Origin of the sequence: Methanoculleus sp. (genome assembly GCF_030019085.1) — an archaeon.
GTDB lineage: Archaea > Halobacteriota > Methanomicrobia > Methanomicrobiales > Methanoculleaceae > Methanoculleus.
This window is the reverse complement of the sequence record NZ_JASEFJ010000003.1, coordinates 115344-170704: the sequence shown is the minus strand read 5'-3', so window position 1 is coordinate 170704 and position 55361 is coordinate 115344. Positions and strand designations below refer to the sequence as shown.

60 protein-coding genes and 1 tRNA gene are annotated in these 55361 nt (G+C 58.7%); 32 read left to right on the top strand and 29 right to left on the bottom strand.

Going from position 1 to position 55361, the window contains the following annotated elements:
* Nucleotides 1-13 precede the first annotated feature (13 nt).
* Nucleotides 14-1291, bottom strand: coding sequence for a serine--tRNA ligase (serS, locus tag QMC91_RS02990; RefSeq protein ID WP_300235135.1), 1278 nt, complete (start codon nt 1289-1291; stop codon nt 14-16).
* Nucleotides 1292-1399: 108 nt separating this feature from the next.
* On the opposite strand from serS, the gene QMC91_RS02985 reads away from it, so the two are divergent.
* Nucleotides 1400-1852 carry a hypothetical protein gene (locus QMC91_RS02985; protein WP_300235133.1) on the top strand — a complete coding sequence of 151 codons (453 nt, stop codon included), beginning with the start codon at nt 1400-1402 and terminating at the stop codon, nt 1850-1852.
* 31 nt (nt 1853-1883) lie between these two features.
* Here the strand turns inward: QMC91_RS02985 and QMC91_RS02980 are convergent, their stop codons facing one another.
* The 6 genes from QMC91_RS02980 to QMC91_RS02955 form a co-directional block, all read right to left on the bottom strand.
* Entirely contained in the window at nt 1884-2408 is a 525-nt protein-coding gene (locus QMC91_RS02980; RefSeq protein ID WP_300235130.1) for a hypothetical protein, read from the bottom strand.
* Nucleotides 2409-2411: 3 nt separating this feature from the next.
* Nucleotides 2412-3248 (bottom strand): metal ABC transporter permease, encoded by an 837-nt coding sequence (locus QMC91_RS02975; RefSeq protein ID WP_300235128.1) that lies wholly within the window; start codon nt 3246-3248, stop codon nt 2412-2414.
* A complete protein-coding gene (locus QMC91_RS02970; RefSeq protein WP_300235125.1) occupies nt 3241-4020 on the bottom strand; it encodes an ABC transporter ATP-binding protein in 780 nt (259 codons plus the stop codon). The genes QMC91_RS02975 and QMC91_RS02970 overlap by 8 nt, the downstream gene beginning before the upstream one ends.
* Complete coding sequence (locus QMC91_RS02965) at nt 4017-4922, bottom strand: zinc ABC transporter substrate-binding protein (RefSeq protein ID WP_300235122.1); 906 nt, start codon at nt 4920-4922, stop codon at nt 4017-4019. The genes QMC91_RS02970 and QMC91_RS02965 overlap by 4 nt, the downstream gene beginning before the upstream one ends.
* A 27-nt stretch (nt 4923-4949) precedes the next feature.
* Nucleotides 4950-5390 carry a metal-dependent transcriptional regulator gene (locus QMC91_RS02960; RefSeq protein ID WP_300235119.1) on the bottom strand — a complete coding sequence of 147 codons (441 nt, stop codon included), beginning with the start codon at nt 5388-5390 and terminating at the stop codon, nt 4950-4952.
* Between the two features lie 737 nt (nt 5391-6127).
* A complete protein-coding gene (locus tag QMC91_RS02955; protein ID WP_300235190.1) occupies nt 6128-7309 on the bottom strand; it encodes a MiaB/RimO family radical SAM methylthiotransferase in 1182 nt (393 codons plus the stop codon).
* Nucleotides 7310-7489: 180 nt separating this feature from the next.
* On the opposite strand from QMC91_RS02955, the gene nadX reads away from it, so the two are divergent.
* Genes nadX through nadC form a run of 3 tightly spaced genes read left to right on the top strand, consistent with a single transcriptional unit; the run spans nt 7490 to nt 10008 of the window.
* On the top strand, nt 7490-8248 hold the full coding sequence (nadX, locus tag QMC91_RS02950; protein ID WP_300235116.1) for an aspartate dehydrogenase: 759 nt from the start codon (nt 7490-7492) through the stop codon (nt 8246-8248).
* A 3-nt stretch (nt 8249-8251) separates the two neighbouring features.
* Complete coding sequence (gene nadA / locus QMC91_RS02945; protein WP_300235113.1) at nt 8252-9148, top strand: quinolinate synthase NadA; 897 nt, start codon at nt 8252-8254, stop codon at nt 9146-9148.
* Complete coding sequence (nadC, locus tag QMC91_RS02940) at nt 9148-10008, top strand: carboxylating nicotinate-nucleotide diphosphorylase (RefSeq protein WP_300235109.1); 861 nt, start codon at nt 9148-9150, stop codon at nt 10006-10008. Before nadA ends, nadC begins: the two co-directional genes overlap by 1 nt.
* Before the next feature lie 409 nt (nt 10009-10417).
* Here the strand turns inward: nadC and QMC91_RS02935 are convergent, their stop codons facing one another.
* Nucleotides 10418-10849, bottom strand: coding sequence for a hypothetical protein (locus tag QMC91_RS02935; RefSeq protein WP_300235106.1), 432 nt, complete (start codon nt 10847-10849; stop codon nt 10418-10420).
* Nucleotides 10850-11472: 623 nt separating this feature from the next.
* Between QMC91_RS02935 and QMC91_RS02930 the strand changes: the two genes are divergently transcribed.
* The 3 genes from QMC91_RS02930 (at nt 11473) to budA (ending at nt 13400) form a co-directional block, all read left to right on the top strand.
* Entirely contained in the window at nt 11473-12009 is a 537-nt protein-coding gene (locus tag QMC91_RS02930; RefSeq protein ID WP_300235103.1) for a HEAT repeat domain-containing protein, read from the top strand.
* A 138-nt stretch (nt 12010-12147) separates the two neighbouring features.
* Nucleotides 12148-12582, top strand: coding sequence for a nucleoside deaminase (locus QMC91_RS02925; protein ID WP_300235100.1), 435 nt, complete (start codon nt 12148-12150; stop codon nt 12580-12582).
* 8 nt (nt 12583-12590) lie between these two features.
* A complete protein-coding gene (budA, locus tag QMC91_RS02920) occupies nt 12591-13400 on the top strand; it encodes an acetolactate decarboxylase (RefSeq protein ID WP_300235097.1) in 810 nt (269 codons plus the stop codon).
* A 13-nt stretch (nt 13401-13413) separates the two neighbouring features.
* On the opposite strand, the gene QMC91_RS02915 is transcribed toward budA, so the two are convergent.
* A complete protein-coding gene (locus tag QMC91_RS02915; protein WP_300235094.1) occupies nt 13414-13953 on the bottom strand; it encodes an archaemetzincin family Zn-dependent metalloprotease in 540 nt (179 codons plus the stop codon).
* Nucleotides 13954-13970: 17 nt separating this feature from the next.
* Here QMC91_RS02915 and QMC91_RS02910 point away from each other — a divergent pair, with 17 nt between their 5' ends.
* Nucleotides 13971-14378, top strand: a complete 408-nt coding sequence (locus QMC91_RS02910) for a UPF0146 family protein (protein ID WP_300235091.1) — start codon at nt 13971-13973, stop codon at nt 14376-14378.
* On the opposite strand, the gene QMC91_RS02905 is transcribed toward QMC91_RS02910, so the two are convergent.
* Complete coding sequence (locus tag QMC91_RS02905) at nt 14375-15733, bottom strand: replication factor C large subunit (RefSeq protein WP_300235088.1); 1359 nt, start codon at nt 15731-15733, stop codon at nt 14375-14377. The genes QMC91_RS02910 and QMC91_RS02905 overlap by 4 nt on opposite strands.
* A 218-nt stretch (nt 15734-15951) precedes the next feature.
* On the opposite strand from QMC91_RS02905, the gene QMC91_RS02900 reads away from it, so the two are divergent.
* From QMC91_RS02900 to QMC91_RS02890, 3 genes are all read left to right on the top strand, one after another.
* Nucleotides 15952-16962, top strand: a complete 1011-nt coding sequence (locus tag QMC91_RS02900; RefSeq protein ID WP_300235085.1) for a methanogenesis marker 2 protein — start codon at nt 15952-15954, stop codon at nt 16960-16962.
* A complete protein-coding gene (mtxX, locus tag QMC91_RS02895; RefSeq protein WP_300235082.1) occupies nt 16953-17714 on the top strand; it encodes a methanogenesis marker protein Mmp4/MtxX in 762 nt (253 codons plus the stop codon). The genes QMC91_RS02900 and mtxX overlap by 10 nt, the downstream gene beginning before the upstream one ends.
* A 186-nt stretch (nt 17715-17900) precedes the next feature.
* Nucleotides 17901-18107: a histone gene (locus QMC91_RS02890; RefSeq protein ID WP_214022799.1), complete on the top strand. Its 207-nt coding sequence runs from the start codon at nt 17901-17903 to the stop codon at nt 18105-18107.
* Between the two features lie 723 nt (nt 18108-18830).
* Here the strand turns inward: QMC91_RS02890 and hisB are convergent.
* From hisB to QMC91_RS02805, 17 genes are all read right to left on the bottom strand, one after another.
* Nucleotides 18831-19415 carry an imidazoleglycerol-phosphate dehydratase HisB gene (gene hisB / locus QMC91_RS02885; RefSeq protein ID WP_300235075.1) on the bottom strand — a complete coding sequence of 195 codons (585 nt, stop codon included), beginning with the start codon at nt 19413-19415 and terminating at the stop codon, nt 18831-18833.
* The gene (gene hisA, locus QMC91_RS02880; RefSeq protein WP_300235072.1) at nt 19402-20121 is read right to left on the bottom strand and encodes a 1-(5-phosphoribosyl)-5-[(5-phosphoribosylamino)methylideneamino]imidazole-4-carboxamide isomerase; all 720 of its coding nucleotides are present in this window, start codon (nt 20119-20121) and stop codon (nt 19402-19404) included. The genes hisB and hisA overlap by 14 nt, the downstream gene beginning before the upstream one ends.
* Nucleotides 20122-20125: 4 nt before the next feature.
* Entirely contained in the window at nt 20126-21022 is an 897-nt protein-coding gene (gene hisG, locus QMC91_RS02875) for an ATP phosphoribosyltransferase (RefSeq protein ID WP_300235069.1), read from the bottom strand.
* Nucleotides 21023-21058: 36 nt separating this feature from the next.
* Nucleotides 21059-22261, bottom strand: coding sequence for a methionine adenosyltransferase (locus QMC91_RS02870; protein ID WP_300235066.1), 1203 nt, complete (start codon nt 22259-22261; stop codon nt 21059-21061).
* A gap of 60 nt (nt 22262-22321) precedes the next feature.
* Nucleotides 22322-23134: a diadenylate cyclase gene (locus tag QMC91_RS02865; protein WP_300235063.1), complete on the bottom strand. Its 813-nt coding sequence runs from the start codon at nt 23132-23134 to the stop codon at nt 22322-22324.
* Nucleotides 23131-23997 (bottom strand): succinate--CoA ligase subunit alpha, encoded by an 867-nt coding sequence (gene sucD, locus QMC91_RS02860; protein WP_300235061.1) that lies wholly within the window; start codon nt 23995-23997, stop codon nt 23131-23133. The genes QMC91_RS02865 and sucD overlap by 4 nt, the downstream gene beginning before the upstream one ends.
* Nucleotides 23994-25079, bottom strand: coding sequence for a succinate-CoA ligase subunit beta (gene sucC, locus QMC91_RS02855; RefSeq protein ID WP_300235057.1), 1086 nt, complete (start codon nt 25077-25079; stop codon nt 23994-23996). Before sucC ends, sucD begins: the two co-directional genes overlap by 4 nt.
* Complete coding sequence (locus QMC91_RS02850) at nt 25076-25615, bottom strand: 2-oxoacid:ferredoxin oxidoreductase subunit gamma (protein WP_300235054.1); 540 nt, start codon at nt 25613-25615, stop codon at nt 25076-25078. The genes sucC and QMC91_RS02850 overlap by 4 nt, the downstream gene beginning before the upstream one ends.
* Nucleotides 25612-26400 carry a thiamine pyrophosphate-dependent enzyme gene (locus QMC91_RS02845; RefSeq protein ID WP_300235051.1) on the bottom strand — a complete coding sequence of 263 codons (789 nt, stop codon included), beginning with the start codon at nt 26398-26400 and terminating at the stop codon, nt 25612-25614. The genes QMC91_RS02850 and QMC91_RS02845 overlap by 4 nt, the downstream gene beginning before the upstream one ends.
* Complete coding sequence (locus QMC91_RS02840) at nt 26397-27497, bottom strand: 2-oxoacid:acceptor oxidoreductase subunit alpha (RefSeq protein WP_300235048.1); 1101 nt, start codon at nt 27495-27497, stop codon at nt 26397-26399. Before QMC91_RS02840 ends, QMC91_RS02845 begins: the two co-directional genes overlap by 4 nt.
* Entirely contained in the window at nt 27494-27766 is a 273-nt protein-coding gene (locus tag QMC91_RS02835) for a ferredoxin family protein (RefSeq protein WP_300235045.1), read from the bottom strand. Before QMC91_RS02835 ends, QMC91_RS02840 begins: the two co-directional genes overlap by 4 nt.
* Nucleotides 27763-28359: a FumA C-terminus/TtdB family hydratase beta subunit gene (locus tag QMC91_RS02830; RefSeq protein ID WP_300235042.1), complete on the bottom strand. Its 597-nt coding sequence runs from the start codon at nt 28357-28359 to the stop codon at nt 27763-27765. The genes QMC91_RS02835 and QMC91_RS02830 overlap by 4 nt, the downstream gene beginning before the upstream one ends.
* Nucleotides 28317-29156: a fumarate hydratase gene (locus QMC91_RS02825; protein ID WP_300235039.1), complete on the bottom strand. Its 840-nt coding sequence runs from the start codon at nt 29154-29156 to the stop codon at nt 28317-28319. Before QMC91_RS02825 ends, QMC91_RS02830 begins: the two co-directional genes overlap by 43 nt.
* Before the next feature lie 102 nt (nt 29157-29258).
* The gene (locus QMC91_RS02820) at nt 29259-29771 is read right to left on the bottom strand and encodes a 50S ribosomal protein L16 (RefSeq protein ID WP_300235036.1); all 513 of its coding nucleotides are present in this window, start codon (nt 29769-29771) and stop codon (nt 29259-29261) included.
* A gap of 602 nt (nt 29772-30373) precedes the next feature.
* A complete protein-coding gene (locus tag QMC91_RS02815; protein ID WP_300235034.1) occupies nt 30374-31135 on the bottom strand; it encodes an ABC transporter ATP-binding protein in 762 nt (253 codons plus the stop codon).
* A complete protein-coding gene (locus QMC91_RS02810) occupies nt 31132-31911 on the bottom strand; it encodes an ABC transporter permease (protein ID WP_300235031.1) in 780 nt (259 codons plus the stop codon). Before QMC91_RS02810 ends, QMC91_RS02815 begins: the two co-directional genes overlap by 4 nt.
* A gap of 136 nt (nt 31912-32047) precedes the next feature.
* Nucleotides 32048-33034, bottom strand: a complete 987-nt coding sequence (locus tag QMC91_RS02805; RefSeq protein ID WP_300235027.1) for an ABC transporter substrate-binding protein — start codon at nt 33032-33034, stop codon at nt 32048-32050.
* Between the two features lie 768 nt (nt 33035-33802).
* On the opposite strand from QMC91_RS02805, the gene argH reads away from it, so the two are divergent.
* The 11 genes from argH (at nt 33803) to QMC91_RS02750 (ending at nt 44506) form a co-directional block, all read left to right on the top strand.
* Nucleotides 33803-35281, top strand: coding sequence for an argininosuccinate lyase (gene argH, locus QMC91_RS02800; RefSeq protein WP_300235025.1), 1479 nt, complete (start codon nt 33803-33805; stop codon nt 35279-35281).
* Nucleotides 35278-36513 (top strand): Glu-tRNA(Gln) amidotransferase subunit GatD, encoded by a 1236-nt coding sequence (gene gatD, locus QMC91_RS02795; RefSeq protein ID WP_300235022.1) that lies wholly within the window; start codon nt 35278-35280, stop codon nt 36511-36513. The genes argH and gatD overlap by 4 nt, the downstream gene beginning before the upstream one ends.
* Nucleotides 36513-38372: a Glu-tRNA(Gln) amidotransferase subunit GatE gene (gene gatE / locus QMC91_RS02790; RefSeq protein ID WP_300235186.1), complete on the top strand. Its 1860-nt coding sequence runs from the start codon at nt 36513-36515 to the stop codon at nt 38370-38372. The genes gatD and gatE overlap by 1 nt, the downstream gene beginning before the upstream one ends.
* Nucleotides 38373-38427: 55 nt before the next feature.
* Entirely contained in the window at nt 38428-38736 is a 309-nt protein-coding gene (locus QMC91_RS02785; RefSeq protein WP_300235019.1) for a DUF5350 domain-containing protein, read from the top strand.
* A gap of 54 nt (nt 38737-38790) precedes the next feature.
* Nucleotides 38791-39147 (top strand): hypothetical protein, encoded by a 357-nt coding sequence (locus QMC91_RS02780; protein ID WP_300235017.1) that lies wholly within the window; start codon nt 38791-38793, stop codon nt 39145-39147.
* Nucleotides 39134-39661 (top strand): nitroreductase family protein, encoded by a 528-nt coding sequence (locus tag QMC91_RS02775; RefSeq protein WP_300235015.1) that lies wholly within the window; start codon nt 39134-39136, stop codon nt 39659-39661. Before QMC91_RS02780 ends, QMC91_RS02775 begins: the two co-directional genes overlap by 14 nt.
* A 27-nt stretch (nt 39662-39688) precedes the next feature.
* The gene (locus tag QMC91_RS02770; RefSeq protein WP_300235013.1) at nt 39689-40027 is read left to right on the top strand and encodes a DUF555 domain-containing protein; all 339 of its coding nucleotides are present in this window, start codon (nt 39689-39691) and stop codon (nt 40025-40027) included.
* A complete protein-coding gene (locus QMC91_RS02765) occupies nt 40024-40914 on the top strand; it encodes a carbohydrate kinase family protein (protein WP_300235010.1) in 891 nt (296 codons plus the stop codon). The genes QMC91_RS02770 and QMC91_RS02765 overlap by 4 nt, the downstream gene beginning before the upstream one ends.
* Nucleotides 40915-41000: 86 nt before the next feature.
* Nucleotides 41001-42740 carry a DUF2070 family protein gene (locus QMC91_RS02760; protein WP_300235007.1) on the top strand — a complete coding sequence of 580 codons (1740 nt, stop codon included), beginning with the start codon at nt 41001-41003 and terminating at the stop codon, nt 42738-42740.
* Nucleotides 42741-43186: 446 nt separating this feature from the next.
* Nucleotides 43187-44365 carry a PLP-dependent aminotransferase family protein gene (locus QMC91_RS02755; protein WP_300235004.1) on the top strand — a complete coding sequence of 393 codons (1179 nt, stop codon included), beginning with the start codon at nt 43187-43189 and terminating at the stop codon, nt 44363-44365.
* 56 nt (nt 44366-44421) lie between these two features.
* Nucleotides 44422-44506: transfer RNA gene (locus QMC91_RS02750), tRNA-Leu, on the top strand.
* 122 nt (nt 44507-44628) lie between these two features.
* Here QMC91_RS02750 and QMC91_RS02745 read toward each other — a convergent pair.
* Entirely contained in the window at nt 44629-45798 is a 1170-nt protein-coding gene (locus QMC91_RS02745; RefSeq protein WP_300235001.1) for a glycosyltransferase, read from the bottom strand.
* A 214-nt stretch (nt 45799-46012) separates the two neighbouring features.
* Between QMC91_RS02745 and QMC91_RS02740 the strand changes: the two genes are divergently transcribed.
* The 9 genes from QMC91_RS02740 to QMC91_RS02700 all read left to right on the top strand — a co-directional run bounded on the left by QMC91_RS02740 (nt 46013) and on the right by QMC91_RS02700 (nt 54783).
* Nucleotides 46013-47701 carry an IS1634 family transposase gene (locus QMC91_RS02740; RefSeq protein WP_300234998.1) on the top strand — a complete coding sequence of 563 codons (1689 nt, stop codon included), beginning with the start codon at nt 46013-46015 and terminating at the stop codon, nt 47699-47701.
* A gap of 451 nt (nt 47702-48152) precedes the next feature.
* Entirely contained in the window at nt 48153-48629 is a 477-nt protein-coding gene (locus QMC91_RS02735) for a dTDP-4-dehydrorhamnose 3,5-epimerase family protein (RefSeq protein WP_300234995.1), read from the top strand.
* 20 nt (nt 48630-48649) lie between these two features.
* On the top strand, nt 48650-49609 hold the full coding sequence (gene rfbB, locus QMC91_RS02730) for a dTDP-glucose 4,6-dehydratase (protein ID WP_366944360.1): 960 nt from the start codon (nt 48650-48652) through the stop codon (nt 49607-49609).
* A 224-nt stretch (nt 49610-49833) separates the two neighbouring features.
* Nucleotides 49834-50547 (top strand): class I SAM-dependent methyltransferase, encoded by a 714-nt coding sequence (locus QMC91_RS02725; RefSeq protein ID WP_300234989.1) that lies wholly within the window; start codon nt 49834-49836, stop codon nt 50545-50547.
* Nucleotides 50544-51374, top strand: coding sequence for a dTDP-4-dehydrorhamnose reductase (gene rfbD / locus QMC91_RS02720; protein WP_300234986.1), 831 nt, complete (start codon nt 50544-50546; stop codon nt 51372-51374). Before QMC91_RS02725 ends, rfbD begins: the two co-directional genes overlap by 4 nt.
* A complete protein-coding gene (locus QMC91_RS02715) occupies nt 51371-52138 on the top strand; it encodes a sugar phosphate nucleotidyltransferase (protein ID WP_300234985.1) in 768 nt (255 codons plus the stop codon). Before rfbD ends, QMC91_RS02715 begins: the two co-directional genes overlap by 4 nt.
* Before the next feature lie 68 nt (nt 52139-52206).
* Nucleotides 52207-52896: a class I SAM-dependent methyltransferase gene (locus tag QMC91_RS02710; RefSeq protein ID WP_300234982.1), complete on the top strand. Its 690-nt coding sequence runs from the start codon at nt 52207-52209 to the stop codon at nt 52894-52896.
* Nucleotides 52897-53021: 125 nt separating this feature from the next.
* The gene (locus tag QMC91_RS02705; protein WP_300234978.1) at nt 53022-54104 is read left to right on the top strand and encodes a glycosyltransferase family 2 protein; all 1083 of its coding nucleotides are present in this window, start codon (nt 53022-53024) and stop codon (nt 54102-54104) included.
* Nucleotides 54091-54783, top strand: coding sequence for an HAD hydrolase-like protein (locus QMC91_RS02700; RefSeq protein ID WP_300234975.1), 693 nt, complete (start codon nt 54091-54093; stop codon nt 54781-54783). Before QMC91_RS02705 ends, QMC91_RS02700 begins: the two co-directional genes overlap by 14 nt.
* 97 nt (nt 54784-54880) lie before the next feature.
* On the opposite strand, the gene QMC91_RS02695 is transcribed toward QMC91_RS02700, so the two are convergent.
* Complete coding sequence (locus QMC91_RS02695; protein WP_300234973.1) at nt 54881-55120, bottom strand: nucleotidyltransferase domain-containing protein; 240 nt, start codon at nt 55118-55120, stop codon at nt 54881-54883.
* A gap of 20 nt (nt 55121-55140) precedes the next feature.
* Here QMC91_RS02695 and QMC91_RS02690 point away from each other — a divergent pair, with 20 nt between their 5' ends.
* A complete protein-coding gene (locus QMC91_RS02690) occupies nt 55141-55350 on the top strand; it encodes a hypothetical protein (protein WP_300234970.1) in 210 nt (69 codons plus the stop codon).
* Nucleotides 55351-55361: the final 11 nt, after the last annotated feature.

Genomic DNA, 55361 nt, shown 5'->3' with positions numbered 1-55361 from the left:
GACCCCTCCGCGCCTACAGCGTCTCCTCGTCGTAGAGGTAGGGTCTGAGAACCTCCGGGACCGTGACCGACCCGTCCGGGTTCTGGTAGTTCTCCAGGATCGCCCGGATAGCCCTTGTCGTCGCTATCGCGGTGCTGTTCAGGGTGTGGAGGTAGCGTTTCCTTGTAAACTCGACAGGGTCGCGCACCTTGATGTTTAACCTGACCGCCTGGTATGTCGTGCAGTTCGAACACGAGACCGCCTCGCGGTAACGCCCCTCCCGCGGCATCCAGACCTCCAGGTCATATTTCTTTGCAGCGACCGTCCCGATATCCCCGGTACAGATCAGGACAACCCTGTAGGGAAGACCGAGTCGCTGGAAGACCTCCTCGGCGTTTGCTATCAGTTCCTCATGAAGGTCCCAGGACTGTTCCGGGGTGGAGTAGATGAACTGTTCTACCTTGTGGAACTGGTGGACGCGGAAGAGCCCTTTTGTATCGATCCCGTGCGCCCCGATCTCGCGCCGGAAACAGGGGCTGATACCCGCAAGCCTGAGCGGGAGGTCTTTCTCCTCGAAGATCTCGCCGCTGTACATCGCGGCCATGGGGTGCTCGCTCGTCGCGATCAGGTACTCGTCCTCGCCGTCGATCCTATACATCACGTTCTCAAAGTCCGCAAGGTCGGTCACCCCCTCGTATGAGGCCCGGTTCATCATGTAGGGCGGAATGATCGGGGTGTAACCGCGCCGGACAAGGAGATCTATCGCGAAATGCTGGAGCGCCATATCGAGGAGGGCAAGCCTTCCTTTCAGGAAGTAGAACCCGGCACCCGCGATCTTTGCCGCGCGTTCGAAGTCCGCCCAGTCATGCTCGACGGCAAGCGCCCCGTGGTTCACCAGGTCAAACTCCGGGATTTTCGGCTCTCCCCAGCGCCGGATCTCGACGTTCCCGGTTTCGTCGCTCCCGACCGGCACGCTCTCGTGGAGGATGTTCGGGAGACGCATCAGCCGGTAGCGCACCGCTTCGGAGAGACGGTCGCGCTCCGCCTCTGCCTCCCTGATCCGCTCCGGTAGACCCGCCGCCTCGGCAAGGAGCGACGATATATCCTTCCCGGCGCTCCTTGCCCGGCTGATATCGCGGGATACAACGTTCCTGCGGTTGCGCAGGTTCCCGATCTCCACCGTGAGTTCACGGACCCGCCGGTCCATCTCCAATACCTCGTCGACCCAGGGCAGTTTATCGGTATCCCCTCTCTTGATGAGGTCGGCCCTGACGATCTCGGGGTGTTCGCGAACGAACTTCAGATCAAGCATATTCTTTCTCTCTACTTACTTCGGCGCGACGGTATATGGTCATGTTGCACCTACGCCGACCACACCGAAACCTACTCTTATAATCCTCTGGCGGTTCAACCCATAATCATGGACAGGAACCAGAAGATCGTTCTGGTGGCTGGCGGGCTTATCACGCTCGGGCTATTCTTCATCGACCGCTTCTTCGCCCTGATCGCGCTGGTCTGCTGGCTCACCCTCCTGATGAGTCTCCATATCATGAAGGAGACCGCAGACTTTCCGCTTGTCACCGCCGACCTCTCAGAAGACGCACGCAGGGTTATCCTCACCAACACCGGCACCGCCGTGGCGAAAAACATCCATCTTGCCCTGGTACCCCTGAATATCGAGTTCGATCTCCCTTCGCTCGGCCCGGACGAGGAGTCAGGATTCGATCTCGAGTCAATGGTCTCAGAGGCAAAAGCGGTCGTTACCTACGAGAACGCCGGCGGACAGCGGTCCCAGCGCTCCTACCCGCTTACGGCGCTCGGTGCCGGATACGACCCCACCGAACCCATGTTCCCGATCTTTGGAAAACGCTGAGGGGCCTCTCCCCCCCCGAAAATTGCTCTTTTCAATAGCCGATATACTCCAGCGTCCGTGCGAGGGCCTCCAGCAGTTCCTCTTCCTTCTCTGCATACTCATAGAGCGCCCGGTAGAGCATGAATAAGATCTCGTAACCGTAGATCTCAAACGCCTCTTCCGGCGTCAACAGAGAGAGGTAGGAGTCTGTCCGGATCTCGGTGTTGGTGTACATCAGTTCGTGGAAGACCCCGTCCTCGTCGAGGACGCAGATCTGCACATGGACCGGCTTTGCGGTATCGTCGGGGCGGTAGGGGAGCGGCTCTCCCTTCCCGAGAACTATCATCCTCTTCTCGTAGAAATCCTGGTCGTAGAGTTGCCCTGAGGCCTCCCTCCTTGCCCGCCGGAGCATCTCAAGCCCGACCTTCTTTACTACCGGCGCTGCATCGGCGGCCATCCTGGCAAGGAGAGCGGCTGCGTTCTCCCTGATCTTCGAGGCAGCCTCTTCCTTCTCCGCCTCCAGCGCCTCCAGGGTCTCCAGGAGCCGGGTATACCCCTCTTCGATAATTGGATCCATTCTTCATCCACCGTTTTGCGTATATCTCCATAAGCGCACCGATCTGCCTCCACGGATCCCGAGGGCGACCGCGTAGGCCGCCGTGCTCACCAGGATGATCGTCGCGCCCGAGGGGACGTTCAGGACGTAGGAGAGGCCGATCCCTATTACGGTGAAGAGGGCGCCCAGGACAACGGCAAGGAGCATCATGCTCCACAACCTGCCGGTGTAGATCCGGCTGATCGCCGCCGGGATGGTCAGGAGAGCGATCACAAGGATGATCCCGACCACCCGGATCAGCATCACCACCGTGAGTGCGACCAGAACCAGGAGGAGGAGCGAGAACCGTTCCACCGGGAGGTTCATGACCCGCGCGTAGTCCGGATCGAATGTCACCGCCTGAAACTCAAGGTAGAAGAGACCCACGATCCCCACGATGATCGCTACCAGCACCCCCATGAGCAGGATATCGCCCCGCGGCACCAGCAGGATGTTCCCGAAGAGGTAGGAGAATAGATCCGGCGCAAATCCTGGTGTCAGGTAGACAAAGAGGATGCCTAGCGCCATCCCCGCAGCCCAGACCGCGCCGATGATGGTGTCCATCTGTTGCCGACCGCGGACCTCCAGCGCCCCCATCCCCAGCGCCGTTGCCACAGTAAAGACGGTCGCGCCGAGGAGGGGGTCGATCCCGAGGTAGTAGCCAAGCCCCACCCCGCCGAACGCCGCGTGCGATATACCGCCGCTGACAGAGACCATCCGTCGCACCACGACATACGTCCCGATGATCCCGCAGGCGATGCTTGCGAGCACCCCTGCAAGAAGGGCGTTTTTGAAGAACTCGAACCCGAGCACCTCAAGCATCCTCTCGTCCCTCCTCCGGGTGGTCTGATAAGACCCGGTGCGGAACACCGTGGGCTATCAGGTCAACAGGGCAGTGGTATGCGGCCTCGAGCATATCCGGTGTGATCTCGTTTGAGTCGTGGGTGTAGAGGCGCCGGTTCAGGCAGGCGACCCTGGTGATCCGATCCGGGATCACCCCTATATCGTGGGTGACGAGAACGATCGCCATCCTTTCGCGTAGTCGATCGAGGATCTCGTAGAACTGCAATGTTGTCGGGGTATCAACGTAGACCGTCGGTTCGTCCAGGAGGAGAACCTTCGGTTCGCCGACAAGCGCCCGGGCGATGATCGCGCGCTGCTGTTCCCCACCAGAGAGGTCGCGGATCTGGCGGTCGGCGAGGTCTGAGATGCCCATGGTGTCGAGCGCCTCATCCGCCCGTTCGCGGTCCAGGTTCCCATACCGCCGGGGGAGACGGTTGATCCGGCCAAGGCGACCGGAGAGGACCATATCTCGCACGGTGATCGGATAATCGAAGTCAAACGTCCGGAACTGCGGGACATAGCCGATCTCGCTCTCCCTCCCCGTCCCCATACCGCTGGAAAACCTGACCTCCCCACTACAGGGACGCAGAAGACCCAGGATCACGCGGAGAAGCGTCGTCTTCCCGCCGCCGTTGGGGCCGATGATAGCGTAGAAGTCGTCTGGGTAGATGCTGAGGTTCACCCCCTCGAGCACGGTATGCCCGCGCATCGTGACCCAGACATCCCTGACCTCGATCAGAGGTTCGTTCATCTGCTGACGCTCCCTGCGAAGGCCGCGGCCACCTGTTGCATGTTATCCAGATAATCCTTCTTGAGCGGGCTCACCGTCACGACGCTGCCACCGATCGCCTCCGCGATCACCTGAGCGCTCCTTGTGGAGTGTTCTGGTGAGGCGAAGACAACACGGATACCCTCCTCCTCTGCCAGCTGGATGAGGTATTCTATCCTCTTTGGCGAGGGTTCTTTTCCCTCGCTCTCGATCGCTACCTCCTCAAACCCATAGTCCCGGGCAAGGTAGGCCCACGAGGGGTGGTCGACCAGCACCAGCCTCACCCCTGACCCGGCGATCGCAGCGGAGATCTCGGCATCCAGGGCATCGAGGTCGTCCAGGTATGCCGCGGCGTTCCGGTGGTAGTCTTCGGCGTTCTCCGGGTCGACCTCGATAAGTCCGTCGCGGATATTCTCGACCATGACCTTTGCGTTCCGGGGTGACGTCCAGATATGGGGGTCGGTCATGCGATCGGCCGCGATCGGCTCGACCCCCCTGGAGCAGTTCACCACAAGCATATCGGGGTTCATGGCGGCGATCTTCTCACCCCAGGCGATCTCAAACTCGATCCCCGAGCCAACCATCGCGTACATATCCGCCTCCGCAACCCCGGCCAGGACACGCGGCGCGGGTTCGTAGGTGTGGGGGTCAGCACCGGGAGGCACGAGCAGGATCACTCTCACATGATCCCCGCCAACCCTTTCAACAAACTCCTGCTGCGGGGGGATGCTGACAACCACAACAATCCGGTCGTCGTCCTCCACCTCGCCATTGGTGTCGGTGCACCCTGCCATGGTTGACATAAGACCGAGGAGGAGGCACGCGACGAGAACGAGGTATAGCGGTTTGAAGCCGGTGATGTCCTGCATTATACTCATCTCCATAATTTGGTATATATCTAAATTCTATACTCACACCGGGTGCCCGCCGGCGGAGCAACAACCGTGATCGTGCTCGATCTCGCCGCAGACGCTCATGATCGGGTGTCCGAGAGACCTGCAGATCCTGTCGACCAGATCCTTTGAGAAAGACTGCTCAATCTTCTCTGCCTCGCTGCAGGCCTCCTCGGGCGTAAGCCCGAAATGGCTGAGAACCAGCGCAACGATCCGGTGACGGCGGACAAGGAACCGGGCATACTCGGTACCGAGAGGGGTGAGTTTCACGCCGTGGTAGGGTGTGTGCTCGATGTATCCCGCCTTTGCGATCTCCCCTAAGGCCTTTGTGACGGTCGACGGAGCAACGTCAAACCGGGCGGCTATCTCGGTCGTCTTCACGAGATCACCTCGCATGTATATATACTTCAGGTAGCTGACTTTCTTTGAGGAGAGTTCCTGGCCGGTGAACGCCTGCATTGGAGAATATCTATTCGAGGCATGAGAAAAAGTTTCCGTGTGGCTAAACCAGGGGCACCGGATCAACGATTCTGAGATATGGACTCGCCGCACTTTCCAGACGGTATGCGCGTGGGCACTTCAAACCGGGTTCACCGATCTAAGCGAGTTGCTCGCGTTGAACGTCCCTCATCGACCACACAGGATCGACCGGCGGGGTGTGTGGTGATGATAGTTTCATGAAGGTCGTGGGGTGGGGCCGTGGCAGAGAGGGTTAATGAGACGTCAGAAGGATGCCTCACTGGCACTGTATCTATGGCTAATCACCCTGTGGGGAGGGGCTGACGGGGAGGGGGACGTTCCCCCTCCCCTGTCTTGGTGTTGTCACCGTGAGACCCCTCTCCAGGCATGGAATCGAAATCCTCCACCACCCGGTCGCTCACCAGGGCCACCTCCCGCCCCCTTCAAGGGGGCGGGCAGTGATGATGATAGACCCGGAAGGCCGTGACAGGGACGGAAAGCAGGATCCCCGGGGCCGTTCTCCTCAGGCACTGCATCGATGGAGAATCACCGTTCCTGTTGCCTGCGTTTCAACCAGACAGCACCTTCTTGAGATCAGAGCACCCTCTGCTAACCCTCGCAAAAAACCCGGCCACCAGAGTTCCAGGCTGGCAGGCGGTGCCTGCAGCGATTGCACATCCAACCCGCGAGAGGTTCATCAAACCAGGGCACAGCCTGAAGGTACCGTTTTATGCCCCTCAAACCAGTTCCCCCATGACGTAGTGGCGGTGGTTCCCGGTTATGAGCGCTTTCCCGGAGAACCCCGGCGGCAGGTCGTCTCTGATGATGACGTTCAGGTAACAGGGGTTACGGCAGATGGTCGAGCCTGGCATCTTCTTCTCTGTCGCGACTACAGGTGTCACCCGCCCCATCCAGCGCTCGTTGTAGCGGTCGTAGATCCGGTTCGCCTCAGCGAGCAGCGCCCGCGACCGCTCCTTCCTCACCCTCTCCGGGAGGTCTTTCAAGGCGGCAGCGGGGGTGCCTGGCCGCCGGGAGTACTGGGTGACATTGACCTTCACAAACTCGCACCGCCGGAGGAGTTCGAGCGTCTCCTGAAACTCTTCATCCGTCTCCCCCGGGAAGCCGGTGATAAAGTCAGAAGAGATCATCATATCCGGGAACTCCTCCCGGAACGCATCCACAATCCGGATGGCATCTGCCGCCGTGTAGCCCCGCTGCATCCGCTCAAGTACGGTGTCCGACCCTGACTGAACGGGGAGATGGAGGAACTGGAAGACCTTCTCGCTGTGGAACACCTCAATAAGGTCGTCCAGGACACCGATGACCGACGCGGGGTGCATCATCCCCACCCGGACGGCAAACCGTCCCGGGATACCCACTATCGCGCGCAGCAGGTCGGGGAACGACTCGCCGCGGTCGAGGCCCCAGGCGGCAACATCCTGCCCGGTCACCTGGATCTCGTATACTCCTGATGCCACAAGACCCCTGACTGCATCGAGGACTGCCTCTGCCGGCGCGCTCCGCAACCGCCCGCGTGCAAGCCTGGTGATGCAGTAACTGCACCGACCAACGCAACCGGATGCCACCTGGACGACGCCGGTCGCCCCAGGGCCCCGGGTGCCGACGCTCCCGGAACGCTCGTGGATCTCGTCAGGGTGGATGACACGGGGATTGCAGACCGACCGGATCTCATCCATCTGGACGAGGGGCATACACCCCGTCACGTAGAGGTCGCGGTCAGCGAACGCTTCCATCCGCCGGAGCATCTTTCGCCCGGTTCTGCCGATCACCGTGCATGTGTTGATGACAACGGCATCCGCCTCCTCCGGCCGCCCGGTTATGGTGCAGTCGAGCCCCTCCAGTATCCGTTCCAGCCTCTGCGTGTCGGCCTGATTATAGGTGCAACCATAGGTCTCGATGTAGACCCGTCTTCCCCGTAACTCATCCAGCGTGATGGCCGCTCAACGCTCCTTTCTGCGCGGTCGGTTGCCGGCCAGAAAACGCGGTGGTGTGATGCAGACGGATTGGTTTAAGCAACCGCTTGCCGGTTTCGTGCCGGGCACAACCCTTAACCGCTGACATTACAACTTCTTTATTCGATGATAAAAATAGGGTTGCTCGGTTGCGGCAACGTCGGGCATATCATCGCCACACACGCCGGGGGCATCCAGATCGCCGCCGTCTATGATATCATCCAGGAACGGGCGGAGAAAGTGGCGGCGCTCTGCGATGCCAGACCATACACCGATTTCGAGGCCTTCATGCACGATGAGTTCTCGATCGTCGTTGAAGCCGCCTCGATCAACGCTGTCAGAACCTACGGCGAGGCGGTCCTCCGGTCGGGCCGTGATATCATCATCCTCTCCGTGGGAGCCCTGGCAGAGGAAGATTTTCGCGAGCATCTTATCGAGGTGGCACGGGAGGAGGGAAAGAAGATCCGGATCCCGAGCGGCGCAATTCTGGGGCTCGATAACCTCAAGATTGGCCAGGTCTCGCCGCCGCGTCAACTCCTTCTGCGGACAACCAAACCCCCGGCGTCGCTCGGGATGGATGTTGCGGCCAGGACAGAGTTATTTAAAGGACTGGCGCACGATTGTATACGACAGTTTCCAAAGAACATCAACGTCGCGGTAGCGCTGGGACTTGCCGCCGGCAGGGACGCCGAGGTGGAACTCTGGGTTGACCCTGCGGTGGAGAGGAACATCCACGAGGTGTTCGTCGATGGGGAGTTCGGGGATATATATATCCGGGTCAGCAACGTCCCGAGCCCCGATAACCCTGCGACGAGTTATATGGCAGCCCTCTCGATCCTGGTGCTCCTGCAGAATCTTGAGAATCCTCTGGTGGTGGGAACTTAACTCATGGAAGACGAGATCCGTGCGCTCAAAGCCAGGAAGAACGCGGTCATCCTGGCCCATAACTACCAGCCCATGGAGATACAGGCGCTTGCCGACGTGGTCGGCGACAGTCTGGATCTTGCGGTGAAGGCAAAAGAGACGGGGGCAGACCTGATCGTCGTCTGCGGTGTCCGGTTCATGGCAGAGACGGCGAAGATCCTGAACCCCGGCCGAAAGGTGGTAATCCCGGTGGAGGATGCCGTTTGTCCGCTTGCCGACTACCTGACCCCGGAGATGATCCTGGAGGCACGCCGGCAGCACACGGATGCGGCCGTGGTGGTCTATGTCAACAGCAGCGCGGAGTGTAAGGCGCTCGCCGATGTAACGTGCACATCGGCAAACGCTGTCAGGGTGGTCGCGTCGCTCCAGAACGAAGAGATACTCTTTGGACCTGACGCCAACCTTGCGGCATACGTCCAGCGCGAACTCCCCGATAAAAAGATCATCCCGCTCCCACCGGAGGGGCACTGTTACGTTCATACCGGTTTTTCGCTGGCAGATGTGGAAGCGGCGCGAAAGAGGGGTGGCATCATCGTCTGCCACCCGGAATGCCTGCCAGAGGTTCAGGAACAGGCCGACAGGATAGCATCCACGGGTGGTATGGTGAGGGGCGCAGCAGACGGCGGGAACGAACCCTGGTGGGTCTTCACAGAGCGGGAGATGGTCTCCCGTCTCAGGTATCTCTACCCGGGAAGGGTCTTTTACGAGAAACCGGACGCCGTCTGCAAGGATATGAAGAAGATAAAGCTTGCCGACCTCCTCCGTGCACTCGACCGCGAGGAGCACGAGATCGTCCTCCCGCCGGCGGTGATGGAGGGCGCACGGCAGGCCATCGAGCGGATGCTCGCCGTCGGAGTGTGATGCGTGTGATACCGATAGACGATCTGCTCCGGTTCGTCCGGGAGGACGCGCCCTGGGGGGATCTCACCTCCGAGACGGTCGTCCCGGACGTTGTCTGCCGGGCGGTGATCCGGGCGAAAGGTTCCGGGGTTATTGCTGGGATTGAAGAGGCGCGGGCGCTCTTTGAGCACTTCGGGGTCACGGTTTACCCGCATGTAAGCGATGGGAGTGTGGTTACGGCGGGAACCGCACTGATGGATCTCGAGGGGTCTGCGAGGGCGATCCTCCTTCTGGAACGAACGACACTGAACATCATCGGCCGTATGAGCGGGATTGCAACAGGGACTCGAGAAGCGGTTGAGACCGTCCGGAAGGTCTCTACCCGGGTGCGGGTTGCCGCAACCCGCAAGACTGCGCCAGGACTGCGGGTGCTTGATAAGAAGGCAGTGATCCTTGGCGGTGGCGACCCGCACCGCTACACCCTCTCGGATATGATCCTGATCAAGGACAACCACCTGGCGCTCGTCTCGCTCCCAGAAGCGATGCGTCGGGCAAAGGCACGGAGTCGCTACCTGATGATCGAAGTTGAGGTTGAGACGGTGGAAGACGCCGTCACAGCGGCGGAGGCCGGAGCCGGGATCATCATGCTCGACAACATGACGCCGGAGGATGTGATAAGGGCGGTCGAGACACTCACACAGCACGGGCTGCGGGAGCGGGTGACCCTGGAGGTCTCGGGGGGTGTTGCCGGCGCCGAACTCGCCTCGTATGCCGCGACCGGGGTCGATACCATCAGCATGGGCGCACTCACGCACACGGTCAGGAACTTCGATCTGAGCCTGGATGTCCTGAAGGGTGTTTTTACCGTCAGACTCGAGTGAAGAGAGCTGGATTTTCACAGGTTTCCCCCTGATTGATGGATTCAGTGAGGAAACCCCCCCGCTCTCTTTTGCAGGCAATCCCGCTGTCCGCCAGGCCACATCAGAGAGGGCGATGACACCCTGGAAACCGTTGCCAGGGGCCGGAAAGCCAGCACCCCTTTCTCAACATGCTCCGAAACGGTTTATTCCCCTTCAGAACACACCACACTCCAGTTGCTGCAGCGGTGGCAGGCAGCTCCTGGCGATCTCCACAGAGAAAAACCGTGTTCGGGGACATAAAGCGGAGATGAGATCCGTCTCCTGCTAACTTTATCAGGATCATAATGGGATCAACCACATAAGATAGGGAAGGGAGAACCCTCCTCACTTGAGGACCTTCATTACAGGAGATACGTTTTGATTGAGTTTTTCAGGCAGCGCCTGGAAGTGCATCATCCATATCGAGTTCGTCAATAAAAGGCATCAGCCCTTTGACGTATGACACGACCTCCCCATCCTCTGTCTGAAACTCTCCATATGCCAGGATCTCGATGACCAGAGGAAGTTCGTCAAGATAACTGTAGAAGAGAGGGTCCGACCTGGTGGCGAACTGGAGGAACTCATCAAGGTTGACGAACGGGCGCTCCAGTTCCGGAACGTGGCGATAGTCATCCAGGTCTTTGCCAAGCGTTGAGTCCCTGGCAAGGTCTTCCTCAAAGTAGAGGTAGGCCTGGAATTTGTGCCGCTTTGAGAGTGCATCCAGGTCTCTTATGTCGATCCTTGCTCCGTTAGCAATGCCCACGCGTTCCAGTTCCGGAGGAAACGCCGTAACCTCTGGTTTAACCGTCCTCGGACTACCCATACATATGAAGAAGGAGGGGAGAAGGGAAAAATGCACCCATCAAATCGTCGTCGATGAACCTCTTTCGTTGCCCTGGATCCCGCCTCCAGGGACAGACACTGGATAAAAACCACATGATGCCCGTCAGGGCTACAGGCATACCGGATGAAAATCAGGGGTTATTTTCATACGAAAAGTGTTCGGCGAGACCGCTAAGAGATGGTTCCACCCCCGGGCACCGTATCACTGGAGAATCGCCCCGATTGGTGGGATTGACGGCGGGACGCTCCCCTCCCCTGTCTTGGCGTGTCGCCCAGACACTCTCTTCCCTGAGAGGAGAATACCTCCCTGGCCGCTTCCAGCGCTTCCCCGGTGGAGGCCGTGCAGGGAGGTGGTTGAGATTTCTGTGGGCCTGAGCGGGAAAGAACAAAGAAAACCCCGTGCTCTTTCTCTCCGGCATAGCGTCTCGCCAAAAACCTGCCCGTCCTTGCATCCTGATGAAGTAGGCGGTCTGCGGCGATGCAGATACCCTGGAAGTCCGGTCACGGCACAGCCAATGAGGAAACTGACTTTATGGCCGCTGGCTCTCTCCCCGGCAACAGGGCAAAAAACATATACCCGGCTGGCTCCCAGATGAGCGTGAGGTGGAACCAGCTGTGCCGGAGGAGGAGGAGACCGGTGAGAAGAGCGTTGAGAAGGCGTTCAACCGACACATCTCGATGCTGAAGTGGGGAGGGCTCAACGAACGCTGGCGGGCCGCAGATGCACTTGCGGAATTCGCTAACGAACGTGCCGTGGAGCCGCTCATCGAGGCGCTGGACGACGACTACGCCGATGTCCGGTGGAGAGCAGCGACAGCGCTCGGGATCCTGGACGGCCGGGAGGCGGTCCCCCCGTTGATACGATGCCTGGATGACGAGAGTTCCTGGGTCAGGATGGCTGCGGCCAGATCGCTCGGGCAGATCGGCGACCCCAGGGCTGTCGAACCTCTGATCAGGTTGCTTGACGACGAAAAACCACGGGTCAGGAGGGAAGTGGCCCTGGCGCTCGGGCGGATCGGCAACCCGCTGGCCAGGGACGCCCTGCTGCGTCTTCTGGATGACCCCGACCACGATGTCAGAGAGGCAGCCCGGCAGGCTCTCTCCGAGATAGGAACCATAGGAGAGGTCTCAACCGTCTGAGGATCTCAGCATCCAGCGTATCACGCCAGAACCGGCTGTTATCGTTTCGTATGTGTTTATAAAGCCGGAGCGTCTTCATAGTTTATCAGGTGTTTTTGAGTTGTCATACGCTGGCTCTGGCGCCCCGTGGGGTGTTGTATGGACCTATTTATGAAATGCTCTATCGAGGAGGCGGAGGCGGGACTGCAGGAAGGCGGAATACCGATCGGCTCCGTCCTGGTTCGTAATGGTCAGATCATCGGCAAAGGGCGCAACCGCCGCGTCCAGGAGAACAACCCCATCCTCCACGCCGAGATCGACTGTCTGATAAACGCCGGCAGGATCCGGGACTACACAGAATGTACACTTTACTCCACACTGATGCCCTGCTACCTCTGTGCGGGGGCGGTAGTCCAGTTCGGGATCGGGAAGGTTGTGGCCGGAGAGTCAGCGAACTTTGCAGGAGCAAGGGAGTTCCTGGAGTCGCACGCCGTCGAGGTGCTCGACCTTGACCTGGTGGTCTGCAAGGAGATGATGGCCGCGTTCATAAGGGAGCGTCCAGACCTCTGGTATGAAGACATAGGGGGAATCTGAGGTGGTGCATGACCAATGACAGACAGTTGCGTTCCATCCTCTTTGCCGCCGTCTTACTCATTCTCGGTGCCTGTATCGGGTTTGCGGCAGTTTCTATCCAGCCAGCGGTAGAAACGGACCGGGAGACCCTCTTTCAAGTCTCGACCATCGATGCACTTCTGCAGGGCATATACGATGGCAGCATGAGGTTTGACGAACTCGCGTCTCACGGCGACCACGGGATCGGGTGCGGCGACAGACTCGACGGGGAACTGCTCGGCATCGACGGCAGGTGGTACCTGATCAGGGTCGATGGTCGTGCTTACCCGGTCGCCGGAACCGCGACAACGCCGTTTGCAGCCACGACCTTCTTCGACCCCGAGATCGAGATCGCGGTCGGGAAGCCAATGGCCCTTACCGATCTTGAGAACCGGGTGCGAGACGAGTTTCCCTCGGAGAACTACTTCTACGCGATCAGGGTGGATGGCACCTTCTCAGAGGTGGTGACCCGGAGCGTTCCCGCCCAGGAGAAACCCTACCCGCACCTCGCTCTGGTAACAGCAAACCAGACTGTCTTCTCCCTCAAGAACGTCACCGGGACAGCCGTCGGTTTCTGGTCGCCGGGACTGGCAAAAGGTCTCAACGTCCCCGGTTACCACCTGCACTTCATCACCACCGATCGCAACGCCGGCGGTCACGTCCTCGATATGACCCTCGCGGAGGGCACCATAGGGGTCGACACCACAAAGAACTTCAGCGTTGTGCTCCCATCCAGCGGTGATTTCCTGACAGTAGACCTCACAGGAGACCTCTCAGAAGACCTTGGTCGGGTGGAGTGAGGCCGCTTCCACCTCACTCCTCCAGCCGTGATGTAAGCGCCTCTCTGCAGGCCGGGCAGAGCATCTTCTTCTTCCTATCGAGTTCGTCAAGACTCTGGGGTCGGAACATGACGCATTCTGGATTTGAACAGTGGTCGAGTCCAAGCAGGTGCCCAAATTCGTGCGCTCCTTCCTTTGCGGTCCGGTCGATGAGATCGGTGTCGTCCGGCACCCTGCCGTAGTAGTCGTTATCGAAGCGAGCGGTCGAGACGACGGCGACACCGGCTCTCGGGCGGGCAAGCCCGAAGACGAAGTCGCACCCCTCGATGTAGAGGTCGCGTGAGGTTACAAGCAACAGGGGACCATCGAGATCATACCTGCGCGTCAGCGTATCCTGCAGACGGTCCAGGATCTTCTGGGCATCGTGCTGATCACGATCCCTGTCATAACCATCGATGAGGAGCGGGTATTCGACAATCTGCGGCTCTTCTCCAAGGATCATCGCGATCATCCGGATGACCGGGAGCTCTATACCCGCCGGTGCCTCTGAGTCCCAAAGAATATGGATGCCCATTACCTAAACTCTTCGTGATGAGCCAGTATAAACATATTGAACGGAGTATAGGGGATTACATCGCCAGCCGCTACCGTAGGGCGGTCGAGGTGGGGATCGGGAACAACCCGGTGGCCGCAAGGCTGGTTGCGGCTGCCGGCGCCCTGATGCTCTGCACCGATATAAGACCGGGTATACAGCACGAAGGGCTCACCGTGGTGACCGACGACATATTCGAGCCCGATATCCGACTCTACCAGAGCGCAGACGTGATCTACTCCGTGAGGCCAGGGGTGGAGGTGGTTCCTCCTCTGATCTCGCTTGCCGCCAGGGTCAACTGCGATCTCCTGGTCTACCATCTGGGGTGTGAGATCTACGGAGACGGTGGCGAGGTCGTGGACGCTGGCGGGGTGCAACTCCATCTCTACTACCGTCACCGGTCCTAAAAGAGCGTCGCCTGGCCCGGTGGTGGGCCGTGTCGCGGATCGTCCTTCGGGGCTTCCCCTGCAGGTTTCTTCGCCTTGTTCCCTCCCTTCTTTGCGGGGGGTGTCTCTTTCGCCACCTTCTCTTTCTCCTCCTTTGCCACCTCTCTGACCACCTTGGCAGCCCTGGACTTATCGTGGATGAAGAGGTTCAGTTCATCGGCATCGAGTCCTAACTCGCGGACGTATCTCGCAGGGTCTCTCTCGACAAGTATGCTGATCGCCGTGAAGAAACTCTCCCGCAACGCCTCTTCAGGGATATTCAAGATCCTGTTGAGTCTCTGGTATAGACCGGCACGGACGGCCTTCTGTTTCTTTGACGCACCCATCTTCTGCCAGCGCGACGGTGGCATGATACGACCGCGAACTCCGCGCCCCCCCGCGGCCTCGGCGACACCGAGGAGCATGACCGCGTTTGCGTAGCGCCAGAGGGTGTAGTACTGCCGCTGGTAGGTACGGCCTATGTACTCATCCGCCCTCGCGAGATATGCGTAGCCCCTTGTCCTGGACGGCAGATCCGGTACATGGTCCATATTCCCTTCCAGCCACTGTTCGACGGTATCAGGAGTATCCTCCACCTCCATCACCATCCGGAGCAGGTCGGAGTCCTTCCGGCTGGCAAAGACCGCGCCAACGAGTTCGAATATGGTTGAACGTTCATCCTTTGTTGAGGTGTGGATATCGCTTGCAAGGAGACGATCCCTCCCTATCGCCGCGGCGTAGAGCATGTTCACCGCCGCCCGCATATCTCCATCGGCGCGGTTTGCGATCTCCTCCAGCGCGGCGGGGTCGCATTCCACTCCCTCTGCGGCGCAGATCTGGCGAAGACGGGGGACGATCGACCGGGCCTGGAGCGCCCTGAACTGGAGGGGTTCGGTGATCGCCTTGAGTTCTTTTGGGAGGGCGTAGTAGTCGTTTGCTATAAGGATTATCGGCTGCTGCGAAGCCGCTATGATATCTATAATCGCCTTTGCGCCCCCACGGTCGGCCTGGCCGTGGAGGTTGTCAGCCTCGTCGAGCAGGATAAGTTTCCGGCTAGCGCCGGTGAGACTGGCTGTGGTGGAACTCGAACCCGCTATCCGCTCAAGGGTTGATTTCGTACGCTGGTCGGAGGCGTTCAGTTCCACCACCTCCCAGTTCATGTCGTTTGCAAGGGCGTAGGCGCTCGAGGTCTTGCCTGTCCCGGGTTTACCATAGAGTATGAGCGGTTTTTTCTCCCGCGACCAGTCCCGTGCCCACTCATACATCTGCTGGATGGCACTCGAGTTACCCACGATCTCATTGAGGTGCTGCGGCCTGTACTTCTCCGCCCAGTCCATGTCGATCTATTGGGTTCTGGTGAACCAAAAATGCCACCCTGGTTACAGTAAGAGAGGGACGGTGCATCCGAGCACACTTATCCTCTCCTGACCGGGTGCCTACCGTAACCTCCAGCCATGATCGGTTCAGTGGTCAGGGATGTATAACGCTGCATATGAAATAGATTATCTCTTATGAGGCAGAATACCATAGAGAAACCGGAGATGTTGGTGTTCTTGTGGTGAAGGATTGCTCCACCGATACGGTAGCACAGGCCGTCAGGGAATATGAGGGCGTTACCCGGAAGAGGGAGATAGGCGATATGATCCGGGCTCTCCGGGTGGACAGCCCCGATGTTGTCGCATCGTTCGGTGAGGACGCCGCGGTCATCCGGCACAACGCAGAGGACGCGCTGCTGCTTGCGGCAGATGGTATCTGGAGCAGGTTGATGGAGGCTGACCCATTCTGGGCGGGTTACTGTGCAGTGCTCGTTAACATCCACGATATCGCTGCGATGGGGGGTAGACCGGTGGCGATGGTCGATATCCTCTCTGTTGTGAACGATCGGATCCGTGACGAGGTGGTGCGGGGCATGGTCACCGCATCTTCACAGTTTGGCGTTCCCATCGTTGGCGGGCATCTACACCCGGATACCCCCTACAGCGTCGTGGATGTGGCGATCCTGGGGACGGCCAGGATGGACCAGATCATCTTCTCCGACACGGCAAAGGAAGGGGACATCGTAGTCGCCGCTATAGACCTGGATGGCCGGGTTCACCCATCCAGCTGTTTCAACTGGGACTCGGTCACGATGAAACCGGCGGAGGTTGTGCGGGCGCAGATCCGGGTGATGGAAGACCTGGGCAAGGAGCACCTGGTGACGGCCGGGAAAGATATCAGTAACCCCGGCATCATCGGGACGCTCGGCATGCTCCTTGAGGTGAGCGGGAAGGGTGCGGTGGTCGACCTGGAGTCGATACCCCGGCCCGACCTCGCCGCACTCGGCCTCTCATTCGAGCACTGGGTGCGCATGTACCCCGGGATGGGATTCATACTCACGGTCAAACCGGAGAAGATGGATGAGGTCTGCCGCAGGTTTGCCGATGTCAGTATGACGGCAGCCGCCATCGGGGTGGTGAACGGCGATCGGCGTTTGACCGTCCGCTATCTTGGCAGGGAGACGCAGGTCTTTGACCTGGACCGCGACGGTATCATGCGGATCTTTGCAGGTGGCGGGGGATGCCGGTAACGATAGGGCTGGGTGCGGCCTCAGCGGAGGCGAAGATCCTCTCGACCGCCAGGGCTGTTAGAGGCGAGGTCGACCTGTTTTTATTTGCGCCACCGGGGACTGCCGACTCGTTTGACGATGTGGCCACTGTCGTCGAAGCCGTGGAACCCGAGGTTGCCCTGGTCGAGGCTCTCTACGCCGGCAGGATCGATGCCGCGATCAGGGGGACGCTTCCTGCATCCGCCACCCTGAAGGCCCTCAAGCGGGCTGCAGGCGCCGATCGCCTGGAGCGGATCGCCCTCCTCGAGAGTCCTGATGGCCATCTCTTCCTCCTCGCACCTGTGGGGGTCGATGAGGGCTGGACTGTCGGGGAGAAGGTTCGGTTTGTCAGGGCCGGCAGGGATATCGCCAGGCGGTTCGGGCTGCCGGAGAGTGTGGCTGTCCTCTCGGGAGGAAGACTCGGCGATGTGGGGCGTCACCCTGCAGTCGACCGGACGATGGCGGATGCCGAACTTGTCGCCCGTCTGAGCGGTGCAGAGCACATAGAGATCCTGGTCGAGGAGGTGCCCGGGCGATACGGCCTGGTCATCGCCCCGGACGGGATAACCGGGAACCTGATCTTTCGCACGCTTGCTCTCCTTGGCGGTGGGAGAGGACATGGTGCCCCGGTGGTAAACATCGATAGAATATTCGTGGACACGTCGCGCGCCTCAGCAGATTACACCAATGCCGTAATGCTTGCTAAATCGCTGGTGCTCTCGGAAAAAATCTGAAATTTCTCTCTATTTTTAGATTGGATGGCTTGTTATTGGTTTTTTCAATCGGCACGATTACCTCTCTCTTATTTGTGTCACCTCTCTGGATGCACCTTAAAAATGGAAGAGGGACCTGAATTTCAGAGATTATCCCGAAACGTTTAAATATTAACTAATACACCTCTTTAACGGTGGAGTAAGACTATGGCAGATCTACCCATTGCTGCGGTTGTACGTATCGCAAAGAAGAATGGTGCTGAGAGGGTTGGCAGCGATGCCGCTGCTGCACTTGTTGCCAAAGCAGAGGCCTACATCGCTGAACTGACCCGGGAAGCCAACAGGCTGGCCCAGCACGCGGGACGCAAGACGATCAAGGCAGAAGACGTCGAACTCGCGGTCAAGTCCGCGTAAAACGACTGTTTTTCACCTTTCTCCTTATCGGGGTCCCAGCGGGGCCCCATTTTCTGATCCGATCGGTCAGCCTGCATGCCGAGAAGGTTCCGGGCTTTCTAGGTCACGGGGGACCGTCAGGAGTGTTGAGATCGTCGGTTGTCTGGTTCACACCGGGGTTCTGGGTCCGGGGAGTGGGTGGTGGGGATGCTAGCATGAAAGACATCCCGGTTGACACGCAGGAGACGGGGGGCGGTGAGGGTGTCCCACGAAAGTGCCTGGGCGACACTGTGAGACAGTGGAGGGGCGCGTTCCGCCCCCTCCCCGTCAGCCCCTCGCCGGCGGGGTGATTCTCCATCGATACAGTGCCACTGAGGCATCCCGCTGATGTCTCATTTCCGTCCCTGGCACCACCCAGTTTCTATCACCACTTACTGCTTTGCCTCCCGGCCGCGAGGTGTTTGAGGTCTTCTCACATGGAAAGACGTTCCCGGGTGAAGTGATAGAAAAGGGCATGTAATGTTGTCAGCAAACACCATCACCCCAATTACCCACCACGGATTTTTGCTCCCACAAACCTCATCCTCACCTTCTTTCCTGAAAAGAGACGTTGGTGGGAGATCTCCCTATGGTGTCAGACGCTCATATTTGCAATCTCAGCCCGGTTTCACACTATCTTGTGGTTTTCATCGGGTGATCTCGGGAGGAGTGATTTATTGGCCGATACAGGCCTCTTGCGACGTCTCAGAGTGTCCCTTTTGTGCTCGGCACCTCGCCGCCCATCGCCGGATCGATCGCCACCGCCGCCCGGAGCGCCCGCCCAAACGCCTTGAACCCCGCCTCACAGATATGGTGATCGTTCCTCCCGGTAAGGCTGATATGCGCGGTTAGCCCTGCGTTTATGCAGAGACTGTAGAAGAAGTGCTCGATAAGGTCACCAGGGATACCGCCCGGCCCCGCCGGCGAGAAACCGCCCTCAAAGACCAGGTAGCCCCGCCCACCCAGATCCAGCGCCACCCGTGCAAGCGCTTCGTCCATTGGAACGGCAGCGTCAGCGAACCGGTTTATCCCCTCTCCCTCACCGACCGCCGCCGCCAGCGCCGTCCCGAGGACTATCCCGAGATCTTCGATGGTGTGGTGCACATCCACAGCAAGGTCACCTGTAACCTCAATGCTCAGATCAAACCGACCGTGACGGGCAAATGAATCCAGCATGTGGTCAAAGAAGGGTATACCTGTCTTGATCGTCGTCTTTCCTGCGCCGTCAAGGTCGAGAGAGAGCCTGATATCGGTCTCCCGCGTTACACGGTGAACGTCAGTTCTTCGCATGTGCCGCCTCCATCGCTTCAGAGAGCCGGATCCTGCCGGAGTAGAGCGCCGAGCCCAGCACCGCTCCAGCCGCTCCAGCCTCCCTGAGCGCACAGACGTCCCTGACGCTCGATATACCACCGGAGACCACCACCGGAACGCTCACCCGGGCAAGTAGAGCCTCGATCGGGACTATGTCGATCCCGCGCTGGAGCCCCTCCACATCCACATTCGTATACAGAAGAGACCCCGCACCTAGAGACTCGAACCGCTCCGCCCAGGCGAGGTAGTTACCTGCCGGCCGCTCCCAGCCCTCGATCACCACCTCGCCTCCACGGGCATCGATCCCGACCATCACACGCTCGCTTCCGAACTCATCAGCAAGGTTCCGGACAACCTCCGGTTCCCGGATGGCCAGGGTCGAGACAATCACCCGGTCGACACCGGCATCGAGCCACCCTGCCGCGTCCTCCAGGCTCCGTATACCACCACCAAGTTCGATGAACGTCTCTGTCTCAGAGGCAAGCCGCCGGATCAGATCGGCGTTCCTCTGTGCCTTTCCGAACGCCCCGTCCAGGTTGACAACGTGGATACCGTCCGCCCCCTGATCCAGCCACCGGCGCGCCCAGACGAGCGGGTCTCCATAGACAGTAGCCGCATCCCGGCGCCCTTGCACAAGCTGCACGCACCGCCCCTCAAGGATATCTACAGCAGGATAGATCTCCATGCTCTCAGCGTATGATCCGTTCGATGGGCATGACTAATATGTCTTTTGCGCCGGCGCGTTTTAACTGGTTGATCAGCTGATAGACCCTTTCTTCGTTTACAACAGCGTGAACAGCGACCAGATTTTCGTCAGATGCGACATCCATCACCGTCGGCCCCGAGAGGCCAGGCAGGACGTCCCTCACGTCTGCAAGAGCGCTCCTGTGGACGTTCATCATCAGATAACACTGCCCCTTTGCCTTGAGGACGCTATCAAGCGCCAGGACAACCTCGTCGATCTTCTCGCGCCGGGCCTTCAGCGATGTTGGGTTTGCAACAAGGATCGTGGTGGAGGTCAGGATCTCCTGAACGACGCGGAGATGGTTTGTCCGGAGCGTCGTCCCCGACGATGTGAGATCGACTATGGCATCGGCTATCCCGAGGTGCGGCGTCGCCTCGCACGCGCCGCCCACCGTCACCACCGTCACACTGACCCCGTGCTCCGCGAAGAACGCGCGGGTGATCGCCGGAAACTCGGTCGCCACCCGCGCTCCATCGAGATCGGCGATCGTCTCGACTGCGGACTCTTCCGGCACGGCTACAACCAGCGTCGCCCCGCCGATCTGAAGGTCGAGCAACTCCTCGACAACCGAACCTCTCTCCAGAACCATATCCTTCCCGGTAATTCCAAGGTCAGCAACACCGCTTGCCACGTACTCCGGTATATCGATCGGCCGGGCAAAGAGGATCTCCACATGCGGGTCGCGCGTCCGGGCGATAAGCCTGCGCTCACCCCCGCCGTCTGCCAGGTGTAGCCCGCTCTTCTCGATCAACTCGTTGACCGGAGCGGCGATCCGGCCCTTGTTCGGGATGGCAAGACGGATAAGCCCTGGATCGGGGCTCCTGGATACAGGTTTACTCATGGATTGCAGACTCCAGAAATTGTAGGGTGTGAAAGATCAAAAGGTAGAGAGTTCTCCCCTGATAACCTTCTCGGTGATGGTGTTGGTCCTCTCCAGCCATTCATCGATTATCCCCTCGACCTCCCGCCTGAGGGTGCTCACCTCAAAACCGCGTTTCGGTAGGATCTGGGCACTTGCGATATGTGGCTGGTCGATCGGGTGGCCGATCTGCGAGAGGAGGCGGACGTAGATCTCCTCTATACCCTCGACCCTTGCAACACAGTCCTTCGCGATCTCTGTTGCCAGGAGGTTGTAGATCTTTCCAATATGGTTGATCGGGTTCTTTCCGCTCGTCGCCTCCATGCTCATCGGGCGGTTCGGGGTGATCAGGCCGTTCGCGCGGTTCCCCCGACCGACCGAACCGTCATCCCCCATCTCGGCCGAGGTGCCGGAGACAGTCAGGAAGATGCTACCATTGTCCAGGTCATCAGCGGTGTTTATGGCAACGTTGACCCTCCTGCTGGTGAACTGCCCTGCAACCGTCGCTATCTGCTCCGTCAGGAAGTTCTTCTGCTCGATATAGTCGGCGATGCCCGAACAGTAGCGGTCAACAAACGCCATCGCGATGGTGAGGTTGATGGTATCACCGTCACGAAGGCACATGATCTTGCAGTCCTGGCCGATGACCGGGTATTTCGGCCGGAGCGTCTCGTCTATGAACGTAGAAACACCAAGAACGATGCTCTCCGCCTCACTGAACGGTGCATGCCCCACACCAAACGAGGTGTCGTTCGCCCGCGGGGCCTTCCCCGAGCACGACCGGAAGACGTCCTGAAGGTCTGTCGACCCCCTTCCCATCCGGCAGTCAACGATGACATCGCGCTCCATGTTGAGCAGGGGAAGTACCTTCCTGATGTAGCCCCGTGCTGCCTCGACGGCGATCGCGTCCGCCGGGATGTTCACACCGTTGAAGGTCTTTGTCGCCCGCCCCGAGATGAGGAAGTAGATCGGTCTTGTAATGATACCGCCGCCAAACTTCGGGAGCGACTCGCCCGCAACGACCTCCCCCTGGTCGGTGTTGTGGTGCAGGACGTTCCCGCACTCCTCCATGTAAGACCTGCTGAGTGCGCGGCTGATCGACTCTGCGATACCGTCCGCCAGACTGTCCGGGTGCCCCAGGCACTTGCGCTCCACCAGTTCTATCCGCTGCTTCTCGATTGGGATCTGCTCAAGCCCCTCTACGCTGATGTTCCTGGTCATCAAATCCACCGTAGTTCTAAAGTATGATAAGAGAAATGATTGCAATTCATATAACCGTTTCTAACCCTTACATCGAAGGCGGATATCGGAACGGATACTGATCTTGCACTCCCCGTTCCTGAAGACGCGCACCACGCCCCCGCTCTCGGAGACCGTGACGCCGACGGCCGGGATCTCCCGTGTGATGGACGCGGTGGCGCGGTGCCGACCGCCAAGACCGCCAGGTAGGTCAATGTCCCGTCCAGTGACGTCCAGATACCTGCCGGCCGCATGGACCTCACCGCTCCTGTCTATGACAAAGACGCCGTCGAGCTGGGCGAACTCTTTCACACTCTCCCAGTTATCCCGGTTCTTGATGTCCCGAAGGGAGGCGTGATGGCCCTGGTAGGGGTTCAGGATCGCCTGGTGAGAGTGGAGGAAGATCTCCTCCGGGTCGCCGATGATGAACGCCGTGCCTATGGCGCGCCCCTCTCTACCCTCGACCGCGATCTCAAGGGCCAGCGTGAGAACGGCGTGGAGAACCTCGCGGGGGACGATATCGGAGAATTCCTTGAGGCTTATGAAGTTCTTCCCCTCCTCGATATCGTATATGACGACGGCGTAGGGGAAGACCCCGACGACAAGCCCGGTCTCAAAGTTGCGCTGGAGGTAGATATGAACCGCAGCATCGAGCAGATGGCGTTCGCTCACTTCCAGAATATCGTGCATCGTGAGGTCTTTGAGGACATCGAGCTGGAGTTCCTGCACCTGTATGATCGGGATCTGGGGCGGTTCTGCCACGATCGTGATCGGCTCGATGAACGATACAACCGCCTTGGCACCAATCTTCTTCGCAACCTCGCAGGCGGTTGCAAGCATCAGTTCGCCGTTCATAACAACTCCAGGACCAGCCCTGGTATCTCCGACGGCCTGGCCGCGACCGGAACTCCCACCTCAGAGAGCCGTCTGACCTTTGACCGCGCGTCGCCCTCGCCGCCCTCGATGATCGCACCGGCGTGACCCATCCGCTTTTCGGGAGGGGCGCTCACGCCTGCGATGTAGGCGACGACCGGCAGATCGGTCGACCGGACGCCCTCCTCCTCAAGGTTCCCGCCAACCTCGCCGATGACAACAACGGCCTTTGTGTGCGGATCCTCTTCAAAACGGGCAAGCGCGTCCACAAACGTCTGCCCGATCACCGGGTCGCCGCCTATCCCGACAACCGTGCTCTGGCCGATACCGGCGCGACTGAGTTCATCGACCACCTCGTATGTCAGGGTGCCGCTCCGGGAGACCACTCCAACCTCTCCGCGGGTGGCAAGGTGGGCCGGCATGATCCCGAGTTTGCACTCGCCCGGCGAGAGGAGGCCCGGACAATTCGGGCCGATGACGGTGCAGTCATGGAGTTTCGCATAGGCGATCGCCTTCATGGTGTCATGGACGGGGATGTGCTCGGTTATCACGACGGCAAGTTCTATCCCCGCATATGCCGCCTCCATGATAGCATCCCCGGCGGCAGGTGCCGGGACAAATATGACGCTTGCGGTTGCATCGTGCTCTGCGAGCGCATCTTTCACGGTGTTGTAGACCGGGACACCGTCAACCTCCATCCCGGCCTTACCGGGGGCTACTCCGGCAACAATCCCTCTCCAGCCAACCTCACGGGCGTAAGCGTTCATGAGTTCCGTGTGGAACCGCCCCTGTCTCCCTGTGATGTTCTGAACTATCACACCCAGGTTACGGTCACCGTAGATCATTCTCCAACCTCCAGCGCCACCCTCACGGCCGCTTCCATGCTATCGACCATCCGGTAACCGTGCTCTGCGAGCAACCGCCGGCCCTGTTCCTCGTTAGTCCCGGCCATCCGGACGATCACGGGCACATCTACCCCGGCGGTGATGATCCCCCGCGCGACCTCGTCGCACCGGGTGATGCCGCCGAGCAGGTTTACAAGGATCACCTTCACTGATGGGAGGCTTGCGACAAGTCGTACAGCATGCATCACCCGTTCCTGGTCGGCACCGCCACCGACGTCCAGGAAGTTTGCCGCACGGCCTCTGTAGTAGTCGATGAGGTCGATTGTCGACATGGTTAGCCCGGCACCGTTCCCGATGACCCCGATCGTCCCATCGAGTTCCACGTAGGAGAACCCGTGCCTCTCGGCCTCGCGTTCGCGCTCGGAGAGGTCGCGGTTGACCTCGATCCCCTGGCGTGCGAGGGCGTTGTCGTCGATGATAAGTTTTGCATCGGCAGCATACACTCCGGCAGGGGTAGTCACAAGCGGGTTGATCTCAGCGAGCATGGCGTCCTTTTCCTGAAAGATCCGGTAGAGGTTGTTGATGACCGGGGCTATATCTGCGGGCGCCCCGGCCAGGAGTTCCCGCATCAGAAACGCCGGTACCTCCCGGAGGAGGGGAGAGACTAAAGCCCTCCGTATGGCGGACTCCTCCTCCTTTGCAGCCCTCTCGATCTCGACCCCCCCGGTATCCCCGAAGAGCACAACCGGTTGTTTGCTCGAGCGGTCGATGGCGATGCTGAGGTAGTACTCGTGCTCAATCTCAAGTCGCTCCTCTACCAGGATCTCCCTCACCGGAACTCCCCGGATCTCCCGGGAGAAGAGTTCACGCGCTTTCTCGACCGCCGACGCCGAATCGACCATCAGGACGCCACCGGCCTTCCCCCGGCCGCCGACGTCCACCTCTGCTTTCAGCACCACGGCATCCCCGACCTCTTGCAGGTGCGCTGTGATCTCTTCTGGTTCGCGTATGACAAACCCCTTCGGAATGGGTATCCCGTAGTCCGAAAAGACCCCTTTTGCCTCGTATTCCAGTAACTTCATTGATTACACGCTCGCTCTCCAAGTTCAAATCCACGTTTCATAGCCCGCTGGTTCAGACCCTCGGTACCCTTTGGCACGCTGTCAAGCACTGCACGCTCTATTGCATCTCTGCTCACGACGCCAGTTGTGGCCACAAGAGCACCTATCATAACGATGTTTGCCACGATCTCCCGGCCCAGGGTGTTCTTCGCCTCCGACGTCGCCGGGATCTCACAGTAGCGGCAAGCAGGACGCGACCTGACAAGGTCGGCATCGATCAGCATGAACGCGTCCTCCCGTGCACGTATACCGTACTTCTCAAATCCCTGTCGGGACATGATGACGTAGATATCGGGGTCGGTCACCTCGGGAAAGAGGATAGGTTCATCATCGATCACAACCTGCCCCATCGATGCCCCGCCACGGGCCTCGGGACCGTAGACCTGTGTCTGGACGGCGTATTTGTTGTCGTAGAGCGCTGCGGCCCGCCCCAGGATGACCGAGGAGAGGATTATCCCCTGCCCGCCGTATCCCGAGAACCTGATCTCGTGCCTCATGGTCGCACCCCCATCGCTGGCCGGTTCCGCCGGATCAGTTCCCCGACGGTGAACGTCCCCTCCGGGATAGGTTTACCCTCGGCGATCAACCGGTTGTACTTCGGGACGAGCATCGCGTGGCTCCGGAGGTACTCGATCATATCGGAAACCTCTCTCATCTTGTTGGAGCGGCCGTAGTTCGTCGGGCACTGTGTTCGCACCTCGATGAACGCAAGCCCCGGTGTCTGGAGGCCTTCGACGATGGCCTTTGTGAGTTCCTTGACGTGGTAGGACGTCCAGCGGGCGACATAGTTTGCGCCGGCGGCGATGGCAAGTTCAGTAAGATCGAACGCCGGTTCGCTCGAACCGTATGGTGTTGTTGTCGAGATCGCTCCCGGCGGCGTCGTCGGGCTCCCCTGTCCCCCTGTCATCCCGTAGATCTGGTTGTTCATGCAGACAACGGTGACATCCAGGTTCCGGCGACAGGCGTGGATGAAGTGGTTCCCACCGATGGCGGCAAGGTCGCCGTCCCCCGTAAAGACGACAACGTGCAGGTCCGGGCGCGCCAGTTTCACCCCGGTGGCAAACGCAAGCGCTCTGCCGTGCGTGGTATGAAGCGAGTCGGTGTTGATGTAGCCTGGTGCACGGGAGGAACAGCCGATCCCGGAGAGGAATACCGTCTCCTCACGTTTCCACCCCATCTCATCTACCGCAGCCAGGGTGCAGTTGATGACCGTTCCGTTCCCGCAACCGCTGCAGTATATGTGCGGCAACCGGTCTTCCCGGCGCCATTCGGTTGTGCTCATCGGTATGCCTCCATCGCGCGAAGGAGTTCGGCAGGGGTGTGGAGGTCACCACCGAGTTTCGGGATCGGGACGACCGGTTGTCCGACGTGACGCTCGACCTCCCGCGAGATCTGGCCCATGTTCATTTCAGGCATGAGGAAGACCGTGGCGTCTGGAAACTCATCCAGTGCAAACTCCGGAAACGGCCAGACAGCCCGGAGACGCAGGTGCCCGATCTCCTCATCTGGGTGATCGTGGATCACCTGCTGCACCGTCCGCGACGGCGCACCGTAGGTGACAAAGACCATGCCGGCATCAGGGTTCACGACCTCGTAGTCGGCGATCTCCCGGCGCGCCGACTCGACCTTTGCGACCAGTCTCCGCACAAGCCGCTCGTGTGCTTCAGGATCGGTTGTGTCCGGGTATCCCCGCTCATCGTGGGTGAGCCCCGTCACATGTATGGCCCTGCCGGAGCCGAACGGTGCAAAGCCGGGCACCCGGTCGTCCCCGGCCTCAAACGGGAGTTTGCCCTCCAGGAGGGGGGCCGGGCGGGTGATCTCGACCCTGTCGGGGATGGTAATACGCTCGCGCATGTGGCCGATGATCTCATCGGCCATCAGAAATGTGGGGACCCTGAACCGGTCGGCCAGGTTGAAGGCCTTTACGGTCAGGTCAAACATCTCCTGGACGGAGTTTGGTGCAAGCGCGATGGTGCTGTAGTCGCCGTGAGAGCCGAACCGGCACTGAAGCATGTCGCCCTGCGCCGCCCGCGTCGGTTGCCCGGTGCTCGGGCCGCCGCGCTGGACGTTGACGATGACGCAGGGTGTCTCGGTCATGGCTGCGTAACCGATGTTCTCCATCATCAGCGAGAAACCGGGGCCGCTCGTAGCGGTCATCGCCCTGGCACCCGTCCATGCTGCGCCGATAACCGCGGCGATGCTCCCGAGCTCGTCCTCCATCGAGATGAAGACCCCCCCGGCCTTCGGGAGCCTTCGTGCCATCGTCTCGGCTATCTCGGTCGACGGCGTGATCGGGTAGCCACCGAAGAACCGGCACCCGGCGGCGAGCGCCCCCTCTGCACAGGCGACGTTCCCCTGCATAAACTCGGTTCTGCTCAAAACTCCACCTCCACCTTATGCGGTTCAAACGGTCTTTCATCGACCCAGGTGATCGCCTGGTCAGGGCAGATCATCTGACATACACCACAGAGTAGCCGGCCGTAGAGGGGCTGTAGCCTGCAGTTTGTGCAGCGTTCCGGGCGGTCCAGGACAGGAGTGACGATCCCGCGGTCGTTGAGTTCTGTCCCCTCCTGGAATATCCTGTAGGGGCAGACCAGCACGCAGAGGTTACACCCTTTGCAGCGGATTTCATCGATGACAAGTTTCATGAGAAGGTATCCTGCTTTATATTGAATCGCTGGTGAAATTGTGTTTTCGCTTTCTCCTGTGTGGCCGCGAAGAGGTCGCCGCCGTGGGCGTCGATCCCGACGGTCAGCGGCAGGTGATCGGCCTCGATCACCCAGACCGCTTCGGCCATACCGAGATCCTCAAAATAGACGCCTGTAACCTGCATACGGGCTGCGGCAAGCACTGCGCACCCGCCGGTGAACGCGAGGTAGACACCGCGGCCCCGCAGACGCCCGACCACCTCCTGCTCCATCCCACCCTTGCCGATCAGGCCGCGGACGCCAGCATCGATCAGGAACCCGGTGAGCGCATTCATCCGGGCGGAAGTGGTGGGACCGGCAACGAGGAGACGACCGTCCTTCACCACAGGCCCGCAGTGGTAGACCACGGCACCCTCGGGGTCGAATGGTATACCCACATCCATCATACGGAGGTGTGCCTCGTCGCGCGCGGTGTAGATCGTTCCCGAGAGGCTTACCCGGTCGCCCGCCCGGAGGTCGAGCACCTCATCGCCGAGGGGTGTCGTCAGGTTCACCGTATCACCTCCACGCTCGCCCGTCGAGATGCCCAGCACTGGACGTTCACCGCCACCGGGAGCGACGCGGTGTGGCAGGAGGCACGTTTCACCTTCACCGCAAGTGCCGTCACGTCGCCGCCAAGCCCCATCGGCCCGATCCCGAGCGCGTTGACGGCTTCACAGAGTTCCTGCTCGTAGTTGTCCATGATGTCGACCGGGAGGAGGAGGGCCTCCTTTGCAAGCGCTGCCGCCATATCAAACGTCCCCCCGATACCGACGCCAAGGATAACCGGGGGGCAGGGTCGTCCCCCGGCAATGAGCATCGTCTCGGCAACAAACTCCTGGATCCCGCTCACTTGCGAGGGAAGGAGCATCCCGATCCTGGAGACGTTCTCAGAACCGGCACCCTTCGGGAGCACCGTCACCGTGAGTCGGTCGCCGGGGACCACGTGGACGGCGGGCATCCCGAGACCGGTGTTGTCGCCGGTGTTTTGCCGGGTGATGGGATCGACAACGTTTGGACGGAGCGGGATGCTGGAAGTAGCCCGGCGCACCCCTTCTCGCACCCCTTCAAAGAGCGCGGACGAGAAGGGAACGTCTGGGGGGAGACTCAGGTAGACCACCGGCACACCGGTGTCCTGGCATATAGGCACACCGCGCTCCCCGGCAAGCGCGATGTTCTCCAGGATGTTATCAAACTCCTGTTTCGCGATCCGGTTTGTCTCGACCGCTGCAGCCCGCCGGAGTGCGGCAAGCACGTCGGGGGGGAGTCTGGTCTCAGCCTCACGGAAGGCCTGTTCTGTTGCGTCTGCCAGCGCGGCTACAAGCCCCGGATCTGCCTGATTGACCATCATCTATACTGGTGGGAAGAGACTATAAAAACCTATATTCCCAGCAGATAACGGATCTGGAACCTGCAGGGAGAACCTCAGAAAATGTTGGATGTGAATGTGGGTTCATACTGTCTGAACCCGCTCTTCGACGATCCTTGCCGGGGCCGGGAGTTTGTAGGTTCCGCCCCTGAGTGAGGCCTTGGCCTTCTCCACATACTGGGGGTTTGTCCAGACGGAGAAGATCTTCTGACCCGCTCTAACCCGTGCCGCTGTCCCGACGGGTTTGCCGAAGGCAAGACGCATTCCCTCCGAGACACGGTCGGCTCCTGCACCGGTTGCCTGCTTGTTCTCGCGCAGCACGTGGTGTGGATATGTCCGCAGTTTAAGATGGAAGTTCGCCCTTCCGACATCCTTGATCAAACGCCGGTTAATGCTGATACGGGCTGCTTCGAGCGCCGTATGCCGGATCTGGCAGGCTTCGTCGACGACGATGGAGAGTTCGACCGGATAGATCTCGCTGAGGTTACCCATATCGAACTGCACTACCTTGCTGCCCGGCACACCGCCCATGTATTCCCTGCGTGTATATGCTTTCTTTGCGAGATTCCGATACATCCTCGCTGGTTTTCGTACCATAGCTAAAAACTCCTGCCGATCTCTGGGTGCTCTATAAAATGGAGATCTCTTCCTATAAACCTTACGGGAAACTCATCAATTCAACGATCCGGGATGTAAACCTTCCACTCTCGCGGCGTTGTGGTATGGGTATGGCCGGCGCCTCTCTTTCATCGACGATGCGGGGGTGGCAGGGGGTGTGATGATTGCCCAATGGAAGGTCAGGAGGGGTTTCACCGTGACACCGCAAAGAGGCTCTCTCCAGGCACTCTACCGATGGAGAGTCGCCCCGCGGGGGGCAGAAGGTTCCCCTCCCCTGTCCTGGCATGTCAGCGGGAGGCCTCTCTCCAGAAGTGGAATCAAAAAACCGCCCACCTACCGGCTGCTTACGCCGCCTCTTCCCGTTCCCTTCCGGATATTGTGTCGTGAGAATAATCATCTTCTGGGGAGGAGGGAAGAATTGTCCATCCCAAATTCTTCCCCTGAGCGTCGTCCCGCCAAAACCACAGCCATCCGAACCTGCAGACAGGCAGGCAGTCTGCGGCGATTGCACAACCGGCGGATCCGTCTCCAACTGGTTTTACCAGACCAGGGCACAGCCTCCGGATACCGGGTTGATACCCTCATCGGCTGTTTTCTGTATCCTCGATCATCCTGAGCACCTTCCGACGAACATCGGCAAACTCGATACTGGTGCGGTCGCGAGGTCGCGGCCAGGGTATCTCGACGATCTCCCGGACTGATCCCGGGCGCGGTGTGAGGACAACGATCCGGTCAGAGAGGTATACCGCCTCATCCACACTGTGGGTGACAAAGAGGATCGTCTTCTTTGTCTGCTCCCAGATGGAGAGGAGTTCTCCCTGCATCCGGTTCCGGGTCTGAGCGTCCAGCGCCCCGAACGGCTCGTCCATCAGGAGGACATCGGGGTCATTTGCAAGCGCTCGTGCTATCGCCACGCGTTGCCGCATCCCGCCTGAGAGTTCGTATGGGTAGGCGTCCCGGAACTGGGAAAGCCCGACCATCTCAAGGTAGCGCTCTCCTATCTTCCTTCGTTCCTCCTTACCCACACCCCTCATCTCAAGGCCAAAAGCGATGTTATCGATGACCTTCTGCCAGGGGAAGAGCGAGTACTCCTGAAAGACCATGCCCCGCCGGGGGTCAGGGCCGGTGACCACGTTACCGTCGACGATCACCCTGCCGGTGGTCGGGCTCTCGAGCCCGGCGATGATCCGAAGGAGCGTCGTCTTCCCGCAACCGGACGGCCCCACCAGGCAGACGAACTCCTCATCCCGGATCTCGAGGTTGATATCCTTCAGAGCCCATATGACGTCGCCATCCTCCTTAGGGAAGGCCTTGCTGAGGTTCTCTACGATGACTCCGCTCATGAGGCCACCTCCCCCTCATGCCATCGCAGGAGTCGCTGGTCGACGTAGTGCCGGAAGATGTGGTCTATGATAAGCCCTGCAAACCCGAGGATCAGCATGTAAACCACTACCTCCGGCATCTGGTGGAGGTAGTAGTTGTGCCAGAGCTGGTAGCCGAGGCCGTTTCTGGAGACCCCAAACATCTCCGCTGCCACAAGACACATCCAGCCAACCCCCATCGATATCCTGATCCCGGAGGCTATTGAGGGAATCGCCGATGGTAGGGCGACGTGACGGATCAACTCAAACGATGTGTCGCAACCGAGCACCTTGCCCGCCTCAACATAGATCTTCGGGACCGATCGGAACGCTGTGTAGGTTGCTGTCAGGATCGGGAAGAACGCCCCCACAAAGATGACAAAACCTGCTGCCGCCGCGGTAAGCCCGAACCATATGATTGCAAACGGGATCCAGGCAAGTGGTGGTATTGGACGGAGAATCTCGATGATCGGGTCGAGCAGAGAGTCTGCCACCCGGAACCATCCCATGAGAATCCCGACGGGAACGCCAAGGAAGATCGCCGCAAGGATGCCTATCCCAAAATGCTTAAAACTCACCCCGATGTCAATGAGTAGCGTCCCGGAGGCGAGGAGGTTTACAAACGCCACTGCGACATCGGTGACGCTTGGGAGGATGAATGATCGCCCTACGACGTATTCGGCGACAAACTGCCAGATCGCCGCAGCAATGATGAGCGCTGCGATACCAAGGAGTTGTTTCTGTTTCTGTCGTTTCATGGCTCTGTTCTGCCTCGCAGAGATGGTCCTACCGGAGGGGGCCGTAAATGGGGTTACCCTCTGGCGTCTTTATCCCTGATCCTATCGACACGTTGATAGAAGATACTTTTGGAAGGAAAATGGGGATGAGGCCGATTTATGCCATGGCCTCATCATAGAACGTGAAGTCGAAGAGGTCCTCCTCTGTGAACGGTCTCTTGATGTAGCCGAGCTCATACTGGAGTTCAGTGTACTCGACAACCGAGGACGCGATCAGGTGTGGGTCTGCCGTCCAGGTGCCGTCCCAGTCCCTGAAGGATGCCTTCACGGTCTCGACGTTCTGTCCGCTCCTTGCTGCGTAGATTTCTGCAGCCTCGTTCTGGTGTTCGAGGTTGTATTCCGTTGCCTTGATGTGGGTCTTTACGACCTGCTCAACGATCTCGGGGTGTTCCCGGATCAGCCAGCCGCTTGCAACCAGAACACAGCAGGCATGGTCCTTTCGCATCTCACCAGACTTCACCACGGTCCTCCCTGCGCCGCTCGCTGCGATGATGGCAGGGGAGGGGTGGGGCAGGAAGACGCCGTCGACCTGACCGGCGGAGATGGCAGTGGTGGCAGGACCTGGGTCCATGGGGATTATCTGGACACTCTGGGGGTCGACGCCGTTCTCTTCAAGCCAGGTTCGCAGAAGGGTGTCCTGGATTGTTCCTGGCGGGAAGGTGGCGATCTTCTTACCGACGAGGTCGGTGGGGCCGGAGTAGGGTATCTCGTTCCTGAGCACGAGGTCAGATCCCTGGGTCTGGACAGCGGCAATGATCTTTGCGTCAAGTCCACTGTTGACGGCGGCGACGAACGGGGCGGCACCGACATATGCGATATCCAGGTCACCGGCAAGCATCGCCTGCATCTCGGGTGCACCTGTCCCGAACTCGTAGTCAGTCACCTTTGTGATGCCGAGTGGTGCCAGGTCTTCCTGCCACCATCCCTTCTCCATCGCGGTGACGTGGGCGATCTGGTGGGTGCTCGGCTGGTAACCTATCCGAAGGTGCGTTACATCAGCGGTGCCGGTCTCTGTGCAGCCTGCGGCAAGCGCGAACGCTGCAACCAGAGCCACGGCCAGAAGAATTGTGATACGCGATCTCATCTTTACATCCATCCGTTACACTGGATAGGTAATTCTTCACGCTGTCTCTATATAGTATTGTCGAAAATAGCGTAAATTCCTCTACTTTAGTAGACGTTACTATCATTATACTAACCATATAAGATAAGTAATCTGTAATTTCTGCTCTCGTAGGTATATCGTGGGGCGGTGCCCTCTCCGGGGTGTCACCAAAAGGAGGTCCTGGCGGGGAGAGCGCGGGAGAAGATCAGATCGCCGCTGATGAATGTCTCTCTACGCGGCGACGGAAGCAGGATTTGAGAGAGGAGTTTCACCGGGACACTCTCTTTTCTCGCAGGTCGACCACCCCCACCTCCAGGCCGCTTTCGCGCCTCCTCCCGCCCCCCTTCCCGGGGGACGGGCAGTGAGTGGCGATAGGCCTGGCGGGTCGTGCACGCGACAGGAAACAAAAGTTGACGCCAGAGTTGTCCTCCCTGGTATTGTAACCGTGGTGAATCACCCCTCATAGGGTAGGGCTGATGGGGGGGGCGGAACCCTCCCCCTCCCCTGTCCATGCATGCCACAAGGCGCCCCCCCCGTGAAACTTTCTCACCACCCCTCTGTCTTGATCGCACATCTCCCCTCCCCACCCACACCCCTCAAATCCGTCCCGGAAGAGGTTCGCCAGACCCGGGGGGCCGGCACACAACTCGAGGTCACTGGCTCGATGGCCTTGCACGACCCTGACAGCAGAAACGTGGTCTTAATCTTTTAGCGTAACCAAACGCTACAGACAGGACTGTTGATAGGATGCGGACGGATCAGATTCGAGAGGGGCGTCTTGCAGGTGAACGGTCGCACGATATCGAGCACTTCCTTGCATCGATGGACGCCGACCGCTGGATAGCAAGAGCAGACCTCCTCGTGGATATGGCGCACCTCCTGGGGTTGCGGCGACAGGGGATCATCGAGGATGCCCCCGCGTGTGCGCTGATGGCAGCGCTCCTGGATTTCTATGACCACGGTCTCCCACCGGAGGCGTTCAGCGAACGGTTCGAAGACGTCCACGCCGGTAAAGAGGCCTGTCTCCTCGAGCGCCTTGGTGAGGAGGTAGGCGGGCGTCTTCACATCGGCCGGTCGCGAAACGACGAGGTCGCCACCTGCATAAGGATCCGTCTCAAAGAGGAGGTCCTGGGCCTCATACACTCTCTCACCGACCTGCGGCGAACTCTGCTCGATCTTGCCGCCGCTCACAGGGAGAGCGTGATGCCGGGTTTCACCCACCTCCAGCACGCCCAGCCCACCACCCTCGCCCACCACCTCCTCGGCTACGAACAGAGTTTCTCCAGGGACACCGCCAGGCTCCGGGAGGCGTATGTCCGCCTGGACGTCTCGCCGCTCGGTTCGGCGGCGTTCGCCTCGACCGGTTATCCCCTTGACCGCGAATACACCGCCAGACTCCTGGGGTTCTCGCGCCCTGCGCCAAACAGCATGGACGCTGTCGCCTCCCGCGACTTCGTGATCGAGGTTCTCGCCGACGCCGCCACCTGCATGACGACGGTAAGCCGGCTATGCGAGGATCTCGTCCTCTGGAGCACCTCGTTCTTTGGATTCGTCCGGCTTGACGACGCCTACTGTTCCTCCTCATCGATCATGCCCCAGAAGAAGAACCCGGACGTCGCCGAGATCATGCGAGCGAAGGCCGGAACGGTCGCGGGTTCGCTTACAGCGGCGATCACGATCACAAAGGCCCTCCCGATGAGTTACAACCGCGACCTCCAGGAGGTGACTCCACACCTCTGGCACGGCCTTGAGGCAGCCAGGCAGAGCGTCCCTCTCCTCTCCGGGATGATAGCCACCGCAGTCTTTGACACGGAGCGTATGGCAGCGGAGGCGGGGAGAGGTTTCTCCACCGCCACAGACCTTGCCGACGCCCTTGTCAGGGACTACGGCCTCCCGTTTCGGACCGCCCACCGGATCGTTGGGCGGGCGGTCAGGCACGGTTCGCTCGACCTCGAGACGCTTGAGGCCGCTGCACGGGAAGCGGCCGGGATATCGGTTCTGGACCTGGGACTCACGCAGGAGAAGATCGAGACCGTCCTTGACCCCCGTCACGCCGTTGCAACCAGAAGGATCATCGGTGGCCCGGCGTCTGAGACCGTCGCTTCCCAGATAGACGTGCAGCGTGAGACCTTGGCCGGCGACACAGCATGGTTGGAGGAGAGAGAGATGGCATTATCGCGTGCTTTTGAAACCCTCATCCTTGAGGCACGGAGGTTTACAGAATGATCGATACCCTCATGGCCGGAGACCTTGTTCGGTATACGAACGGCAAAACCACGCTCACCGGCACCTACATCACCGAACGGGACGAAATGGTTGTCATAAAACTGGATAGCGGCTACAACATAGGAGCGTCGCCTGAAAAGATCGAGTTTGTCGAGCGCCCCGCCCCCCGGCCACAGGCAACCGCCGGGAAAGTCGCGCAGAACCCCGATCTCCCCGAACTTGCCATCCTCTCCACCGGCGGGACGATTGCAAGCAGGGTGGACTACCGGACCGGCGCTGTGATGAGCCAGTTCTCTGCAAGCGACATCCTGCGCGCTATCCCCGAACTTGGAGAGATCGCCCGCTACCGCGACCGCCAGATCGCAAGCATCCTCTCTGAGGATATGCAACCGGTGCTCTGGCAGAAACTTGCCCGGGCGATATACGACGAGATCAGGGCCGGGGTTGAAGGGGTGATCGTCACCCACGGTACCGACACCATGGCCTATTCGGCCGCCGCGGTCAGGTTTATGTTGAAGACGCCGGTACCGGTCGTCTTTGTGGGGTCACAGCGGTCGGCCGACCGCCCAAGCTCCGATAACGCCATGAACGCCCTCTGCAGTGCCGCCGCCGCCACAAGCGACCTTGGTGAGGTGGCGGTGGTGATGCACGCTACCACAAACGACGACCGCTGTGCCATACACCGGGCAACCGGGGTCAGGAAGATGCATACCTCCCGGCGCGACGCTTTTCAGAGTATTGGGACAGAACCGCTCGGCTACGTAGACTACCCATCCCTCTCCGTCAGCCTCTCTGAGGAAGCGGTCCGGAGGGGGACGGAAGAGCCAGAACTCCAGGATAAACTCGAGGAACGATGCGCCCTCCTCCAGTTCTACCCCGGTATGCCACCATCGGTCTTCGAGGCCTTCGAGGGCTACGCTGGTCTTGTCATCTCCGGGACGGGACTCGGTCACGTCTCAACCAACCTCGTCCCGGAACTCCGGCAGATGATAGAGGAGGGGACGACCGTCGTCATGACATCCCAGTGTCTGCACGGCCGGGTCTGCGACCGTGTCTACAACACCGGAAGAGACCTCCTTGCGGCCGGGATCATAGAGGGTGAGGATATGCTCCCCGAGGTTGCGCTTGTGAAACTGATGTGGGTGCTCGGGAACGAGTCTGACCCCGACCGCGTGAGGAGGCTAATGCAGACCGACCTTGCCGGCGAGATACGGCGGAGGTCGATCCCATGATGGACTACGAAGCCCTCGGTCTCAAGGCCGGGATCGAGATCCACCAGCAGCTCGACACCACCAGGAAACTCTTCTGCCACTGCCCTACGGTTCTCAGGGACGTCTCTGAGCGGACGGGCGAGTTTCAGCGCTACCTCCGTGCAACTGAGAGCGAACTTGGCGAGATCGACCGTGCGGCGCGTGAGGAGATGAGACTCGTCCGGAAGTTCTGCTACTACACATACGATACGGTCTGCCTCGTAGAGCACGACGAAGAGCCCCCCGCCCCGATGAACCCTGAAGCGCTCGATATCACCCTTACGATCGCAAAGATGCTCGGCATGATCCCCGTCGAGGAGGTGCATACGATGCGAAAGGTCGTCATCGACGGTTCAAACACCAGCGGGTTCCAGAGAACGGCGCTGGTTGCGCTCTCCGGCGCGCTTCCCGGCGGTTGCAGGGTCGAGACGATATGTCTGGAAGAGGAAGCAGCGCAGCGGGTGGAAGGGGACACCTTCTCCCTCGACCGTCTGGGGATCCCGCTCGTTGAGATCACCACCGCCCCTTGCATGCACAGCCCTGAAGAGGTTGCGAAGGTTGCGGCATACATAGGGATGGTCCTTCGCTCAACCGGCAGGGTGAAACGCGGTCTCGGGACGATAAGACAGGATATCAACGTCTCCATCGCGGAGGGCGCCCGGGTGGAGATCAAGGGAGTCCAGGATCTCGATCTCATCGCCGAGGTGGTGCGGCGAGAGGTTGAGCGGCAGGTAAACCTTCTTTCAATCCGCGACGCCCTGCGGGAACGGGGTGCCCGGGTTGACCCGAACGTTGTAGATGTGACAGACCTCTTCTCCGGCACGAACTCCTCTATCCTGAAGAAGGCGAGATCTATCCTCGCCCTCCGACTCTGCGGGTTTGCCGGGCTTGTCGGCCGGGAGATCCAGCCCGACCGACGGCTTGGAAGCGAGTTTTCCGACTACGCAAAGAAGTGCGGTGTCGGCGGGATCTTCCACACCGACGAACTCCCGGCCTACGGTGTAACCGCAGAAGAGGTGGCGCGGTTGCGCGAACGTCTCGGCGCCGCAGATGAGGACTGTATCGTCATAGTGGCCGCCGGAAAGGAGCGTGCCACGTGTGCGATCGAGCAGGTTATGACCCGCGCCGTTATGGCTATGGAGGGGGTACCCGAGGAGACCCGGAAGATGCTTGAGGGCGGGAGCACCGCCTACATGCGCCCGCTCCCCGGCGCCGCCAGGATGTACCCCGAGACCGATGTCTTCCCTGTTACGATCGATCCGGCCTTCTGGGAGAGTGTCACGGTCCCGGAACTCCTCACCGACCGGGCGGAGCGGTTCGTCCGTGAGTTTGGACTGGACGAAGGGCTGGCACGCCAGGTGGCGTTCTCCGAGCAACTCCCGCTCTTTGAGAGGGCCGTAGCCGCCGGCGTCCGGCCTACCCTTGCTGCACGAACGCTCCTTGCCACCTGCCGGGAACTCTCACGTGACGGCGTCGAGGTCGACCACGTCACCGGGGACGAGATACTGGCTTTGCTCTCGGCGGTGGAGGCTGGCCGGGCCGCAAAAGAGGCGATCCCGGAGATCCTCACAGAACTTGCACGAAGACCGCAGGAGAGCAGTCTGGCACCTGAAGAGCGGGTGGACGCGGCCATACAGAAGGTTGCGCCCTCAGTATCAAAGGCCGATGTTGAGGCTATCGTCCGCAGGGTTGTGGCCGAACGCGAGGGGTTCACCCGTGAGCGGGGTATGGCCGCGCTCGGGCCTCTGATGGGCGTGGTCATGAAGGAACTGCGCGGGAGCGTCGATGGGAAAGTGGTCAGCGAGGCACTCCGGCGCGAGTTGGAGCGGTTGCTCTCCTGATCCTGCGGGTTACTTTTATCAGCGGATCGGGTCATAAATATAAAGGAGTTTTATCATGGGAAAGACAGGAAGCGTTCAGTGGGCTCAGGTCAAGGGCGTGAAGGGGCAGATCCGGCTCGTCCCTGCAAGTGAAGCCACCGTGAAGAAACCCGGCCCGAACCAGAGGTTCAAGTCGGCAGCGGTTATCCAGAAGCGAGCGAGCAGGGAAGGACAGGACACAAGGCGCGGCGCCCGTGGCGGTCGTGGTGGACGAGGCGGCCGTGGCGGTCGTGGTGTGAGCGGTCCCACGGCAGATGTGCGGGTCCGCCGGGCAATCCGCCGCTCAAAGGTCTCGGTGCTTGGAACCAAACAGAAGTCAAGGTAAGCCCTGAGATCTCTCCTTTCAATACTTTTTATAACTGTGAGTGCCAGTATTGGTATGGATCTTAAAACCGCCATCAGGACATACCAGTTTGCCGAGCGGGCAAAGTCCGAACTGATCATGGGGTCACACCTGACTACGGCACTGGTAGAGTTCCCGATCCAGGAGAAGCCCGGCGGAAAACGGATGCTTCTGATGATGCTTGAGGCTATCCGCACAGAACTTGAGTTCGCACAGCGGGACACCGGACATAAGGAGTTTAAGAGGGCCATCGATCACCTCAACGAGGCGATCAGTCTGGTCGAGAGCATGGACCTTGGCTCAGCTGCGGAGCGGATCGGCAGGGCGATCAGTGCCGCAACGACCGCTGCCCAGGAAGCATGGGATACACTCAAAGAGCATGGACTCCTCTGAGTTTCTCCGTTTTCTGAGAACGCGCTCTTCGGTGCGGGAGTACTATGGGCAGCCGCTTGAGGAGGAGGATATCGATTACATCCTCGCCTGCGCAAGCACCGCGCCGAGCGCCGGCAACCGTGAGGCCTGGGACGTTGTCGTCGTCACCGACGATGATATCAGGCTGGAACTTTCATCAGCGGCTCTCAACCAGGCGCATGTCCGGGAGTCTCCGGCGGTGTTTGTGGTCTGCGCAAACTACGTCCGCTCGATCTCGCGCTATGGGGAGCGTGGGATCCTCTACGCCGTCCAGGACGCGACGATCGCCTGCACCTACATGATGCTTGCAGCCCACGCGCTGGGCCTTCACTCGTGCTGGACGGGGGCGTTTGAGGAGGACGAGGTGCACGAGATCCTCGACCTCCCGCAGCACCTCCGTCCAATCGCGCTACTCACTGTTGGCAAGGGGAGACCGCCGCTTGAACCGATGGAGCGGATGCCGGTGGAAGAGCACCTGCACCGCGAGACCTGGTAGGTTAAATATCACATTTTGGGAGAGATTATGCCTGATTATTTGGTTACGCTTGAATCTGCCTGGATAATTAAGGATGTCAAGTCCATGGACGATGCTGTTGGCATCGCGATCAGCGAGGCGGGGAAGCGACTTAACCCCTCGGCAAAGTTCGTGGAGATCGAGGCCGGGCTGACCGAGTGTCCCTTCTGCGAGGGGGAGTTGAACACAGCGCTTGTAGTTGCCGGTACCGCGCTTGTAGGGCTTGTGCTGGAGATGAAGGTCTTTCGTGCGGAGTCGGAAGAACACGCGGCCAGGATAGCAAAGTCGGTCGTCGGGAAGGCACTTCACGATGTGCCCCTCCAGGTCGTGGAAGTGCAGGAGATATGATCGCAGTTGTCGGGCATACCGCCATCGATCACCTCTTCCGGGTGCCGAAACTCCCGGGGCGGCACAACTCAACCTACATAACCGAACACTCTGTCTACTTCGGTGGCGGAGCGGCAAACATAGCGGCAGGGATTGCGATGCTCGGGGAGCGGTCTAGGCTGGTCTCCGTAGTCGGTGACGACTTTCCGGGCAGTGATTACGACCTCTGGTTACAGCGCCTCGGTGTCGTACAAGATATAACTCTGATAAAGGGCACCAGGACGGCGACTGCCTATGTCTTCACCGACGATGAGGGTGACCAGGAGACCTTCTTTGAGTGGGGTGCGTCAACCGCGTTCAGCAGCCTTGAAGCTCCAGCCCTCGATTTTGTCCACATGGCAACCGCTGACCCGGACTTTAATGTTCGGGTGGCGCAGAGGAGCAGGTTCGCCTCGTTCGACCCGGGACAGGATCTCCTCCGCTACACGCCGGAACAACTTGAGATAATCCTTGCAAATATCAATATCCTATTCTCAAACAACCACGAGATGGACCGGATGTGCGGTATGCTGGGGCTGGAACGTGAGGATCTTATTGCATCGGTTCCAATGACTGTCATAACCAGTGGAGTTGAGGGGAGCACCCTCTGCATGAACGGCGAGGAGTATCACGTCCCGGCCGTACTGGTGGAGGCTCTCGACCCCACAGGCGCCGGTGACGGTTACCGGGCAGGTTTCCTCACGGCGTTCCGGATGGGTTGCACCCCGCTGGAGTGTTGCCGTGTGGGGGCGGTGGTTGCATCCTTTGTCGTTGAGCGGCCTGGCACCCAGACAAACCTTCCTGACCGGGATCGGATGCTTGCGCGCTACCGGAAGGTCTTTGGTGAACCGGGAGAGATTCCTGTCTGAAATATGGGAAACGCTCTGCAGATTGCCGACATAGGGTTGTCTGCTTTAAACTGTGCTCCGAGAGCGGCACCTGGAGGTGTCTCCTGATGGAGTCCAGTCAGTATGTGCGGTTTGAGGGGCTCACTCGCTACCTCTTCTCAGCTCCATCGTGGCCGCGGTCGCTTGCCATCACCGTGGTGCTCGGGCTCCTTATCGACGGGGCGGCCTATCGCGCTGGTAGCGGGTTCTTCCCTGTTGGCACCCTGGGGTTCACGATTCCGGCGCTGGTAGCTTTCCTGCTGACGCCGCCGCTGGTGCGGGTCTCTGGCAGGCAGATCACCTGGAACCGGTCGGCCCTTCTGGCACTTGCCTGCACGGTTCTTGGGGTGATCGTGAGCCTTTCGCCGACACTGGTTGCCGGGCGCTCACTCTTTCCGACGCTGTATGCGATAGCACTCGGGCTGACCTTCTGCATCCGATTGCTCGTCCTTGTTGCCGTGGCTGATTACCGGCAGAGCCGGATGGTCGTTCCTGCGTTCACACAGAGTGCTGCTGGCATAGCGATCGGGGCATGGCTCTTCAACCCGGGGTTCGCCCTCTACGTTATAGTGCTCCAGGTGGTCTTCGGGCTGGTTGCCATCCTTCTGATCTGGTTGATCGAGCGCCCGTTGAAACGGGGGTTCCATGTCAGCGGGTTAAACTTCCTCAACACATTCATTGCGCACCTCACCGACGGTTCGAAGAGGATGGAGGACTTCTTCCGCGAGATCGGCGAGGAGGTCTACGTCCCGGAGGTCTCGCTCTTCTTCTCACGCAACGAGGCGGAGGATGTCCTATTTACCGTCCCGAACGTTCACCCCGGGCCGATGGGTGATGTCGGTGGCGGGAATCTCCCCCGGATCCTGCACGACTCGTTTCCGGAGGAGACGCTGGTTGCTCACGGTTGCGCCACCCATGATTTTAACCTGGTCTCGGAGACCGAGATCGAAAAGATTGCCCGCGCTGTGGAGGAGTCGCGGAAGGGGCTTTCGTTCTCCGATACAGCGAGCCGTCCTATCCGGGTTGCAGCGGGTTCGGTCTCGATCCTCTGTCAGCGGTTCGGGGACGCTCTACTGATGGTGAGCACAAGGTCGCCGGAGCGAACGGAGGACCTTGACTGCGCGATAGGGATGATTATCATGGCGGAGGGGCGTTGCGGGTTCTCAGAGGTTGCGTTCGTCGACGCCCACAACTGTATGACCGGCGTTGGGTCGCCTGTCCTGCCGGCAACCAGGATTGCGACGGAGTATCTCGATGCCGCCCGCGAGGGTTTCAGGGCGGCGCGGGACCTGCCCCTGGAGCAGTTTGCGGTGGGGGTCTCACACATCCGGGTTCCGTTTACACGGGAGCAGGGGTTCGGGTCGCTCGGGGTGCAGGCGCTGGTGACGGAGGTTGGGGGGACGCGGGCGGCCTACGTCCTGATCGACGGGAACAATGTGGCACAGGGCGTCAGGGAGCGCCTGCGCGATGTGGCCCTTCTGCATGTGGATGATGCGGAGATCATGACGACGGATACGCACACGGTGAACACGGTCAGCGGGAAGAACCCGGTCGGCTACGCGGTGCCTGTGGAGGAGATAGTCCCTTATATCGAGCAGGCGGTGCTGGAGGCGGTCTCTGATCTTGCGCCCGCCCGCGTGGGGGCGGCGACGGCATGGTGCGAGGGGGTCACGGTCTTTGGGTCTCAGCGGGTCTCGCAGCTTGCAAGCACGGTGAACGCGATGCTCTCGTACATAGCACCGCTGAGTTTCATGATACTTGTCCTGGCGTTCCTGCTTTCGTTCCTGGCCTACATCGTGCTGCAGTGAGTTTATACTCATGCGGGTGGTCTTCCTGTCTCTTGCGTGTCAGCGGGAACGTCTTTCCATGGGGAGTTTACCCCACTCTATCTCTGAGTTTCAATCAGGCACTCTCTTCCCTGAGAGAAGATCTCCCCCACCACCCCGCCGCTGGCGCCCCCTTCCTCCGCCCTCTCAAGGGGGCGGGCGGTGAAGGTGATAGCCCCGGGAGCCGTGTGGGGGAATGGGAACGGAGACGTCAGAGAGTTGTCCTCCCTGGCACTGTACATCCATAGTGAATCACCACCGGGGGAAGGGCTGACGAGGAGGGGGGCGAAACTTCCCCCGCCCCTGTCTCGGCACGTCACCCGGAACATCTTTCGTGGCCGGATACCCCATCTTCCAGCCCGCCGCCCGCCGTGCTGCTTCTTCCGGTCATCGGGTGGGTTTTTCTGTCTGCACGTCCAGGAATTGTCATGAACTATCGGTTCGCTGCTCGGATGAAACGCGTCCCGGAGTCGTTCCTGGGTGAACTCTTCCGGGTCTCGGCCGTCCCCGGCGTGATATCGTTTGCCGGAGGTCTCCCGGCTTCGGACTGCATCGACGTCGAGGGGATCGCGGAGGCCGCCCGCCAGGTCTTCGCCGAAGAAGGACGGACGGCGCTCCAGTACAGCACGACGGACGGATACCTCCCGCTCCGGAAGTTCATCGCCGACCGCTACCGCAGAAGGTTCGGCCTCCCGGCAACCGCAGACGAGATCCAGATCGTGAACGGTTCGCAGCAGTCTCTTGACCTGGTCGCAAAGATCTTCCTTGATCCCGGCGATGCCGTCGGGATGGAGCGCCCAGGCTACCTCGGCGCAATCGAGGCCTTCTCGTTCTACGAACCGGTCTTTCACGCGGTTCCCCTGGAGGCGGACGGGCCGGACCTCGCTACATTCGAGTCGGTCATCCGCGATCACGCACCACGGTTCTTCTACGGCATCCCGAACTCGCAGAACCCCTCCGGGACGACATACTCTGACCGGAAACGCCGGGCAATTGCGGAGATCCTTGAGGAGACGGAAACGATCTTCTACGAGGACGATGCCTTCGGGGAACTCTTCTTCGACGGTAAGCCACGGATGCCGGTGAAACGCTACCTTCCCGAGCAGACGCTGATCTCGGGCTCGTTCTCAAAGATCATCGCCCCGGGGATGCGGGTAGGCTGGATATACGCCCCGGCACCGATCCTTCGTGAGTTCAACGTGGCGAAACAGGCTGCCGATCTCCACTCAAACTTCCTCTGCCAGATGATACTCGATCGTTACCTGAGAACCCACGACCTGGACGCCCACGTCCGCAGGGTTGCAGCGGTCTACGGGGAGCACTGCCGCTTGATGTGCGATCTACTCGACGACCTGATGCCGGCTGGGATGACGCACACCACCCCGGAGGGCGGGATGTTCCTGACCGCCACCCTGCCTCGCGGCGTCTCATCGATGGATGTCTTCCACGAGGGGGTGCGGGAGGGTGTTGCGGTTCTGCCAGGTGTGCCGTTCTACGTCGACGGCGGTGGCAAAGAGACGATCCGGCTGAACTTCTCGGCGGTGGGAAAGGATGAGATCGTTGAGGGGATGCACCGGCTGGCACGGGTGATGCACCGGTTGACGTGAGGATGGCGGCGGGCTTAATAGTCTTCCTCTTCAATACCATATGGACGTTTCTGGGGGCGAGGGTAGGTAAGCCTGGCCAAAACCGACGGACTTAAGATCCGTTCTCGCAGGAGTTCGTGGGTTCGAATCCCACCCCTCGCATTTTAATGGGGTGGTAACGGTATCAGCGCGCCAGGAGCAGGAGACCCCCTGACAGTTGAGATCTCATCTGCCAAATTTGTTGGAACCCCCTCACGCCTTGCAAAACTCTCCTCACCGACTCATTATAGTAATGTATCGTAGATCCTGAGGAAGTCCCCGGCTATCTTCTCCCATGAAAAACTATCTGCAAATTGCAGGATCTCCTGCTGGTTCCAATCTTTCTCCAAACCGACAAGGATCTTATCCGCAAGATCTTCTGGGTTTCCCGGTTGGCAGAGTAAACCGTATTTCTCTGAGGCTATGATCTCCCTGCTTCCAGGGGTGTTTGTTGCGACGATAGGTTTTCCGCAGGCCATGGCCTCAATCTGAACAATCCCGAAACTCTCGTTCAAACTGGGGAGGACAAACAGGTCGCAGGCATTCATCCAGAGCGGGATCTCGTTACGGGGTCTATTTCCCACCAGCATCACGTGTTCCGCCATACCATCTCTGGCGATCTGTTTCTCCAGCGCTCCTCGTTGTGGTCCGCCGCCAATGATGACACAGAGCAGGTCAGGATGCTCTGAAACAACATTCCGCATTGCCGAGATGAGATAACGGTGGCCTTTGATGACCTCCAGGTTCCCGACTGAGAGAAGGATGCGCCGGTCTGCCGGCAATCCAAGGGTTGCCCTGCAGCCCATACTTCCCATCGGTCGGAAGATTTTTGCAAACCCGTTTGAGACCCGGAAGACCTTCTTGTTATAGTTCTTCAACACCGGTATATCGAGGGAGTTTGGTCTCAGTATCGCGTCAGAGTTTACCCAGGCTTTCTGGATCAGGGGGTGGGCCATAGCGTTCTCCTCAGAAAGCCAGGCCGGGTCTTCATGGACTGTTGTTATGAGCGGGATCTTCAACTCTTCCTTAAGTATTACGCCGATGTAGGCCGACGGCCACGTAAAGTTGGCATGGATGAGGTCAAACCTTTTTCCAAGCTTCTTAACCAGGCGTTTTACTATATAGGGTCTTGTATCAAAGGATAACTTCAATCGGTTCGTGATCCCGGGGATATGAAGGCTCCGTGGAATAAAGAGGCAGCGAGGGTAGAACACTGAGACGTTATCGTAGTTATAGTCGGTGCAGTATCGGTCGTTTGGCATGACCCTGCCGGAAAAGAGGACGGGTGCCACAACAACGATCTCGTGAAAAGAATCTTTCACCGTATCGACAAAATCCTTTATGAAGATGCCGCCGATGTACGTGTCTGTCGAATCGGGGTAATCTGGCGTGATAATCAGGAGATTGTGCTTCATCGCTCCATCCTCTCATCGGGGCATTCAAGGTAATTCATCCCAGAGTTTACAGCCCCAATCTCATAATGTTGATTGCCACGTTCCTAAACAGACTTATTTTGATCACTAGGTCCCGTCCGCCATTTTACGATCTCGTCACTCCTGCTTCCTATTCTTGATTGCCGTTTAGAATCAAACCGACACTTTTATCTCACATAGTGATCAACTGATCACTATGAGTTGGATCCGGCGAATCAAGCGTGGAAACCAGGTCTACCTCTATGAGGTTACCAGCATATGGGAAGACGGTCGACCAAAACAGAAAATGATCCAGTATCTCGGCGTCGAGAGCGACCAGGAGAAGGTTCCAAAACCCAAGACCAAGCGGATGCACCCCGAACGCATTTACCCACTTCAGAGCCTGGTAGCAGGAGATGTCATGCTCCTCTGGCAGATTGCAGAGTCGCTCAACATCATCAACACAATTGACCGTTACGTCATGGGTCTGGAGGACATCGAAGGACCTTCCCCCGGCAAGTATCTGCTGAGCTGGGCGATCAACCGTATTCTTGACCCTGAGAGTGCAACCCAACTGGATGCATGGGTGCGCTCAACCGTCCTCCCGGACATCCTTGGAATGGAACCAACTGACTTCACAAAAGACGCCTATCTTCGTTCGCTTGACGCCATCTGTTCTCAATCCCATAAAACAGGACGGATCCAGAGCCACATCCCGACGATCGAGGTGGAACTATACCAGCGCTGGCGTCAACTCCATCCTCTCCCTGTCCAGAACCCGGAAACCATCGCCTTTGATCTCACCCCAATTCCAACTTACGGCACAGAGTGTCCTCTGATAGAGCCTGGAAGTGAGACCCATGAGACACACCTAAACCAGCTAAATCTCTCGGTGATGACTTCGTTCTTTGATTCCTACCCCATCTCACACTTTGTTCATCCTGGGAGTTTCCACTCGATCACCACTGTCCCGGATCTGATGATCCGGTTGAACGACCTGATGACTGCCCCGGGAACGATCGTCTGGGACCGGGGCTACACCAGCAACGCCGAGATCGGGTGTGTCGAGGATGAGGGCTGGAAACTCATCTGTGGTGTTGCTAAACGAACAAAGGAGGTTCGAGATCTTCTCTCTGTAACAGAACCTCCGGTGGACCCGTATCATCTGGTCCCGACCCAGTGTATGCATATCTACGCGCAGAAGGTCGATACCCCGCTGTTCGGGAGGAAGGGGTCGGTTGTGGTCTACCTGAATGCTGAACGACGGTTTCGGGAGATGGAGGCTCGAAACGGTATTATCTTCAAGATCCAGCAGGAACTGGCTGAACTTCAGAAAACCTGTAGCAGACTTGGCCGGGATACTGTCATCGAGAAGGTTGACCGGATCGTGCCGAAAGCATACCGGAAATTCTTCCGGATCTCTGTGGATGACGGTGAGAAGGGTGTATCTCTTGTCTGGGAAGTGAACGATGTGGCCAGAGTCGAGGCTGAACGGCTGGATGGCAAGTATCTGCTGTATGCCTCGGATCCATCTCTCTCTGCGGCCGATGTTGTTCGGATCTACTTTGAGAAGGATTACGTCGAGAAGGTGTTCCGGGATCTCAAGACGTTTGAGGAGGTTGCACCGATACGACACCGGCGCGAGTCCAGGGTTCTGGGGGTTATCTTTGTCTGCACGCTTGCGCTCCGGTTGAAGACGGCGTTACGGGTGATGCTGGAGACTGAAGGGAAGAAGGAGATGAGTGCTGAGGAATTGCTGAAGAAACTTGGTCGGGTCCATAGAGTGGATCTCCAGAAAGATACTGAACGGGAGATCTGGTATACGGGGCTTCAGAAGAAGACGCAGGCAGTTCTGGAGAGAATCGGGATGAGGGGCATCTTCGGAACGAATGTTCGAGAAACCTAGTGATCATAGGTGCGCTGTTTAGGCACGTTCTGATCACGGTCAATCATCAAACCACAATAGGGACAGGGATAAACCCGATCAGTTGATCATACCATCTTTGGAACACTGCTTAGATCCGTTTTATGGGTTTCCCAGCATCTTTCGCCTTGCTCTTTGCGATCGTGGTAAAACTACCCCTCGCTTGCGCAGGGCTTCCTGCGAATGTCTGCGCTCCTCAAGACGTGCTTATCTTGGAGGTTAGGACGGTTCCGCTTTCATCCTCGCATCTGTTGGTCGGGGTATTTCCCCTTCGCTACCGCAAGATAAAACTTTTGTGACCTGGTATAGGGTTTCATCAAAAACCTCATATATAGTGGGTCAAGAAACAATCTCTACCAGGTAGCAGACTCTGCCCCCAAGAGAGTAACTCCTCCTGACATAATCTCCCGAAGAAACCCGGTGCGGTGACAACATGAAAGATCAGATCGATGGTGTCAGAATCAAGAACCTCAAGATCATCCCCGACGAGCGCGGCTGGCTGATGGAGATCCTCCGCTGCGACGACGAGATCTTTGAGCGGTTCGGCCAGGTCTACTGCACGACCGCCTACCCTGGCGTCGTCAAGGCCTGGCACTACCACAAGAAACAGACCGACAACTTCACCTGTGTTCACGGGATGATGAAAGTCGCGATCTACGATGCCCGCGAGGACTCCCCAACCCATAAGGCCCTCATGGAGTTCTTCGTCGGCGAAAAGAACCCGATCCTGATCAGGGTCCCTCCCGGAGTCTACCACGGGTTCAAGGCCATCGGCACAGAGACGGCGTTCTTCGTGAGCATCCCGACCCTACCCTACAACTACAAGGAGCCAGACGAGTTCCGGTTGCCCCCGGACACCCCCGAGATCCCCTACGACTGGGGGCTTGCCCCGGGACTGAAACACGGATGAAGGGGCGATGGGAAATGGTGATGCTCGTCACTGGCGGCGCGGGTTTCATCGGCAGCAACTTCATCCGCCACATGCTCACGGAGCACCCCGACACAAGGATCGTCAACCTTGACGCCCTGACCTACGCTGGAAACCTGGAGAATCTCCGGGATGTTGCCGATAACCCGAACTACACCTTTGTCAGGGGTGATATCTGCGAGCCGGAGACGGTGGCTGCCGTCTTCCGCGACCACCCAATCGATACCGTCGTCCACTTCGCCGCAGAGAGCCACGTTGACCGCTCGATCTCGGATGGTTCTGCTTTTGTCCGGACAAACGTCCTCGGGACATTCACCCTGCTCGACTGTGCGCGCAAACACGGCGTCCGGCGGTTCATCCACATCTCAACTGACGAGGTCTACGGGAGCACTCGCGAGGGCTCGTTCGTCGAGACCGACAACCTGAACCCATCAAGCCCCTACTCATCGAGCAAGGCCGCATCCGACCTCCTTGCTCGGTCGTTCTTCATCACTCACGGTCTCCCGGTTATTGTCACCCGCTGCACCAACAACTATGGCCCCTATCAGTTCCCTGAAAAGTTGATCCCATTCTTTACGACCAACTTACTCGAGGGCAAGAAAGTCCCGGTCTACGGCACCGGCAGAAACGTTCGTGACTGGCTCTACGTCATCGACCACTGCCGTGCCATCGACTTCATCCTCCAGCACGGTGAACCGGGGGAGATCTACAACATCGGCGGCGGTGCCGAGAAGACGAACCTCGAGATCACTCAAAAGATCCTCGAACTCCTCGGGAAAGACGAGTCGATGATCGAGTATGTCCCTGACCGGAAAGGCCACGACTTCCGCTACTCTCTTGACTTCTGGAAACTCCGTAAACTCGGCTGGAGGCCGGCGTATCGTTTCGATGATGCCCTCGCGGCGACGGTTGCGTGGTACGTGGAGAACGACTGGTGGTGGCGGCCGCTGATCAATAGATAAAAACTACGTGGGTGATCTTCATTTCCGAATTAACCAGATACTATCAACGGTTTATCCGCTATGTTCTGAGTAAGTCATTCGGGCTGTGGGAGCGATTAGGAATCCATGTTGTGCCAGATCATTTCTATCAGCCAATACCAAATCTTCGGAGTCTGCCCGACCGACTATGGGAAACACCGTCAGCACTGGTTGGTATAGATCTGGATGGGCAATCCCAGATAACATTGCTCTCTCAGTTTGCTGATGCGTATAAACACGAATATGATCAGTTTCCAACCAGCAAAACCGGCAGACCGTATGACTACTATGTGAATAATGGAGGTTTCGAGAGTGTTGATGGCGAGATCTTATACTGTATCATCCGGCATTTTAAACCCAACCGGATTATTGAAATTGGATCCGGGAACTCTACATACCTATCGGCGTTAGCAATCCAGAAAAACAAGGAACAGGATCCGGATTATACCTGTGAATTTACTGCCATTGAACCCTATCCGAATAAAGTATTACAGGATGGCTCCCCTAATTTGTCGAATCTGATTAAAGAGCCTGTACAGAACGTTCCGCTGTCAACCTTTGAGAAATTGGGAGAGAACGATATCCTGTTTATCGATTCAAGCCACGTCCTCAAGGTAGGTAGTGATGTTCAGTATGAGTATAATGAGATCCTGCCGAGATTGAACAGGGGTGTGCTGATCCACATTCATGACATCTTTTTGCCGTGTGAATACCCCAGAAAATGGATCTGTCAGGAACACCTCTTCTGGACGGAACAATATCTCCTACAGGCATTTCTGACCTACAACTTTGCGTTCAAAGTGGTTTGGGCTGGCCACTATATGCACAGGAACCACCCCGAACTCCTGGAGAAAGCGTTCAGGACATACGACCGCGAATATGTTCGGCCAGGTAGTTTCTGGATGAGGAGGATAGAATGAGTGCGCTCAATACCTGGAAAAGAGAGATGAACGTCCTGATCCTCGGTGCCCGTGGGATGCTCGGACACGACCTTGCTGCTGTCTTTCCCGGCGCCAGGCTCTGCGGTCACCAGGACCTCGAGATCACCGATGAGGCTGCTGTGCGTGCCTACATCCTTGCAGCAAAACCAGATCTCGTCATCAACGCCGCCGCATACACCGATGTTGACGGCTGCGAGGACAACCCCGGCACGGCTTTTGCCGTCAACGGCGAGGCGCCGGGCTACATCGCCGCTGCATGTCGTGAGGTTGGCGCCCGGCTCGTCCACTACAGCACCGATTACGTCTTTGACGGCTCAACGACGGAGTACGTCGAGTCCGACGAGCCGAATCCCATCAACGTCTACGGCGCCTCGAAGCTCCGCGGCGAGCAGAATATCGCAAAGAACACGGATGACTACCTTATCATCCGGACTTCCTGGCTCTTTGGGCGGCACGGAAAGAACTTTGTCGATACGATCCGGCACCTCTCGCGGACGAACGAGACCGTTCGGGTGGTGACCGACCAGGTGGGTAAACCCACCTACACGGTGGACCTCGCACGTAAGACGGCAGAGATCGCCAGTTATCCGCCCGGGATCTATCATCTGACAAACGAAGGCGTCTGTTCCTGGTATGAGTTTGCCAGGGCATTTGCCCCGAACGTGATCCCCTGCACGAGCGCCGAGTTTCCGCGGAAAGCGAAGCGCCCAGCCTACTCGGTGCTCGTGAACACAAAGACGAGCCCCCTGCGCCACTGGAAAGAAGCGCTGGAAGAATACCTGAATACTACGGTGAACGTCCCATGAAAGGCATCATACTTGCAGGCGGGACCGGCTCCCGCCTCTACCCATTAACGAAGGTAACGAACAAACACCTGCTCCCGGTCTATGACAGGCCGATGATCTATTACCCCCTCAATACGCTCATCTCCGCCGGGATCAAGGATATCATGATAGTCTCGGGGCGTGGGCATGTTGGTCACTTCCTTGAACTTCTGGGCTCGGGAAAGGAGTTTGGTGTCCGGTTTGCCTACGAGATCCAGGAGGGCGCCGGCGGGATCGCCGAGGCGCTCGGACTTGCGGCGGATTGGGCCGGGGCGGAGAACGTCACGGTGATTCTTGGTGACAACATCTTCCAGGACAATGTCAGGAAGGATGTTGAGTCATTTGAGTCGGGGGCAAAGATCTTCTTGAAAGAGGTCCCCGATGCCCAGCGCTTCGGTGTAGCCGAGGTGAAAGGGAGCAGGGTGCTCGGGATCGAGGAGAAGCCGAAGGTTCCAAGATCGAACCTGGCGGTGACCGGGCTCTACATCTACGACGCCGGGGTGTTTGAGATCATTAAGACCCTCAAGCCGTCCGGGCGGGGTGAACTCGAGATCACGGACGTGAATAACGCCTACATCCGGCGGAGGGCGATGGAGTTCTCGGTGCTGGAGGGGTTCTGGAGCGATGCCGGTACGTTTGAGAGTCTACTGCGGGCGAGCGTGCTGGTTCAGAGATATGGTATCTGTCAGGGTACTGCCGGAGTACCTGGTCCTGAGTCAGGAGTCGACCCCCTGCGAGACATTTGAGGAAGGTAGGACCAGCTGATCCAGGCCTTCTCAGGATTTGTTCGGAACAACATCACCAGGTGAGATTCTTGTCTAAAAAAGAGTTATATGTGGATAAGGGAGAGGGTTATTTCTCCTATGTACGCTGGGATATCATCTCTTTAATCCCGAAGGGCGAACACAGAATTCTCGAAGTGGGGTGCGGGACGGGAAACACACTGATCAAACTGCGGGAACTACAGAAAGCTGGAGAGATCGTGGGGATAGAGATAAACGAAGAGACCTTACAGGATAATTTTAACAGGCTTGATGCTGTTCTGATCGGGGACGTAGAAGAGATTGAACCAACGTTCGAAGAGGATTATTTTGATTACATTATCTTTGCTGATGTTCTGGAGCACCTTGTGAACCCTGCAACCGTTCTGAAACGATACGCCCCCTATCTAAAGGAGACAGGATATGTAGTTGCCAGTATACCCAATGTTAAGAACTACCGGGTGCTGTTGGATCTGGTGTTGCACGACAAGTTTGAGTATGCCGATGGTGGGATACTGGATCGTTCACACCTTCGCTTTTTCACGCGAAGAGAGATACATAACCTGTTTAACCAGGCTGGTTTGGACATCGTATCGATACAATCCGGATTTGGGAGCGGGTACCTCGGCAATCTTGACAGGCGCATGAATAACTCACTGGGTAAATTCCTGCCCGGTGCATCGTTCCTGACTGTCCAGTATCTTGTCAGGGCTATCAGGGGGAACAGTGCAGCGTTACCCTGATACGCAGTTGTATCGCGTTTTTAACATCGAGTGTCTACCAAAACCTACGTACCTCCCGAAAACTTTTGCTGCGCATTGACCTGCCAGCAGATCCAAATCTATAATGAGAGGTATAATCGATATCAATGAGCATAATGCCTCGCGTTGCAATCGTGGTTTTGAATTGGAACGGATGGCCGGATACGATTCAATGCATTGAATCCATTCACCGGTTATCCGCCTCCAACTACGATATAATAGTAGTCGATAACAACTCGAGCGACAGTTCGATCGAGAATATCCGACGCTATTGCGAGGGGGCGGGCAGGTCTGGGAATAATCCAATCTATCTATTTGAGGTCTTCGAAGACGTGACAAACCAGATCGGATTGGATCTTTCGTCTTACTATGGAGTGGATCCGGGGCGGAGGATGATCCTGATTAAAAACCATGAGAATTATGGTTATGCTCGGGGTAACAACATCGGTATTCGATTTGCCCTGAACGCCCTCAAATCCGATTATATCCTCGTCCTGAACAACGATGTGATCATTGAAGACACAGAGATGCTCAACAAACTCCTCGATACTATGAGTAAAGATGGCCGTATCGGGGCCGTGAGTCCGATGCTCAGGTCCACAAATGGCGAGGTGCAGAGGGCGTGTACAAGGAATTTGCCGGGATTTCTTGATTTTATATTTGTCTACACGTTTATCGGTCAGCGGTTGATGAAGGAGAACCAGATCTGGAAGCGACACTTCAACTACGACTATCCTTTCGATCGACCAGCTGAGTTCGGCGTTCTGGCAGGTTCATGCATTCTCTTCAGGAGTCAGGCCATTACTGAGGTCGGTCTCTTTGATGAGAGTACCTTCCTTTACTGGGAGGAGTTTATCATCGGATGTAAACTTGCCAGTCGTGGCTGGAAGTCGCTGTTACGTCCAGATGCCGAGGTCATTCACAAGGGTGAATCCTGCATAAAGAACCTGAACTTGAAGAGCTGGGCAAGATACTGGTCGATCAAGAGCGAACTTTACTACCTGGAGAACTACACATCACAAAATCGATTCAAAAAGGCCATTATTAAAGCGGTTCTCTTCCTGGAGTCGACCTTAGCCATCATCGATACGATACTTAAGGGCGAGAGGAGCAAATTTGACCGTGGGTATGAACTGAAAATTATCTCAATCCTGTCTGGAAATACATGTAACAACAATGGATCGCGCTGACCACCTCACCACCCTCATCCTCGACTTCGACGGCGTCATCGTCGAGTCCATCCCCATGAAGACCGCGGCGTTCAGGAAGGTCTTCTCCTTTGCACCCCCCGAGCACCTCGACGAGATCATCGCATTTCACCTCGATAACGGCGGCATGTCCCGCTACGACAAGTTCCGCTACATCTACGCAAACATCCTCCGCGAGCCCCTCACCCCCGAGCAGGAGGAGCGACTCGCAGCCGAATACGCCGGGCTGATCTTTGATGCAATGCTCACCGTCCCCTATGTCCCCGGGGCAGAGGAATTCCTGCGGGACTGCTCCCGCGTGCTCCCGCTCTACGTCGTCTCCGCAACCCCCGAGCCCGAGATGCAGGAGATCGCCCGCCGCAGAGGGCTCACAGGATACTTCAGGCGGATATACGGCTCGCCGAAGAGAAAGGCAGATTGCATCCGTGAGATCCTTGACGAGACCGGAGCGTCGCCCGGCGAGGCGCTCTTCGTCGGCGACGCCCCGAACGACTGGCAAGCAGCCTGCGAGACCGGGGTGCGGTTTGTGGCCCGCGTCCGACCCGGCGATACGAACCGGTTTGCCGGCCGCCCGGGGGTGGAGGTTATCGTGGAGGATCTCCACGAACTCCGCGACTACCTGCGTGGGAGGCTACGCTCATCCCGATCTCCTACCCCCTGACCCGGTTACGATCACCTCCCAAAGGTCCTTTGCAGAGGAAGGTTCAGATCCGGATTACATCTTCCAGCACTTAGCTCCCGCATATGATAGAAGAGCCTCATTCTCCCACCCTCGCAAGGAGAGCCCTGTCAATCCTGTCGTAGAGGTATTTCAGATCAAGGAACTTCGTTATCACACCAGCCTCGAAAGCGACGCGCGTGTCCTCGTCCCGGGCGACAAGGAGGCGCCCGGTCTTCACCACCTCATACTGAAACTCAACTGGAGCATCATTCAGAATGCGGAGATCGATCTCATACCGCGGCGTAATACACCGCTCGAGGTCGGATGCGATACCCATGGCATACTTGTAGAGTTCATATGGCTCTCTCTCCCCCGAGACGAGAGCAACCCTACATCGATATCATGGAACTCATCACGGCAGAGAAAAGAGCCATAGAGGTACCCGAGCAATACATCCTCCTTGTCGGCGAGGCATCGGCGGAGCTGGCCGATAATCCGCTCTCTCTCGATATCACCCATCTCTCTTTCCACCTCCTGGCCTCCACAAGGGTTCATTTTCACGCGTAATCTGATCTGCC

Bases quoted from the DNA above. Each gene is read 5' to 3' on its own strand.
- serS (WP_300235135.1), bottom strand. From the start codon at position 1,291: ATGCTTGATCTGAAGTTCGTTCGCGAACACCCCGAGATCGTCAGGGCC.
- QMC91_RS02985 (WP_300235133.1), top strand. From the start codon at position 1,400: ATGGACAGGAACCAGAAGATCGTTCTGGTGGCTGGCGGGCTTATCACG.
- QMC91_RS02980 (WP_300235130.1), bottom strand. From the start codon at position 2,408: ATGGATCCAATTATCGAAGAGGGGTATACCCGGCTCCTGGAGACCCTG.
- QMC91_RS02975 (WP_300235128.1), bottom strand. From the start codon at position 3,248: ATGCTTGAGGTGCTCGGGTTCGAGTTCTTCAAAAACGCCCTTCTTGCA.
- QMC91_RS02970 (WP_300235125.1), bottom strand. From the start codon at position 4,020: ATGAACGAACCTCTGATCGAGGTCAGGGATGTCTGGGTCACGATGCGC.
- QMC91_RS02965 (WP_300235122.1), bottom strand. From the start codon at position 4,922: ATGGAGATGAGTATAATGCAGGACATCACCGGCTTCAAACCGCTATAC.
- QMC91_RS02960 (WP_300235119.1), bottom strand. From the start codon at position 5,390: ATGCAGGCGTTCACCGGCCAGGAACTCTCCTCAAAGAAAGTCAGCTAC.
- nadX (WP_300235116.1), top strand. From the start codon at position 7,490: ATGATAAAAATAGGGTTGCTCGGTTGCGGCAACGTCGGGCATATCATC.
- nadA (WP_300235113.1), top strand. From the start codon at position 8,252: ATGGAAGACGAGATCCGTGCGCTCAAAGCCAGGAAGAACGCGGTCATC.
- nadC (WP_300235109.1), top strand. From the start codon at position 9,148: ATGCGTGTGATACCGATAGACGATCTGCTCCGGTTCGTCCGGGAGGAC.
- QMC91_RS02935 (WP_300235106.1), bottom strand. From the start codon at position 10,849: ATGGGTAGTCCGAGGACGGTTAAACCAGAGGTTACGGCGTTTCCTCCG.
- QMC91_RS02925 (WP_300235100.1), top strand. From the start codon at position 12,148: ATGGACCTATTTATGAAATGCTCTATCGAGGAGGCGGAGGCGGGACTG.
- budA (WP_300235097.1), top strand. From the start codon at position 12,591: ATGACCAATGACAGACAGTTGCGTTCCATCCTCTTTGCCGCCGTCTTA.
- QMC91_RS02915 (WP_300235094.1), bottom strand. From the start codon at position 13,953: ATGGGCATCCATATTCTTTGGGACTCAGAGGCACCGGCGGGTATAGAG.
- QMC91_RS02910 (WP_300235091.1), top strand. From the start codon at position 13,971: ATGAGCCAGTATAAACATATTGAACGGAGTATAGGGGATTACATCGCC.
- QMC91_RS02905 (WP_300235088.1), bottom strand. From the start codon at position 15,733: ATGGACTGGGCGGAGAAGTACAGGCCGCAGCACCTCAATGAGATCGTG.
- mtxX (WP_300235082.1), top strand. From the start codon at position 16,953: ATGCCGGTAACGATAGGGCTGGGTGCGGCCTCAGCGGAGGCGAAGATC.
- QMC91_RS02890 (WP_214022799.1), top strand. From the start codon at position 17,901: ATGGCAGATCTACCCATTGCTGCGGTTGTACGTATCGCAAAGAAGAAT.
- hisB (WP_300235075.1), bottom strand. From the start codon at position 19,415: ATGCGAAGAACTGACGTTCACCGTGTAACGCGGGAGACCGATATCAGG.
- hisA (WP_300235072.1), bottom strand. From the start codon at position 20,121: ATGGAGATCTATCCTGCTGTAGATATCCTTGAGGGGCGGTGCGTGCAG.
- hisG (WP_300235069.1), bottom strand. From the start codon at position 21,022: ATGAGTAAACCTGTATCCAGGAGCCCCGATCCAGGGCTTATCCGTCTT.
- QMC91_RS02870 (WP_300235066.1), bottom strand. From the start codon at position 22,261: ATGACCAGGAACATCAGCGTAGAGGGGCTTGAGCAGATCCCAATCGAG.
- QMC91_RS02865 (WP_300235063.1), bottom strand. From the start codon at position 23,134: ATGAACGGCGAACTGATGCTTGCAACCGCCTGCGAGGTTGCGAAGAAG.
- sucD (WP_300235061.1), bottom strand. From the start codon at position 23,997: ATGATCTACGGTGACCGTAACCTGGGTGTGATAGTTCAGAACATCACA.
- sucC (WP_300235057.1), bottom strand. From the start codon at position 25,079: ATGAAGTTACTGGAATACGAGGCAAAAGGGGTCTTTTCGGACTACGGG.
- QMC91_RS02850 (WP_300235054.1), bottom strand. From the start codon at position 25,615: ATGAGGCACGAGATCAGGTTCTCGGGATACGGCGGGCAGGGGATAATC.
- QMC91_RS02845 (WP_300235051.1), bottom strand. From the start codon at position 26,400: ATGAGCACAACCGAATGGCGCCGGGAAGACCGGTTGCCGCACATATAC.
- QMC91_RS02835 (WP_300235045.1), bottom strand. From the start codon at position 27,766: ATGAAACTTGTCATCGATGAAATCCGCTGCAAAGGGTGTAACCTCTGC.
- QMC91_RS02825 (WP_300235039.1), bottom strand. From the start codon at position 29,156: ATGATGGTCAATCAGGCAGATCCGGGGCTTGTAGCCGCGCTGGCAGAC.
- QMC91_RS02820 (WP_300235036.1), bottom strand. From the start codon at position 29,771: ATGGTACGAAAACCAGCGAGGATGTATCGGAATCTCGCAAAGAAAGCA.
- QMC91_RS02815 (WP_300235034.1), bottom strand. From the start codon at position 31,135: ATGAGCGGAGTCATCGTAGAGAACCTCAGCAAGGCCTTCCCTAAGGAG.
- QMC91_RS02810 (WP_300235031.1), bottom strand. From the start codon at position 31,911: ATGAAACGACAGAAACAGAAACAACTCCTTGGTATCGCAGCGCTCATC.
- QMC91_RS02805 (WP_300235027.1), bottom strand. From the start codon at position 33,034: ATGAGATCGCGTATCACAATTCTTCTGGCCGTGGCTCTGGTTGCAGCG.
- argH (WP_300235025.1), top strand. From the start codon at position 33,803: ATGCGGACGGATCAGATTCGAGAGGGGCGTCTTGCAGGTGAACGGTCG.
- gatD (WP_300235022.1), top strand. From the start codon at position 35,278: ATGATCGATACCCTCATGGCCGGAGACCTTGTTCGGTATACGAACGGC.
- gatE (WP_300235186.1), top strand. From the start codon at position 36,513: ATGGACTACGAAGCCCTCGGTCTCAAGGCCGGGATCGAGATCCACCAG.
- QMC91_RS02785 (WP_300235019.1), top strand. From the start codon at position 38,428: ATGGGAAAGACAGGAAGCGTTCAGTGGGCTCAGGTCAAGGGCGTGAAG.
- QMC91_RS02780 (WP_300235017.1), top strand. From the start codon at position 38,791: ATGGATCTTAAAACCGCCATCAGGACATACCAGTTTGCCGAGCGGGCA.
- QMC91_RS02775 (WP_300235015.1), top strand. From the start codon at position 39,134: ATGGACTCCTCTGAGTTTCTCCGTTTTCTGAGAACGCGCTCTTCGGTG.
- QMC91_RS02770 (WP_300235013.1), top strand. From the start codon at position 39,689: ATGCCTGATTATTTGGTTACGCTTGAATCTGCCTGGATAATTAAGGAT.
- QMC91_RS02765 (WP_300235010.1), top strand. From the start codon at position 40,024: ATGATCGCAGTTGTCGGGCATACCGCCATCGATCACCTCTTCCGGGTG.
- QMC91_RS02760 (WP_300235007.1), top strand. From the start codon at position 41,001: ATGGAGTCCAGTCAGTATGTGCGGTTTGAGGGGCTCACTCGCTACCTC.
- QMC91_RS02755 (WP_300235004.1), top strand. From the start codon at position 43,187: ATGAACTATCGGTTCGCTGCTCGGATGAAACGCGTCCCGGAGTCGTTC.
- QMC91_RS02745 (WP_300235001.1), bottom strand. From the start codon at position 45,798: ATGAAGCACAATCTCCTGATTATCACGCCAGATTACCCCGATTCGACA.
- QMC91_RS02740 (WP_300234998.1), top strand. From the start codon at position 46,013: ATGAGTTGGATCCGGCGAATCAAGCGTGGAAACCAGGTCTACCTCTAT.
- QMC91_RS02735 (WP_300234995.1), top strand. From the start codon at position 48,153: ATGAAAGATCAGATCGATGGTGTCAGAATCAAGAACCTCAAGATCATC.
- rfbB (WP_366944360.1), top strand. From the start codon at position 48,650: ATGCTCGTCACTGGCGGCGCGGGTTTCATCGGCAGCAACTTCATCCGC.
- rfbD (WP_300234986.1), top strand. From the start codon at position 50,544: ATGAGTGCGCTCAATACCTGGAAAAGAGAGATGAACGTCCTGATCCTC.
- QMC91_RS02715 (WP_300234985.1), top strand. From the start codon at position 51,371: ATGAAAGGCATCATACTTGCAGGCGGGACCGGCTCCCGCCTCTACCCA.
- QMC91_RS02705 (WP_300234978.1), top strand. From the start codon at position 53,022: ATGAGCATAATGCCTCGCGTTGCAATCGTGGTTTTGAATTGGAACGGA.
- QMC91_RS02700 (WP_300234975.1), top strand. From the start codon at position 54,091: ATGGATCGCGCTGACCACCTCACCACCCTCATCCTCGACTTCGACGGC.
- QMC91_RS02695 (WP_300234973.1), bottom strand. From the start codon at position 55,120: ATGGGTATCGCATCCGACCTCGAGCGGTGTATTACGCCGCGGTATGAG.
- QMC91_RS02690 (WP_300234970.1), top strand. From the start codon at position 55,141: ATGGCTCTCTCTCCCCCGAGACGAGAGCAACCCTACATCGATATCATG.